Raw genomic sequence first — 51057 nt, 5'->3', positions numbered from 1 at the left:
AAGAACCTTCATGGATTCCTCGTTACTCTCCGGTGAAAAGGAAATCGCCAGGACTGACCTGGCGGTTGATGCTCAACGGCGCACGACTCCATAAGAAGCACAAGGGCACCTCCAAAAACGCCGGCATTTGAAGCGAAAGCACCGCCGCCGACCACCCTATACCGTCCGTCGGACGTGACTGGGCAGTCATGGACCGTCAAGGCGTGTAAACTCCGCGCCAGAACGGCATGCCGCTGTACTTTCCACTGCCTTCGCCCTGTCTTTAGAGGGGCTCCTGAATCCTTGATTCAGCTTACGGCGAGCGCGAAACCGCCCGTATCTTGACCGGAACGCCCATTCCGGTCAATACGGCAAAATGGCCAGTCATAAGCCGCGCTTCTTTGATTTATCTAGCCTGCAGCGAATTCAAACAAACGTTTGTATTGGACGCTGGTAGTGGTGTAGATATAATGCGCCGCCTAGAGAGAAAGATGTCTCATCCGTGATCCTCTTCCCGACGTGGTGCAGGAATACTGGCGAGGGGCACCAAACCTCCAATTAGAAAAAAACTGTTGAGCCTTGAGTAGGAGAGAGTCTGTGGAACGCGAATACATGGAATTCGACGTGGTCATCGTCGGTGCCGGCCCCGCAGGCCTGTCCGCCGCTTGCCGGCTGAAACAGAAAGCGGCCGAAGCGGGTCAGGAAATCAGCGTCTGCGTCGTGGAGAAAGGTTCCGAGGTCGGTGCCCATATCCTTTCCGGCGCAGTGTTCGAGCCACGGGCCCTGAACGAGCTGTTCCCGGACTGGAAGGAACTCGGCGCGCCGCTCAATACCCCGGTCAAGCGTGACGACATCTATGTCCTGCGCAGCAACGAGACCTCGACCAAGGTTCCGGACTTCTTTGTGCCCAAGACCATGCACAACGAAGGCAACTACATCATCTCCCTGGGCAACCTGTGCCGCTGGCTGGCCCAGCAGGCCGAGAACCTCGGCGTGGAAATCTACCCGGGCTTCGCTGCCCAGGAAGCGCTGTTCGACGAGAACGGCGTGGTTCGCGGGATCATCACCGGCGACCTCGGCGTCGACCGCGAAGGCCATCCGAAAGACGGCCTGTACACCCCCGGCATGGAACTGCGCGGCAAGTACACGCTGTTCGCCGAAGGCTGCCGTGGACATATCGGCAAGCAACTGATTTCGCGTTTCAAGCTCGACAGCGACGCCGATGCCCAGCACTACGGCATCGGCCTCAAGGAAATCTGGGAAATCGATCCGGCCAAGCACGAGCCAGGCCTGGTGGTGCACACCGCCGGCTGGCCGCTGGACATCATGAGCGCCGAGAACACCGGTGGCTCGTTCCTCTATCACCTGGAAAACCACCAGGTGGTGGTCGGCCTGATCGTCGACCTGTCCTACAGCAACACCTTCCTCTCGCCGTTCGACGAGTTCCAGCGCCTCAAGCACCACCCGGTACTCAAGCAGTACCTGGAAGGCGGCAAGCGCATCAGCTACGGTGCCCGCGCGATCTGCAAGGGCGGCCTGAACTCGCTGCCGAAGATGGTGTTCAAGGGCGGCGCGCTGATCGGTTGCGACCTCGGCACCCTGAACTTCGCCAAGATCAAGGGCAGCCATACCGCGATGAAGTCCGGCATGCTCGCCGCCGAAGCCGTGGCCGCGAAGCTGCTGGCCGGCGCCGAAGGTGGCGATGAGCTGAACAGCTATGTCGAGTCGTTCAAATCGAGCTGGTTGTACGAAGAACTGTTTGCCAGCCGTAACTTCGGCCCGGCGATGCACAAGTTCGGCCCGATCGTCGGTGCCGGCTTCAACTGGCTCGACCAGAACATCTTCGGCGGCAAGCTGCCGTTTACCCTGCATGACACCAAGCCGGACTATGCCTGCCTGAAGCTGGCGGCCGACTGCCAGAAGATCGACTACCCGAAACCGGACGGCAAGCTCAGCTTCGACAAGCTCAGCTCGGTGTTCATCTCCGGTACCAACCATGAAGAAGAGCAGCCCTGCCACCTGAAGCTGAAAGACCCGAGCATCCCGATCGGCAAGAACCTGCCGCTCTATGATGAGCCGGCACAGCGTTACTGCCCGGCCGGGGTGTATGAAGTCATCACCCAGGAAGACGGCGCCAAGCGTTTCCAGATCAACGCCCAGAACTGCGTGCACTGCAAGACCTGCGACATCAAGGACCCTTCGCAGAACATCACCTGGGTCACCCCGGAAGGCGCCGGCGGCCCGACTTACCCGAACATGTAAGTCCGCGGTACAACAGAAAGGCCCCTTCCGGGGCCTTTCTGCTTATCTCAAGCCTGGCCGAGGTCCGTGGCGAGCGGGCTTGCCCGCGCTCGGCTGCGCAGCAGTCGCAAAACCATAATCCCCGTTCTTGCTGACACACCGCAATTGCAGGTTTCGGGGGCGCTTCGCACCCCAGCGCGGGCAAGCCCGCTCGCCACAAGACCGTGTTCGACCTCACCTTTGGCTGACTGAGATTGGCCCTCGATGCCGCACCTCAATCCAGCCCCACCTCCACCCGATCACCATTCAAGCGCACCGGCCAGACCCGCAGGCGCTGCTCGGGGTACTCGATACAGGTGCCATCCACCAAACGGAAGTGCTGTTTATACAGAGGCGAGGCGATCACCAACTCGCCCTTCAGCGTACCGACGATGCCGCGACCGATCACGTTGGCCCCCGATTTCGGATCACGGTTATCAATGGCAAAGACCTGCTCGCCATCACCGCCCTGGGGCAGGTGGAACAGTGCCACCTGGGCACCGTCGAGCCAGGCCACCACGCCGGAATCGGCCACCAGGTCCGCACGGCTGCACAGGGTTTTCCATTCGACGCCGTTCTGGCTACGTAGCGCTGTGGTCATGTTCATCAGTTCAGCTCCTCGGTGACAGGGATCAGGTGCAGTTCGTGGGCCCGGACCGGGCGACGCTGGCCACGCTCATGAACAAAATGGATGGAAGGATCGCCGCCGGCTTCGTTGACAAAGGTGCGGAAGCGCTTGAGCTTCTCCGGGTCCTGCAGGGCGTTGGCCCATTCGCACTGGTAACGATCGATCAGCAGGTCCATCTGTGCCTCCAGCTCTGCGGCCAGGCCGAGGCTGTCGTCGATGATCACCGCCTTGAGATGGTCGAGGCCGCCTTCCAGGCTTTCCCGCCACACCGACGTGCGCTGCAGGCGGTCGGCGGTGCGGATATAGAACATCAAGAAACGGTCGATGTAGCGGATCAGGGTCGCGTCATCGAGATCGGTGGCGAACAGCTCGGCATGTCGCGGACGCATGCCGCCGTTACCGGCGACATAAAGGTTCCAGCCCTTGTCGGTGGCGATCACGCCGATGTCCTTGCTCTGCGCCTCGGCGCATTCGCGGGTACAGCCGGAGACCGCGAGCTTGAACTTGTGCGGCGCGCGCACGCCCTTGTAGCGGTTCTCCAGGAGCAGGGCCATGGCGACACTGTCCTGCACGCCATAACGGCACCAGGTACTGCCGACGCAGGACTTCACCGTGCGCAACGATTTGCCGTAGCCGTGGCCGGTCTCGAAGCCGGCGTCCACCAGTTCGCCCCAGATCTGCGGCAACTGGTGCAACTGCGCGCCGAACAGGTCGATACGCTGGCCGCCGGTGATCTTGGTGTAGAGATCGTATTTCTTCGCCACCGCGCCGAGGGCGATCAGCTTGTCCGGGGTGATCTCACCGCCGGCGATACGCGGGATGATCGAATAGGTGCCGTTTTTCTGCATGTTGGCCATGAAGGTGTCATTGGTGTCCTGCAATGGCACCAACGCCGGGTCCATGATCGGTCGGTTCCAGCACGAAGCCAGGATCGAAGCCACTGCCGGCTTGCAGATGTCGCACCCGACATGGCCCTTGCCGTGGCCGGACAGCAAGGCGTCGAAGGACTCGATGCGCTCGACCCGGACAATCGCGTAAAGCTCCTGGCGGGTATAGGCGAAATGCTCGCACAGGCTCTTGTCCACGATCACGCCACGGGCGCTCAACTCATGCTCGAAGACCTGCTTGAGCAGTGCGCTACAGCCACCGCAGCCGCTGGCCGCGCGCGTGCAGGACTTGAGCTCGGCGAGGTCGCTGCAACCGCCGTCGATGGCCGAGCAGATCGCGCCTTTGCTGACGTTATGGCAGGAACACACGGTGGCGGTCGCGGGCAAGGCGTCCACGCCCAGGGCCGGTGCCGCTTCGCCCAACGGCAGGATCAGCCCGGCCGGGTCGGCGGGCAGGTCGATGCCGTTGCTGACATATTGCAGCAGGGTGTCGTAATAGCTGTTGTCGCCGACCAGCACCGCACCGAGGGCGCGCTTGCCGTCTGCGGACACCACCAGGCGCCGGTAGCTGGCGCTGGCTTCGTCGATAAAGCGGTAGCTGCGTGAGCCTGGCGTGGCGCCATGGGCATCGCCAATGGAACCGACATCGACACCGAGCAACTTGAGCTTGGTCGACATGTCCGCGCCCATGAACGGCTCGCTGTCTTCGCCACAGAGTTGCGTGGCGACCGACCGGGCCATCTGGTAACCCGGGGCGACCAGGCCGAAGATCCCGCCGTTCCACGCCGCGCACTCGCCGATGGCATAGATGTCCGGGTCGCTGCTGACGCACTGGCTGTCGATGGCCACTCCGCCACGTGGGCCAAGCTCCAGGCCAGACTGCCGGGCCAGGGCATCCTGTGGACGGATACCGGCGGAAAACACAATCAGGTCGGCCTCGAGGAAGTCCTCGCCGGCGAAATTCATCCGGTAGCGGTATTCGCTGCCGGCGCTGATCGACTGGGTACCACGGGACAGGTGCACGCTGACGCCCAGCGCCTCGATCTGGTCCTTGAGTGCCTGGCCGCCTTGTTCATCCAGTTGGACCGGCATCAGCCGTGGCGCGAACTCCACCACATGCGCTTCCAGCCCCAGGGACTTGAGGGCATTGGCCGCTTCCAGGCCCAACAGGCCACCGCCGACCACCACGCCACGCCGGGCATTTTTCGACGCGTCGCGAATGCGGTCGAGATCGCCCAGGGTCCGATAGACCAGCCGCGAATCGCCTTCGGCGCCTTCGATCGGCGGGACGAAGGGGAAGGAACCGGTGGCCAGCACCAGCTTGTCATAAGCCACACAGCCGTCGGTGGTGATCACCTCGCGACGTTCGCGATCAATCTCCAATACCGGGCGGCCCAGATGCAAGGTCACACCGAGGGTCTGGTACAACGCGATATCGCCGAGGGCCAGGGCCTGCGCATCGCGGCCGCTGAAATATTCGGACAAGTGCACTCGATCATAGGCACGCTGCGGCTCTTCGCTGAACACATGGATCTGATACTGCGCCAGGGCGCCGCGCTCGACCAATTGCTCGACGCAGTGGTGACCCACCATGCCGTTGCCGATCACCACCAGCGTTGGCCGGGTATTCAAGGTCGCTGAATAGCTGTTCATAGGAAGCATCCGTCAAAGCCAATCCGGTTTTTCGAAGGCAAAAAAAAACGCCCGGAACCAAAAGGTTCCAGGCGCCTTTGCCTGTTCGTACTGCCGGCCCGTGGGCCTGACGCAGTCATGTTCACCCGGGCCGGTTGTGGCCAAACGATCGCCGTTGATCGACGGGGCATCCCACTCGCGCCATCGCGGTGAGGTGCAAGAGGCTATGCATCGCTTGTGCCATATCGGCCACGGCGGCTTTCCCTGGGGCTTGTCGTCAAGGCCGAACACGCGCCCCGTGGGAGCGAATTCACCGGGACGCCGGACTGCCGCGGGGGGCTCTGGAGACCGCCAAAAGCTTCGCGGGCAAGCACCGCTCCCACAGAGATGGTGGGAGCTTGTGGGAGCCGGATTTATCCGCGAAAGGGCCGCTGAGAACGCCAGAAGCTTCACCGCTGATCGAGCATCGACCAGCCAGACAAAAGCGCCAAAACAGTGCAATAACGCCCGACACGCCCCATTGCAACGCCGATTTTCATCTTCCAGCGCCACACCGCCGGCCCCGCATCCGCCCGCCCCCAGACGCCCGGGCATGGCATGCCGGCCCTGTCCGCCCCACTCTGCCAGCCACCCGTGCGGACCCGTACGTGATAGTTGGCGCGGGCATTGCTAATGCCTGCATAGGCCATCAACGTCGATGGCACCTTATTTCACTCTCCAGGCAACAGTCACGACAAAGGCGCCGTGCCGCTCCCGTTGAATAACGTGGAGCCGCAGGCGCCTTTTTTCGTTTCCGCCGGACCCGGCTGCCAACCCGTGGCGCATCATCGAGGACGCACAATGACCGATACCCAGGTGGCCAGCAAAACCGTGCGCAGCGTCTGTCCTTATTGTGGCGTAGGTTGCGGCATCGTCATGCAGGTCGAGAACAACCTGATCGTCAAGGTCTCGGGCGACAAGCAACACCCGAGCAACTTCGGCCGCCTGTGCACCAAGGGCAGTACCTGCGGCCAGGCCGTGGCCGATTCCGGGCGCATGGAAAACGCTTTCCTGCGCTCGCAACGCAACCGCGACCCGGCACGGGTCGGCATCGACCAGGCCATCAGCGCCACCGCCAGCCGCCTGCGCGGCATTATCGACAGTCATGGCCCTGACGCCGTGGCGCTCTATGTGTCCGGGCAAATGTCCCTGGAAGCCCAATACCTGGCCAACAAACTGACCAAGGGCTTTATCCGCAGCCGGCATATCGAATCCAACTCGCGCCTGTGCATGGCCAGCGCCGGCAGTGGCTACAAGTTGTCGCTGGGGGCCGACGGCCCGCCAGGTTCCTATGAGGACTTCGAGCACAGCGAGCTGTTCCTGGTGATCGGCGCGAATATGGCCGACTGTCACCCGATCCTGTTCCTGCGCCTGCTCGATCGGGTCAAGGCCGGGGCCAAGCTGATCGTCGTCGATCCGCGGCGCACCGGCACCGCCGACAAGGCCGACCTGTTCCTGCAGATCAAGCCGGGCACCGACCTCGCCCTGCTCAACGGCCTGTTGCACCTGCTGGTGAAAAACGGCCACGACGACCGCGACTTTATCGCCGCCTTCACCGAAGGCTGGGAAGTGATGCCCGAGTTCCTCGAGGACTACCCTCCGGCCCGGGTCGCCGAACTGACCGGCCTGGCCGAAGCCGACCTGCACCAGGCCGCGCGGTGGATCGGCCAGGCCGCCAACTGGATGAGCTGCTGGACCATGGGCCTGAACCAGAGCGTACAGGGCACCTGGCACACCAACGCGCTGTGCAACCTGCACCTGGCCACCGGCACCTTGTGCCGTCCCGGCAGCGGGCCGTTCTCCCTGACCGGGCAACCCAACGCCATGGGCGGGCGCGAGATGGGCTACATGGGCCCCGGCCTGCCTGGCCAGCGCTCGGCGCTGGTGGCCAGCGACCGCGGCTTTATCGAACAGCTGTGGCGACTGGCTCCCGGCAGCCTGCGGGCCGAAGCCGGCGAAGGTACCGTGGCGATGTTCGAGGCCATGCGCGCCGGCAGCATCAAGGCCTGCTGGATTATCTGTACCAACCCGGTGGCCAGCGTGCCCAACCGGCAGAACGTCATCGAGGCGCTGCAGGCCGCCGAACTGGTGATCAGCCAGGACGCCTACCTGGATAGCGAAACCAACCGCTACGCCGATATTCTCCTGCCCGGCGCCCTGTGGGCCGAGGCGCAAGGTGTGATGATCAACTCCGAACGCAACCTGACGCTGATGCAGCAGGCAGTGCAGCCACCCGGTGAAACCCTGCCGGACTGGCAGATCATCGCCCGCGTGGCCTGCGAAATGGGCTATGCCGAGGCCTTTACCTATGACAGTGCCGAGGCTGTGTTCGAGGAGATCAAACAGGCCTGGAATCCCAAGACCGGCTATGACCTGCGCGGCGCCAGCTATGCCCGCCTGCGCGAGCAGCCGCTGCAATGGCCGTGCGCCGACGCACAAGGGCCCACGCGCAACCCCATTCGCTACCTCAACAACGGCATCAGCCAGGTACTCAAGCGCGACAAGGACGGCCAACCACCGGCGATCACCTTCCCGACCGAAAGCGGCAAGGCGCAGTTCTTTGCCCGACCGCACCTGATGCCGGCGGAAATGCCCGACGAGGAATACCCCCTGGTGCTCAACACCGGGCGGGTGCAGCACCAATGGCACACCCTGACCAAGACCGGCAAGGTGCCAAGCCTGAACAAACTCAACCCCGGCCCTTTCGTCGAAATCCACCCCGGCGATGCCACGCGCCTGGGCATAAAGGAACGCGATCCGGTGCAGATCCGTTCGCGGCGCGGTCGCGCGGTACTGCCGGCGGTGATCACCGACCGGGTCCGGCCGGGCAACTGTTTTGCCCCCTTTCACTGGAACGATGTGTTCGGCGACGACCTGGCAATCAACGCCGTGACCAGCGATGCCATCGACCCACTGTCACTGCAGCCGGCCTTCAAGTTCTGCGCGGTGAACCTGTTGGCCCTGGCGCCGGCGCCCAGCCAGCCAGTCCCCGAACTCGCCCTGGCCGGCGCCTCGACTGTCGCCCAGGAGGGCTTTTCTCCCATGCAGATCAACGCCTTCGCCCGCCTGCTCAACCTCGATATCCCGGCGCAATTGAGCCTGGCCGCCGATGAGCAGTTGTATATGCAGGGCTACCTGCTGGGCCTGCGCAGCGCCGAGGCCAAGGTGCAGGGCGTGCCCACCCTGCCCGGCAGCGCACCCTTTGACGCGGACAAGCGCTTGCTGCTCAATGGCCTGCTCGCCGGCCTGTTTTCCCGCACCGCGAGCACCTCGCCAGAACCGCAGGCCACCTCCATGGTCCAGGCCCCATCCGCCGAATGGCTGGTGCTCTGGGCCTCGCAAACCGGTAACAGCGAGGAGCTGGCCCAGGCCTGTGCCAAGCGCCTGGACGCCGCCGGCCAGCGGACTCGCCTGCGGGCCATGGACGAGGCCGGTCTTGACGACCTGCGCGCCGCCGCCAGCGTGCTGCTGGTGACCAGCACCTTCGGTGACGGCGACCCACCGGACAATGCGACCAATTTCTGGCAGGCCCTGCAAGGTGCCCAGGACCAGGCCCTGGCGCAAAGCCGTTACAGCGTGCTGGCCCTGGGCGACAGCAACTACGATCAGTTCTGCGGCTTCGGTCGCAAGCTCGACGAACGCCTGAGCGAACTCGGGGCTGAACGCCTGCTGCCGCGCCTGGAATGCGAGCAAGATGCCCGGCACGCCGTCGAACCCTGGCTCACGACCCTGTGCACCGCGCTCGGCGGCCCGTCCGGGCCCGCCACTACGCACCCGACAGTCGCCGCCAGCGCTGCCGTGGTTGCGGCGCAGCCGGCCCCGAGCGACATCGGCAGCCCCTACAGCCGCCATCACCCATTGCATGCCCGCCTGTTGCGTAACCAGGTGCTGAATGGCCCCGGCGCGGAAAAGGAAACCCGTCACCTGGTGTTCGACCTCGCCGACCAGGACTTCCCCTACCAGGCCGGCGATGCCCTCGGTGTCTGGCCGAGCAATTGCCCGGAGTCGGTCGACCAGTTGCTGGACATCCTGCAACTGGACGGCGACAGCTTGGTCACGCTCAAGGACAAAGCGCCGATGACACTGCGCGAGACCCTGCTCGACCACCTGGACATCACCCGCATCACCCCGGAAATCCTGCGCCGGGTCTGCGGGCTCTGCGCCAGCCCCTGGCTGGATGAATTGCAGGAGGAAGCCAACCAGGCGCGGCTCAAGGACTGGCTTTGGGGCCGGCAATTGCTGGACCTGCTGCACGAGTTCCCGATCAGCCTCGGCGCCAACCAGTTGATCAGCCTGCTCAAGCCTTTGCAGCCGCGCCTGTATTCGATTTCTTCCAGCGCGAAAGTCACCCCGACCGAGGTGCACCTGACAGTGTCCACGGTGCGCTACCGGCATGCCGAACAGATCCGTGGCGGGGTCTGCTCGACCTTTCTCGCCGACCGCGCCGCCAGCACCGGAGTGCGCTTGTTTCTCCAGCGCACCACGCACTTCCGGGTCCCGCAGGATCCGCGGACAGCGATGATCATGATCGGTCCCGGCACCGGCATCGCGCCGTTTCGCGCCTTCCTGCAGGAACGCCAGGCCCAGGGCGCCGAAGGCAAGAACTGGTTGTTTTTCGGTGAGCAACGCGCCGCCCGCGACTACTACTACCGCGAGGAACTCGAAGCCTGGCTGCGCAGCGGTCACCTGAGCCGCCTGGACACCGCCTTCTCCCGCGACCAGACTGAAAAGATCTACGTGCAGCAGCGCATGCTCGAAGCCGGCGCGCAGCTCTGGAGTTGGCTGGAGCAAGGGGCCAGCGTCTATGTCTGTGGCGACGCCAGCCGCATGGCCAAGGACGTCGACGCCGCGCTGAAGAAAATCGTCCAGGTCCACGGGCGGATGAGCGGCGGTGCCGCCGGCCTGTATGTCAGTGCCCTGAGCAAGGATCGACGGTATCTGCGCGATGTCTATTGAGCCGCACCGCGTAACTGTAGCAACGCGGTCACGGCAGGAGCCGGCTTGCCGGCGATGGGGCCCTTGAGCCTGGCGGTGCTCACCCGGACGTCATGGCCGGCAAGCCGGCTCCCACAGGGGGCACGGCTATCGGCACAACTCTTGCTCCGCCTTGTGACAGGCGTCAGCCCTACAGCTTCAGGAATCACCGCATGCACAACGATTTGGCAAGATCCCCATTGGCCTGGGTAGCCGGCAGCGATGCCCCGGAAAAGAATGTGCTCAACCTCGGCTACATGCCCTTGAGCGACAGCGCTTCCCTGGTGGTCGCGGCCACCCAGGGCTTCGCCCAGCCCTACGGTCTGACACTCAATCTGCGGCGCCAGAACTCCTGGGCCGGCCTGAGCGACAAACTGGTCAGTGGCGAACTGGATGCCGTCCATGGCCTGTACGGGATGATCTACGCCATCCAACTGGGCATCAGCGGTACACCGGCCACCGACATGGCGGTACTGATGGGCCTGAACCAGAACGGCCAGAGCATCAACCTCTCACAACCCCTCAAGGACGCCGCTGTCACCAGCGCCCAGGCCCTGCAACAACGTGTCCGCAACGGCCAGGCCAAACTGACCTTCGCCCAGACCTACCCCACCGGTACCCACGCCATGTGGTTGTATTACTGGCTGGCCAGCCAGGGCATCCACCCGCTGGAGGACGTCAACAGCGTGGTGGTGCCACCGCCGCAGATGCTCGAGCACCTGCGGGCCGGGCGCATCGACGGTTTCTGCGTCGGTGAACCCTGGGGCGCCCATGCCGTCGAGCAGGGCCAGGGTTTTACCCTGGCCACCAGCCAGGCGATCTGGCCGGACCATCCGGAAAAGGTCCTGGCCTGCACCCGCGCCTTCGTCGAAGCGTACCCCAACACCGCGCAAGCCCTGGTGATGGCGATCCTGGAGGCCAGCCGTTTTATTGAAGAAAGCCAGGAAAACCGCCGCAGCACCGCGCAACTGCTGAGCGGACGCGACTATCTCGACGCCCCGCTGACGAGTATCGAGCCACGCCTGCTGGGCAGCTACAACGACGGTCTCGGCCACCACTGGCAAGACCCCCATGCCCTGAGCTTTCATGCCCGCGGCGCGGCCAATTACCCGTACCTCTCGGACGGCATGTGGTTCATGACCCAGTTCCGCCGCTGGGGCCTGCTGCGTGAAACACCGGACTACCTGGGTGTGGCGCGCCAGGTCCAGCAACTCGAGCTCTACAGTCGCGCCGCGACCGCCCTGGACATCCCCGTGCCCGGCACGCCGATGCGCAGCAGCCAACTGCTCGATGGCCACCTCTGGGACGGTTCCGCCCCCGAGGCCTATGCCCGTGGTTTTGCCCTGCATGCCCTTAATGATCACTGACAGGAGCTGGCCGTCATGCTGAAAATCCTGCTGATCAACGATACCTCGAAGAAGCTCGGGCGCCTGCGCACGGCCTTGAGCGAAGCCGGTTTCGAGGTGATCGACGAATCCGGCCTGACCATCGACCTGCCCGCGCGGGTCGAGGCGGTGCGCCCGGATGTGCTGCTGATCGATACCGACTCGCCCAGCCGTGACGTGCTCGAACAGGTGGTGCTGCTGAGCCGCGACCAACCACGCCCGATCGTCATGTTTACCGACGAGCACGACCCCGCGGTAATGCGCCAGGCGATCAAGGCCGGGGTCAGCGCTTATATCGTCGAAGGTATCCAGTCCGAACGCTTGCAGCCGATCATGGACGTGGCCATGGCCCGCTTCGAAAGCGACCAGCACCTGCGCGCGCAGTTGCAGGCCCGCGACCAGCAGATCGCCGAGCGCAAGCGCATCGAAATGGCCAAGGGATTGCTGATGAAGATGAAGGGCTGCGACGAGGAAGCCGCCCATACCCTGATGCGCCGCCAGGCCATGAGCAAACAGCAGAAACTGATCCAGGTCGCCGAACAGGTGATCGCCATGAGCGAACTGCTCGACTGACACGCACCGCAACGCAGCACACCGCCCACATCGGGCTGCGTTGTGGGGCACAGGCGTCGCCCTCTCCGCCGGCAACCTGCCGGCAATGCCCGCAAAAGGCCGTTTTTGAGCGGCGAACGGGGTCAGACTGAAAACTGGCACACATAGTGCTCAGACAATATCCGGTAGCCAACGGCGGCTGCCCCACCCCCGACAAAGACGTCGCAATCCCTACGTGAAAACGAGCAGGGATGCGGCGTTTTTGCGTTTTTGGCGTTGGCAAACTGGAGCAGGCGACCGGTGAACATCACCCGCCCGCAGGCCCAGAGCCTTCGTTGAACCCTTTGGCAGATGAGGTGTTAGATGCACAACAGTTTCTGGAAAGCCGGCCATACACCGACCCTGTTCGCGGCGTTCTTGTATTTCGACCTGAGCTTCATGGTCTGGTACCTGCTCGGGCCACTGGCGGTGCAGATCGCCACCGACCTGCAGCTGACCACGCAACAGCGTGGCTTCATGGTCGCCACGCCGATCCTGGCGGGCGCCATCCTGCGCTTCGTCATGGGCATGCTCGCCGACCAGCTGTCACCGAAAACCGCCGGCATCATCGGCCAGGTGATTGTCATCGTGGCCCTGCTGGTGGCCTGGCAACTGGGGATCCACAGCTATGAGCAGGCACTGCTGCTGGGCGTCTGCCTGGGCATGGCCGGGGCCTCCTTTGCCGTGGCCCTGCCGCTGGCCTCGCAATGGTATCCGCCGCAACACCAGGGCAAGGCCATGGGCATCGCCGGGGCCGGCAACTCGGGTACGGTAATAGCCGCCCTGGCAGCGCCGCTGCTGGCCGCCGCCTTCGGCTGGGTCAACGTGTTCGGCCTCGCCCTGATCCCGCTGGTGTTGACCCTGGCGCTGTTCAGCCTGATGGCACGCAACGCGCCCAACCGGGCCAAGGCCAAATCCATGGCCGACTACCTGGCCGCCCTCGGCGATCGTGACAGTTGGTGGTTCATGTTTTTCTACAGTGTCACCTTCGGCGGTTTTATCGGCCTGGCCAGCGCCCTGCCCGGTTACTTCCACGACCAGTACGGCCTCAATCCGCAGACGGCCGGCTACTACACCGCCGCCTGCGTGTTCGCCGGCAGTCTGATGCGCCCACTGGGCGGCGCCCTGGCGGATCGTTTCGGCGGAATTCGCGCGCTGCTCGGCACCTATGCCATCGCCACCCTGTGCATCGGCGCGGTGGGTTTCCACCTGTCCAGCTCGGTGGCAGCCCTGGCGCTGTTCGTCATTGCCATGCTCGGCCTCGGTGCCGGCAACGGTGCGGTGTTCCAACTGGTACCGCAGCGCTTTACCAAGGAAATCGGCGTGATGACCGGCCTGGTCGGCATGGCCGGTGGTATCGGCGGCTTCCTGCTCACGGCGGGCCTGGGGGCGATCAAGCAGAGTACCGGTGACTACCAGCTGGCTCTGTGGCTGTTCGCCAGCCTGGGGCTGATCGCCTGGTTCGGCCTGTACGGGGTCAAGCGCCGCTGGAGAACCACCTGGGGTTCGGCCGCCTTCTCCGCTGCCCGGGTCTGAGCCAGGACCATGGGCCTGCAACTGAGCTATGCCGAAGCCAGCGCCAGCGGGCCGCGGGAGCAGAACCAGGATGCGACACGCCTGGTCATCCCGGTGCCCGCCCTGGCCGCCAGCAAGGGTTATCTGTTCGCCCTGGCCGACGGGGTCAGCCAGTGCGCCGACGGCGGCCTGGCCGCGCGCTCGACCTTGCAGGCCCTGGCGCTGGACTATTACGCCACGCCGCCGACCTGGGGCGTGTCGCAGGCCCTGGACCGACTGCTGCTGGCGCAGAATCGCTGGCTGCATGCCAATGGCGGGCAGTCGCCGCTGCTGACCACCCTCAGTGCGCTGGTGCTGCGCGGGCGTTCCTTCACCCTCGCGCATATCGGCGATTGCCGGGTGTATCGCTGGTTTGCCGGGCAGTTGCAGCGCATCAGCGAGGATCACGTCTGGGGCCAGGCCGGTATGCAGCATGTGCTGAAACGGGCTCTCGGCCTGGAACAGCATCTGGTGGTCGACTACCTGGAAGGCGATCTGCGCCAGGATGAACAGTTCCTGATCCTCAGTGACGGCGTCTGGGCGACCCTCAGCGATGCGTCGATCGTCGACATCCTGCAGCGTGACCTGCCGCTGGAAGACACCACCCTGGCCCTGGTCGAGGCCGCGCATCGCTCCGGCAGCCAGGACAACGCCAGTGCCGTACTGGTCCGCGTCGATGAACTGGCCGACACCGACCTCGACGATCTGCTCGGGCGAGCCGAGCAATGGCCGTTGCCGCCGGCACTGAAACCAGGACAACTGTTCGAGGGCTGGCAAGTCGAGGGCCTGTTGAAACAGAGTCGCCAGTCACTGCTGTACCGGGTCCACGATGCGCAGCAGCAAGCCTGGCTATTGAAAACCCTGCCGCCACAGCGCCAGGACGACACCGCAGGCGGCCAGAGCCTGCTCCTGGAAGAATGGTTCCTGCGGCGCATGGCGGGTCGCCACTTCCCCGAAGTGCACCCCGCCGAGCAGCGTCAGCATCTGTATTACCTGATGCGCGAATACCCGGGGATGACCCTCGCCGAACACTTTAACGTCCAGGGCAACCTGGGACTCAGCCAGGGGCTGGAGTTGGCCTTGCGCCTGCTGCGCGCCGTCGGCCAGATGCACCGGCGCAATCTCCTGCACCGCGATATCAAGCCGGAAAACCTGCTGCTGGGGGGCGACGGCGAACTGCGGGTGCTGGACTTCGGACTGGCCTACTGCCCAGGGCTGAGCCGCCAGCGCGATGGCGAACTGCCCGGCACGCCCAGCTATATCGCCCCGGAAGCCTACGGCGGTGCGCCACCGAGTCCGGCGCAAGACCTCTACAGCGTTGGCGTCAGCCTGTATTACCTGCTGACCGGGCACTACCCCTACGGCGAAATCGAGGCTTTCCAACGTCCCCGGTTCGGCTCGCCGGTGCCGGCCAGTCGTTATCGTCCGGACCTGCCCGACTGGCTCGAACACAGCCTCGGCAAGGCCCTCGCCAGTGACCCGGCCCAGCGCTACGAAACCGCCGAGGAATGGCTACTGGCGCTGCAACAGGCCGAACACCTGCCGGCGCCGCGCCCCCGGCCCTTGCTGGAGCGCGAGCCGATCAAGGTCTGGCGCGCCCTGGCCCTTGGCTCCCTGCTGTTGAACCTGATCCTGCTGGCCTGGCGACTGCACGGCTGAAGCGAACACCTCCTGGAGAAATGAATATGCATGGCAAAGTCTGGTTGGTTGGCGCCGGTCCCGGTGACCCGGAACTCTTGACCCTCAAGGCGGCGCGGGTCCTGCGCGGCGCCGAGGTGGTGATGGTCGATGACCTGGTCAATCGCGCCGTGCTCGAACATTGCCCCGACGCCCGAGTGATTGCCGTGGGCAAGCGCGGCGGCTGCCGTTCGACGCCGCAGGCGTTTATCCATCGGCTGATGCTGCGTTATGCCCGCCAGGGCAAATCGGTGGTCCGCCTCAAGGGCGGCGACCCCTGCATCTTCGGCCGCGCCAGCGAAGAAGCCGACTGGCTGCAAGCCCACGGGATTGAGGTCGAAGTGGTCAATGGCATCACCGCCGGGCTGGCCGGGGCCACCCACTTCGGCATCCCCCTGACCTTGCGCGGCGTGGCCCGTGGCGTGAGCTTCGTCACCGCCCACACCCAGGACGACAGCCCATTGGACTGGAGCGCCCTGGCGCAAAGCGGCACCACCCTGGTGGTCTACATGGGCGTGGCCAAGCTCGCGGAAATCCGCGCCAACCTGATCGCCGCCGGGCTCGCTGCCGGCACCCCGGTGGCACTGATCGAGAACGCCTCGCTGCCCCAGCAACGCGAATGCCGCAGCGACCTGGCAAACATGCACGAGGATGCCTTGGCGTTCGCGCTCAAGAGCCCGGCGATCCTGGTGATCGGTGAAGTGGCGGCCAGCGCGTCAAGCCAGCTTCAAGCCGCCCGCTCGTCCCCGGGGTTGCGCTCGAAGTAGCGTTTGTACTCGCGACTGAACTGCGAGGAGCTCTGATACCCGACCCGATGGGCGACCTGCGCCACTCCCAGGCCATCGGCCAGCAACAGCTGCTGCGCCTTGAGCAGGCGCAGGCGCTTGAGGTATTGCACCGGCGACTGCAGGGTGACGCGCTTGAAATGCTCGTGGAAGGTCGACAGGCTCATGTTTGCGCAACTGGCCAGGGTCTCGACGTTCAAGGGCTCGGTGTAATGGGCATGCAAATGGCTCAAGGACGCCGCAATCCGGGAAAAATGTCCCTGCTGCTCCACCAGTGCCCGCAACACTTCCGCCTGCGGCCCGCGCAAGGCGGCGAACAACAACTCACGTACCCGCGCTTCGCCCATGACCCGACACTCCAGCGGATCCCGCAGGCAGCGCAGCAAGCGTTCGACGCAGCCGCGCATGCTGTCGTCGAGCACCACCGAGGCCATCGACTCCGGGGTCTGGGCCGCCGCCGGGCTGTCATGGTTGAGGCCCATGGCCAACACCAGCTCGCCCAGCACCGCCCGGTCGATCGCCACGGAAATCCCGAGCAGCGGCGCGCCATCACTGCCGGCAAAGGTCTCGCACTCGAAAGGCACCGAAAGGGCCTGGATCAGATAGTGTCCGGCGCCATATTCCAGGGTTCGCAGGCCCAGGTAGGCCAGCTTGCTGCCCTGGACGATGATCATCAGGCTCGGCTCATAGATCTGTGGGCCACGAGCCACGTCACAGCCGACACGCAACACCTGCACGCCCGGCAGCAAGGTCGGCACGAAGCCGTCGCGCGTGGCCAGGGGCTCGATCAGCGCAACCAGGGGGGCATTGGCGTCCAGATGACGGGTCAACAGCATGGCAAAAACTTCACGGAAAAAGGGATGGGAACATCTTCGCAGGTCCGGGGACCCTGGCGAATGGCAAAAACGCGATACCGGAGGAATAGGCAAGACACGCGGAGGATTCGCCATGGCCGTGGCCGCGGCTGACGCCGAGAATGGCTCGCCTCAACCGTCACAGCTTTGCGAGGTTCCTCATGTACACCGCCATCGGTTACGCCGCCCAATCCGCCACTACCCCCCTCGCCCCCATGTCCTTCCAGCGGCGCTCGCCACGACCTGACGATGTCGCCATCGAGATTCTCTACTGTGGCGTCTGCCACTCCGACATCCACCAGGCGCGCAATGAGTGGGGCATTGCCGTCTACCCGTTGATGCCCGGCCATGAAATCGTCGGCAAGGTCACCGCCATCGGCGCCAAGGTCACTCGGCACAAGGTCGGCGACCTGGTGGGCGTCGGCTGCATGGTCGACTCCTGCCGCCATTGCGAAGCCTGCCACGCTGACCTGGAGCAATATTGCCTCGAAGGCCCGACCCTGACCTACGCCACCCCCGACCGAATCGACGGCAGCAACACCATGGGCGGTTATTCAGACAGCATCGTGGTCAGTGAACACTTCGTCGTGCGTATCCCGGAAAAACTCGACCTGGCCAGCGCCGCGCCGATTCTCTGCGCCGGCATCACCACCTATTCGCCGCTCAAGCACTATGGTGTCAAGCCCGGCGACAAGGTCGGGATTCTCGGCATGGGCGGCCTCGGCCATATGGGCATCAAGTTCGCCAAGGCCATGGGCGCCGAAGTCACCTTGTTCACCCGTTCGGCGAGCAAGGCCGAGGAAGCGCGTCGCCAGGGCGCCGACCATGTGATCGTGTCCACCGACGCCGCGCAGATGGCCGCGGCGGCGGGTCGCTTCGATTTCCTGCTGGACACCATCCCGGTGCAGCATGACCTCAACCCCTACCTCGACACCCTGACCTACGACGGCGTGCACATCCTCGTCGGCCTGATCGAACCGGTGGACCCGGCGCTGCATGCCGCCAAGCTGGTGCTCAAGCGCCGGGTCCTGGCCGGCTCGCTGATCGGCGGGATCGCCGAAACCCAGGAAGTCCTGGATTTCTGCGCCGAGCACGGCATCAGCTGCGACATCGAGATGCTCGACATCCGCCAGATCAACGAGGCCTACAGCCGCATGATCGCCGGTGACGTGAAATACCGTTTCGTGATCGACATGGCGACCCTCAAGGCCTGATCAAGGCTGGAGGCCGTCAAAAGCTTCGCGGGCAAGCACCGTTCCCACAGTCCTCATTCGTATGCAAACTCTCGGTATGGACACGGACATTGTGGGAACCGGATTTATCCGCGAAGAGGCCCGCAAGACTGGCATCAGTCTTCACTGTATGTCACCGTCGGCGCAACGGCCCCATGCTATATTCGCGTCCCTTTCCGACCCAAAGAAGGAATGCCGACGTGAACAAGAAGACCGGCATCAGAGCCCAGCAAGCCGACCAGACCCGCGCGCGTATTCTGAAAGCGGCGGTGAAGGTGTTCACCCGCGACGGTTATTCCGGTGGCCGGGTCGAAAGCATTTCCCGCGAGGCCGAATCCAACGACCGCATGCTCTACTACTACTTCGGCAGCAAGGAGCGCCTGTTCATCTGCGTGCTGGAACACATCTACGAGCAGTTCAACAAGGCCGAAAGCAAGCTCAAGCTGAACCTGGAGGAACCACTGCAAGCCTTGCAGGACCTGGTGGCCTTCGTCTGGAACTACTACGTCAAGCACCCCGAATTCGTCGCTATCCTGAGTATCGAGAACCTGCACCAGGGCCGCCATGCGCAGCAGTCGGGCGAACTGCGGCGGCTGTCCGGCGAAGCGGTGGGCGTGCTGCGACCGATCCTTGAGGCCGGTCAGGCCAAGGGGATCTTTCGCGAGGACCTGGACATCAAGCACGTGTACCTGATGATCGCCTCGCTGTGTTATTTCTATAACTCCAACCAGCACACCCTGAGTTCGTTCCTCGGCGAGCCGCTGGCGGAGAAACGCCAGCAGCAGGACTGGCTGGCGTTTATCAGTGACCTGGTGGTGCGCGGGCTGCTGCGCCTGCCGTAGCCCTCTGTCACACAAAAATCATTGAGGCGAACACATTATTGTGGCGAGCGGGCTTGCCCGCGTTGGGGTGCGAAGCGCCCCTAAAACCTGCCATCGCGGTGTATCAGATATAACGGGGATCATGGTTTTGCGGCTGCTTCGCAGCCGAGCGCGGGCAAGCCCGCTCGCCACAATATTCCAGCATCCACCAGAAACATCCCCTCGCCCCCCAGATTTGATCAGTGCGTACCGGGATTGGCGCGTACATGCGCCACCGTTTTTTCCAGCCCTTGCCACACCGGCGCCTCACCGGCAAACCGACTGCGCAGATACGCCGCCAACTCCGCCACCTGGGTATCCGACAAGCTGTCCTTGAATCCCGGCATATAACCCAGGTCCCGGGTCGCCGGATTCTGGATACCCTGCAGGATCACCTTGAGCAGATTGTCCGGCACATCGCTGTGCACATTACTGTTGGTCGCCAGCGAAGGACTGACCCCAAACAACTTCGGCCCCAGCCCATCGGCGTGGCAACCCTGGCAGGAACCTTCGAACAGGCGCTGGCCGTTGCCCAGTGACAACTTCACCTCAGGCACCACCTTCTGCGCAGCGGCCACCGGCCGGGTCGCCTTCTCCACCACCTGCGCTTCGGCCTGCGCGCCGTTGAGCGAGGCCAGGTACACCGCCATCGCCCGCAGATCCTCTTTCGGCAATTTCGCCAGCTCACTGACCACCGGCCCCATCGGCCCCGTCGCCACGCCATGGGCTTCGGAGTAACCAGTGCTCAGGTAACTGAACAACTGATCCTCGGTCCAAGGCGTCGGTGCCTTCGACAAGCCGTTCAATGCCGGCGCCTCCCAGCCATCGACCATTGCCCCGGACAGAAACGCCGCCCCGCCCTTCTCCGCGCCGAGGAGATTGCGCGGCGAATGACAGGCCGCGCAGTGCCCCAACCCATTGACCAGGTAAGCCCCACGATTCCATTGCTCACTGCGCTGCGGCTGCACCTGGATTTCGCCCTTGCGCAGGAACAAGGCATTCCAGCCGGCCATCAACGGCCGCTGGTTGAACGGAAAACCCAGCGCATTGGCCTTGGCCGGCTGGCTGACCGGCGCCTGCGACATCAGGTAGGCGTACAGCGCCTGCATATCGGCATCGTTGATATTGCGGAACGCCGTATAGGGAAACGCCGGATACAGATTGCGCCCGTCGCGGCCGATCCCGTCGCGCATCGCCCGCTCGAACGCCGGATACGACCAACTGCCGATGCCGGTCTGCACATCCGGGGTGATATTGCTGCTGTAGAGCGTGCCGAACGGTGTCGCCATCGCCAGCCCGCCGGCATTGGTCGCGCCGCCCGGCGCCGTGTGGCACACCGCGCAATCGCCGACCGCCGCCAGCAAGCGCCCGCGCTCCAGCGTCGCCGTCGACCAGGTCCCGGCACCGGGCGGCGCGATAGGTGCGATCTCGCCATGCCAGGGCCAGGCCGTGGCGGCCATGCCGAGCAGCGCGCCGAAAGCCGCGAACAACGAACCGAACAACCATTTCGAACGCTTCTGCGGCGACTTCGGCGGATCTCCGGCGGTCCCGGCATTGAGCGCCTGCAACACCCGCTCCGGGGTAATCGGCAATTCGCGAAAACGAATCCCGGTGGCGTCGAAGATCGCATTGGCAATCGCCGCCGCGCTCGGCACCGAGGCCGACTCGCCGGCGCCCATGGGCGGCTCGCTCTGGCGCGGCATCATCAGTACATCGATCTGCGGCACCTCGGGAAAGGTCAGGATCGGGTAACCGCCCCACTCCTTGCTCGACACCGTCGACTCCTCGAAGGTCACCCGCTCCTTGAGCACTCGGCTGGTGGACTGGATCACGTTGCCGTGAATCTGGTGCCGCACGCCGTCGGGGTTGATCATCATCCCCGAGTCATGACCGATCACCACCCGCGTCACCGAGACGTCGCCGGTCTGCCGGTCCACCGCCACATCGGCGACCCAGGCCGCCCACGCCGCGCCGAAACCGGGGAACTTGCTGTGGATATAACGCGCATAGGCAAAGCCGCGACCGCGCAGCAGATGGTCTTCGTTCGGCGTCTGCATCGGCGCGGTGCGCGGGGTCCAGGCGGCGCGCTCGGCGGTGGATTTCACCAGGTCCACGGCGCGCTGGTCCGGCAGGTAACGCAGGCGATACTCGACCGGATCGACCCCGGCGGCAAAAGCCAGTTCGTCGATATAGGACTCATGGGCAAAGGTGTTGGGCAAGGCCGATACCCCGCGCATCCACGAGGCGCGGACAATCGGCGACATGTCGTTGATGCTGACCCGCATATGCTCATAGGCATAAGGCGGGATCGAAGTGCGGTCGCCCATTTCGAACATCGCCGCCACCGGCTCGACCCGGCCGGTCAGCAGCAAGGCCAGGGTCGGCGCGCCGTTGGACGGGTAGCTGGTCTGGAAATCGTAGGCGGCCACGCTGCCATCGGCGTTCAGGCCACCGTCGATGTCCATCAATTGCGCAGTGCCCTTGGGTTCCCAGGCGTGTTCCTGGTCGCGGGTCAACTGCACCCGCACCGGCTTGCCCACGGCGCGGGACAGCAACAGGGCGTCGGCGCAGACGTCATCGGCACAGTTGCGACCGTAACAGCCGGAGGCCTCCATGCGGATGATCTCGATACGCTCTTCCGGGTACTCCAGCAGCCAGGCCAGGTCGGCCCGCAGCAAGTGCGGATTCTGGCTGCCGGACCAGACCCGGATGCCCTCCTCTCGATAATCCGCCAGGCCACAGGACGGACCGATGGAGGCGTGCATCTGATAAGGCCAGAGGTAGCTGCGCGGCATGCGCTGGCTGGCAGCGGCGAGTGCCGCATCGACGTCGCCCTGATCCAGCAACGTGCGCTTGATCCGCGGATTGTCGCGAATCGCCTGCTCGACATCGCTCAGGTCCGGCAGCTTCCGCGTCCAGTCCTTCCAGCGCACCCGCAGTTCCCGCGCGGCCTTCGCCGCCTGCTCTTCACGCAGCGCGACCACCCCGATAAAGTCGCGAATCACCACCACCGCGACGATCCCGGGGATATGCGCAATGGACGATTCGTCGACCTCCAGCAGGCTGTTGCCGACAAAATCGCCGCTGTCGAAACCGGCATAGGGCGGGCGCACGACCCGGCCATGGAGCATGTCCGGTACGCGCATGTCATGCACGTAGATCAGTTCACCGGTGGCCTTGGCCGGAATATCCACCCGCGCCGTGCCCTTGCCCACCAGCCGATAGTCTGCGGCCGGTTTGAGCGGCGCATTGCCGCTGATGCGCAACTGATCATGCTCGCCCGCCACCAGTTCGCCATAGCTCAAGGCCCGGCCATCCGCCGCCTTGACGATGCCGCATTCGACCCGCAGCGCTTCCACGCTCAGCGACCAGCGCGCGGCGGCGCGCCGCAGCAGGAAACGCCGGGCCTCGGCGGCGGCATTGCGCAGGGGAATAGCGGAAATCTGCAGGGTCGCGCTGGCAATGGTCGCGCCCTGGTTCGGTGCGCGCTCGGTGTCGCCAAGCACCATGCACACCTGCTCAAGCTCCAGGTCCAGCTCTTCGGCGACGATCTGCGCCAGGGAGGTGCGGATGCCGGTGCCCAGGTCCACATGGCCGTTGAAGGCATAGACCCGACCATCGTCGTTGACCGCGATAAACAGCCCCAACTCCTTGGGTTTGACCACTGGCGTGCCGCCTTTGGCCACCGGCCCCGAGGGCGGCAGGATGTCGTCGACGACCAACAGCACGCCGGTCTTGGCCAGCCATTGGTCGCGGGTTGGGATGGCGTCGCTCATGGTCGTCGATCCTGGTTCAAGGCAATGGACGGGCGGCACGCAGCACCGCGCGAAGGATTTCGATATGGGTGCCGCAGCGACAGAGATTGGCCGACAGCTCCTGGCGGATCTGTGCTTCGCTGGGGTGCGGGATGCGGTCGAGCAGGGCCTTGGCGGTCATGATCATGCCGTTCAGGCAATAGCCGCACTGGGCCGCCTGCTCGTCGATAAAGGCCTGTTGCACCGGGTGCGGCGCCTCGCGGCTGCCGAGGCCTTCGAGGGTGACGATCTGTCGGTCCACGGCACCGGCCAGGGGAAACACGCAGGAGCGCGCGGCCACGCCGTCGACGATCACCGTGCACGCGCCGCACTCTCCCAGGCCGCAGCCGTACTTGGGGCCGTTGAGCCGCAGGTCGTTGCGCAGCACCAGCAACAGCGGGGTGTCGGCCATGGCCGTGACCGTATGTCGCTGGCCGTTGACCTCAAGGGCTAGCGTGATTTCCTGCGTCGTCATGAATTGCGCCCGCTTCATTTGATGAAGTGATCACTACATGAAAAGAGCGTGGGTCGAGAACGATGTCTCCTGACGACACACTTTTTTCTATGAAGTGGTTACTACATGAAATAAGAGCAAGAAAAGTGCCAGAGAGAAAAGATCCCCTCCGAGAGCCTGAAAAGCAGGGATGGGAAGGTGAATCGGTGGTGAGCGGGCTTGTCCGCGCTCGGCCGCGCAGCAGTCGCAAACCGGCCACCTCGGTCTACCTGATGCGCAGGATTCGCCGGTTTTGGGGCTGCTTCGCAGCCCAACGCGGGCAAGCCCGCTCGCCACAGTTATTCGTCGCGGTCGTCGATCATCTTGCGCAGCAGGAACAGCACGGCGACCTGTTCGGCGGGATTGAGGTTGCTCATGGTCAGTTCGCTGATCTTCGCCGCGCAGGGCACGGTCTGCTGCACCAGCTGGCTGCCGGCCTCGGACAAACCGACGATGACCTTGCGCCGGTCTTCCGGGTCCGGCTCCAGGGTGATCAACTCACGCGCCCTGAGTCGCTCGACGATGCCGCGAATGGTCGCCTGGTCCACCGCGGTGGCCTTGACCAGTTCGGTCAGGGAACTGGGGCCGTGATCGCGTACCGCGCAGAGGGTGACGAACTGCACGGCGGTCAGCTGCGAATCGCCGACATTCTGCTGGAAGATCGCCATATGCCGCTGGTAGGCCTTGCGCAGCAGATGGCCGACTTGTTCGGAGAAAACATAAGGCTTGGAATCAGGAATATCCGACACGGCGGGCTCGAAAAGGCGAGGGAGAGTGGACAGGCATGATGGACAGGTTGGAGGGCGGACTCAAGTGTACGGGGGCACTCATTGGAGTGAGCCGCCAGGCAGTTGAGGGCACTCTGGAGTCCGATCGAGACTTGTGGCGAGCGGGCTCGCCACAAGACACCTGAATTGTGGGAGCAGAGCTTGCTCGCGAAGAGACCAGCCAGACCACCCGAAACCTCGCTGCCCCCCCCACAGACTCAGCGCGCCCGCGACGCCTCCGGCGCCACCACATCACCGCCGATCACCACCGCCTGGTCATCCAGGTACACATCGCAATGGCGCAGCGGAATGTCCATATGGCACGGTGTCTTGCGTGTCCCGCCGACCTCGGTATTCGGCCCGGTGGAAAACAGGAAGTTGCCATAGAACGCCCGGGCATCCATGCACATACCGTCATTCTTGTCGTGCAGCCCCATCGCCGTCCACTGCGCCCGCGGTTGCAGGCCCCAACCGATATGGGAAATACCGTACACCTCGGGATCGTTGAAATACTTCATGTAGTCGCGCAGGTACTCGGCCTCGAAACCGCCGTGGATCGAGGTGATAAAACCCTTCTCGATCTCCAGGGTGATCTTCTCCCGGGTGTAGGTCTTGAACGGCAGCAGGATATCGCCGACATCCAGCACCAGCACGCCCTCGGCGGTTTCTTCGTTCGGCCAGGAGAACAGAAAGCCGCTCGGCCAGTGATCCCAACGCCCCGGTTCATCGGCGAAACCGTACTCGGTCACCGACGGGTACTGCCCCAATGCCGCGCGGAAATCGCTGCCGGCACGGGATGTCACATGGATCGAACAGGCCTGCTTCAACAACTGTTCCGCCGCCAGCACGCGCACCTTGTCCGCCTCGGTGGGGAGCATGCGCGCCAGCACTTCCGGCGGTTCCACCGCCAGCAGGATGCGCGTGCCGGTCTTGAGGATCTGCTCCTGTTCCGGCGAGTGCAGCAGCATCATGGTATCGACGATCAGATCCGCCGCTTCCAACGCCCGCTGCGCGGCGATATTACCGGTCAGCGCGGTGTCGCCGCAGTAAGCGGTCATATCGTTGCCCATGGCCGTCGGATGGTTGAACGACGGCAACTCCACCGCGTACACCTTGGCCCCCAGGCGCTGCGCCGCGTCCATCGCCGAACGCACGGTACGCGGATCGGAGTAATGACTCTTGAGCACCGCGACACTCTGGGTCGAGTCGACTTTCGACAGTTTCAATACGTGTTCAAACATCTGCGTCAGTTCGCAATCACTTACCGGCATTCTCTTCTCTCCTCTTCGCTCGCGCTGCACCAAGTCGAGGCGCGATGCTTCAGCCTAGTGCGTTTTTATAGCGTATACGCCATTTAATATCGATAAGACCTGAATTAACGGCGCTCTGCAAGCAGCAGACCAAAACGTTACCAACCCACACACACCCAACAAAATAAGGTTACTTAGCGTTACTAGCCGCTAAAACGAGCAGAAATTTAATTTTCAGCGAGGATCTTCTCTTTTAAAAAAAAGAGCGTATACACTTTAAAAACCTGGTGGCCGAACCTGCCACCCCACACTCGGAACGAGGAGCAAGCCCCATGGCAAGCACAAAAAAAATCGCCATCGTCGGCGCGGGCCTGGGTGGCGCCGCCGCCGCCACGCTGTTGCAACAAGCCGGATTTGACGTGTCGATCTACGAGCAGGCCCCGGAATTTTCCCGCCTGGGTGCCGGGATCCACATGGGTCCGAATATCATGAAGATCTTCCGGCGCATGGGCATCGAGCAGCAGCTCGACCAGATGGGCTCGCATCCCGATCACTGGTTCAGTCGCGACGGCATGAGCGGCGACTACCTGTCGCGCATTCCCCTGGGCGAGTTTGCTCGCAAGGAATACGGCGCGTCCTATGTCACCGTGCACCGTGGCGACCTGCATGCCTTGCAGATGTCGACGATCAAGCCCGGCACCCTGCACTTCAACAAACGCCTGGAGAAGATCGAAGACACCGGCGACCAGGTGCGCCTGAACTTCACCGACGGCACCACGGCAAGCGCCGATATCGTCATCGGTGCCGACGGCATCAACTCGAAAATCCGCGAGGAACTGCTCGGCCATGAGGCGCCGCTGTACAGTGGCTGGGTCGCCCACCGCGCGCTGATCACCCGCGACAAGCTGGCGCGCTACGACCTCGACTTCGAGGACTGCATCAAGTGGTGGAGCGAGGACCGACACATGATGGTCTACTACACCACCGGCAAGCGCGACGAGTACTACTACGTCACCGGCGTGCCGCACCCGGAGCTGGACTTCGAAGGCCCGTTCGTCGACAGCAGCCGCGAAGAGATGTTCGAAGCCTTCCAGGGTTACCACCCCACCGTGCAGGCACTGATCGAAGCCACCGACAGCGTGACCAAATGGCCGCTGCGCAACCGCAATCCGCTGCCACTGTGGAGCCGTGGGCGCCTGGTGCTGCTGGGGGATGCCTGCCATCCGATGAAACCGCACATGGCGCAGGGTGCCGGGATGGCCATCGAAGACGCCGCCATGCTCACCCGCTGCCTGCAGGAAACCGGCCTCGGCGACTACCGCACCGCCTTCGAACTCTATGAAGCCAACCGCAAGGAGCGCGCCTCGCGGGTCCAGGCGGTGTCCAACGCCAACACCTGGCTGCGCACCCAGGAAGATCCGGCCTGGGTCTACGGCTACGACCTCTACGCCCAGGCGCTGAAATCGGGGGTGGCGGCGTGAGCACTTTCGTCCACGGCGGCAACGTCCAGGCCAACGGCATTCGCCAGCACTACCTGCGCTATGGCGGCACGGGCCAGGCGCTGATCCTGATCCCCGGCATCACCAGCCCGGCGATCACCTGGGGCTTCGTTGCCGAACGCTTCGGCCGGCACTTCGACACCTATGTGCTGGATGTCCGCGGCCGCGGCCTGTCCGCCAGCGGTCCGGAACTGGACTACAGCGCCGAGGCCTGCGCCAGCGATATCGCCGCCTTTGCCGCCGCCCTGGGCCTGGATCACTACCACCTGGTCGGCCACTCCATGGGCGCGCGCTTCGCCGTGCGCAGTGCCGTACTCAGTCCCGCCGGGGTCAAGAGCCTGGTGCTGATCGATCCGCCGGTGTCCGGTCCGGGACGACGCGAATACCCGAGCAAACTGCCCTGGTACGTCGACTCGATCCGCCAGGCGCTGATCGGCATGGACGCCGAGGCGATGCGCGCCTTCTGCGCCAGCTGGACACCGGAGCAACTGCAACTGCGCGCCGAATGGCTGCACACCTGCTATGAACCGGCCATCGTCAGGGCGTTCAACGACTTCCATACCGTGGACTTCCACCAGGACCTGCCCAAGCTCAGCGCCCCCGCGTTGCTGTTGGTGGCCGGTCGCGGCGGCGTGATCCTGCCCGAGGACGAAGCCGAAATCCGCGAGCTGCAACCGAGCATCCGGATCGCCCACGTGGCCAATGCGGGGCACATGATTCCCTGGGACGACCTGGACGGCTTCTTCGCCGCCTTCGGCGACTTCCTCGGCGTGAGCCTGACCTGAAATGCACTATCGAACACACACCTGTGAAGCTGTGGGGCTTGCTGGACCTGATGGGGTTACTGGACCTGGAGAGGTTGCTGGACTTGGAGGTTCATCGAAGCTGTGGGAGCGGAGCTTGCCCGCGAAGCTTTTGGGGATCTTGAGGGCCCCTTCGCGGGCAAGCTCCGCGCTCACACAAGCTCCACTCCCATACAGGCTCTGCTCCCACACAAGCCCTGCACCTACAGAGTGATGTGTGACCTGAATCATCGATTTGAGGAGACCACCATGATCAAGCCCTACCGCATCGGCCAGATCGTACCCAGCTCGAACACCACCATGGAGACCGAAATCCCGGCGATGCTCAACGCACGCCAGGCGATCCGTCCGGAACGCTTCACCTTTCACTCCAGCCGCATGCGCATGAAGCAGGTACGCAAGGAGGAACTGGCGGCCATGGACGGTGAGTCCGACCGCTGCGCCGTCGAGCTGTCCGACGCCAAGGTCGATATACTCGGCTACGCCTGCCTGGTAGCGATCATGGCCATGGGCCTGGGCTATCACCGCCAGTCCGAAGCCCGCTTGCGCAAGGCCACCGCCGACAACGACGCTAACGCCCCGGTGATCACCAGCGCCGGCGCGCTGATCGAAGGCCTGAAAGTCATGGGCGCCAAGCGCATCGCAATTGTCGCGCCCTATATGAAACCGCTGACCGAACTGGTGGTGAACTACATCCGCGAGGAAGGTTTCGAGGTGGTGGACTGGCGCGCCCTGGAGATCCCCGACAATCTGGAAGTGGCCCGTCACGACCCGGCCAAGCTGCCGGGCATCGTCGCCGGTATGAACCTGGAAGGCGTCGATGTGATCGTGCTCTCGGCCTGTGTGCAGATGCAGTCACTGCCGGCGGTGGCCAAGGTCGAGGCACAGACCGGCAAGCCGGTGCTGACCGCCGCCATCGCCACCACCTACGCCATGCTCAAGGCCCTGGACCTGGAGCCGATCGTGCCCGGTGCCGGCGCCCTGCTCTCCGGCGCGTACTGAGCGAGGAGCCGGGAGATGAGCGAACAAAGCGCCAATGACAATTACCAGGGCGTCTGGGGCCAGCGGATCGGCTTCGGCCAGAAACCGGCCTTGCTGATGATCGATTTCATGCAGGGCTACACCACCGAGGGCGCGCCACTGTTCGCCCCCGGTGTAGTCAGTGCCGTGGCCGAAAGCGTCGAGCTGCTGGACTGCGCCCGTCGTCATGGAATTACGGTGGTGCACACCAATATTCGCTACCATCCGGGGCATTTCGCCGATGGTGGCATATGGGTGCGCAAGGCGCCGGTGATGAAGGACATGGTCGAGGGCAATCCGCTCGCGGCCTTCTGCACTGCGGTGCTGCCGCTGCCGGCGGAAGTGGTGATCAGCAAGCAATACGCCAGCGCGTTTTTCGGCACCAGCCTGGCCTCGCAGTTGCACGCACAGGGCATCGATACCGTGGTGCTGGCCGGCTGCTCCACCAGCGGCTGCATCCGCGCGACAGCGGTGGATGCCGTGCAGCACGGTTTCCGGACCATCGTGGTCCGTGAATGCGTCGGCGACCGCCATCCGGCGCCCCATGAAGCGAATCTGTTCGACATCGACAGCAAGTACGGCGATGTCGTCAGCAAACAGGAAGCGATCTCGAAGTTCCAGGGAGCTTGACCGCAGAACCGTGCCATAGAGCATGGTCGCGTAAAAAACTGAGCGTCGCCTCCGTGCGGAGTGTGGCGCCCAGTCTTCTGACACTGCCTTTGGAAGCCGCCTTTACCGCGCTCCAGAGTGCTGGAAAAAAGCGGCTGTATAAAAACCATAAGTCACCGCCAGGAGACAACCAATGCCCATTGCGAATGCGACAACCGCGACTTCGGTCGCCGATCCGACCCAAGCGCTTTACCACAAGATCACCTGGAAACTGATCCCGTTCCTGTGCTTCTGCTATCTGGCCGCGTACCTCGACCGGATCAATATCGGTTTCGCCAAACTGCAGATGCTCGACCAGTTGCACTTCAGCGAAACCGCCTTCGGCCTCGGCGCCGGGCTGTTCTTCGTCGGTTATATCCTCTTCGAAGTACCGAGCAACCTGGTACTGGAAAAGGTCGGGGCGAAAATCTGGATCGCGCGGATCATGATCACCTGGGGCCTGCTCTCGGCCTGCACCATGCTGGTCACCTCCACTACCCAGTTCTACATCCTGCGTTTCCTCCTCGGCGCCGCCGAGGCCGGCTTCCTGCCGGGTGTGCTGTTCTACCTGACCACCTGGTTCCCGACCCATCGGCGCGGGCGGATCATCGCCCTGTTCATGATCGGCCTGCCGCTCTCCAGCGTCATCGGCGGCCCCTTGTCGGGCTGGGTCATGGGTCACTTCGACCAGGTCAGCGGGCTGCGCGGCTGGCAATGGCTGTTCCTGATCGAAGCGGTGCCCAGCGTGTTGCTCGGCATCCTGACCTTCTGGGCACTGCCGAACCACTTCCGCCAGGCCAAATGGCTCAATGAAGAGGAAAAGGCGGTACTCGAAAGCGAACTGAAAAACGACGAGGCCAGCAGCCCCGACAGCAAGCAGCACTTTCGCGACGGCTTCTTCAACCTCAAGGTCTGGATGCTCGGCGGTATCGACTTCTCGATCCTGCTCAGCGCCTACGCCATGGGCTTCTGGATGCCGACCTTCATCCGCAACGCGGGGATCACCGATACCTTCCATATCGGCGTGCTCACCGCCCTGCCGAGTGTCGCCGCCCTGCTCGGCATGCTGCTGATCGGCGCCAGCTCGGACAAGCATCGCGAACGCCGCTGGCACATCATCGTGCCGTTCTTCGTCGGCGCCGCGGCCATGGCCACCAGCACCTTCTTCACCCATAACGTGGTGGCGACGGTGGCCCTGTTCGCCATCGCCTCCGCGGCGATCATCGGCGCGGTGCCGGTGTTCTTCAGCCTGCCGGCGACCTTCCTCAAGGGCACCGCGGCGGCCACCGGCTTTGCCCTGGCCTGCTCGCTGGCGAATATCGCCGGGCTGGTCAGCAACTCGCTGATGGGCGTGGCCATCGACCTTACCGGCAGCAGTGCCGGGGCTCTCTGGTTCTTCGCCGGCTGCCTGATCCTGAGCAGTTTCCTGGTGATCGCCTTGCCGGCAAAACTGGTCAATCGTTAAGTTACCACTGACCTGCCGACGGCCTTTCCAGGCCTCGGCAGGCAGGCCGGATCAGCACAACACAACAACCATTCATTGGGGCACATCACCATGCAACGCTTTCTCAAGGGCTGCGCGCTGGCGCTGGCTGTCGGCCTGTCCGCCGGCTCGCTGCAAGCGGCGGAAAAAGTCATTCTCGATACCGATTTCAACGTCCTCAACGACGACGGCCAGGCCTTTATCATGCTGGCGCAGTTGCACGCGCAGAAGAAGATCGACCTGCTGGGCATGACCCTGGTCAGCGGCAATGCCTGGGTCGACCAGGAACAGGTCGATGCACTCAAGGCCGTGGAGCGCATGGGGGTGGAAAAGGAGATCGGCGTCTACTCCGGCGCGGCCTATCCGCTGCTGCATGACTTCGCCACTTATCCACAGGAGCAGGCGCTGTTCGGCGCCGGCTGGCCGGGGGCGTTCAAGAACCCGCGGCCGACCTCGGCGGCGCAACTGGTCGCGCCGCCCGACGGCTTGGCGACGCACACCAAACTGCGCAGCGAAACCGCGCCGCAGTTCATTATCGACAGCGTGCGCAAGAACCCCCATGAAGTGACCCTGCTGGCCATCGGGCCGTTGACCAACCTGGCCCTGGCGATCCGCCAGGCGCCGGATATCGTGCCGCTGATCAAGCGCATCGTGTACATGGGCGGCGCCATCGAGATTCCCGGCAACACCACGCCGGCGGCGGAATTCAACTGGTGGTTCGACCCGGAGGCGGCGAGGATCGTCCTGCGCTCGCCGATCGAACACGTGATCTTCCCCAACGATGTCTGCGAGAAAGTCACCTTCGATGCCTCGGTCTACCAACGGGTGATCGCCGCCAAGGGCGCGGTGCCGGAGCTGTACAAGAGCGTGTTCGGGCCGCAGTTCGCCAAGGACCCCGGGTACCACAGCTTTACCTGGGACAGCCTGCCGGCGTTGTTCCTCGCGGAGCCGGAGATCGTCACCGAATCCCGTGAGATGTGGATCGATGTCGACACCCATTTCGGCCCGGACTACGGTCGCGCGCTGGGCTACAAGAAGAACCCGCCGGTGGGGACGCAGAAAGCCAGGATCGTGTTCGCCGTGGACCAGAAGAAATTCTGGAACGACTACGTATCGCTGGTGACCTTGCCGACGCCGGTGAAAAAACCCTGAGGACTACGGTGACCGTCCTGCGGTCACCACTTCCCCCCGCCCCCATAAAAACGACCAACGGCAAGAAAAAAGACGACCGTCCTTTCCTACTTTCCCTACCGGCTTCAGCGCCATTCGACCAGCACACACCTGCGTGGCCCCACGAACCAACTGACTGTAAATAAAGAATTTCTACGTTTATCAACGCGATTGGCAGCACTCTGCCTTCAGCCCACAACGCAAAAAGAATCGGCTTACAGAAATAGCTCACACGGCCTAGTACAGTCGCCACCTGTCAATTTTGACAGGTCCCAAAACGCATTTTTCTGTTTATAACTTCATGGGCAACCTGCGGAAGTCAACAGTGACGTTGGGGCACTTTCCGCCAGGGACGCCTGAGCAACTCAGCCAAAAAAACCGATGAATCTGTTCAATCGCATTTTTGCGGGAGTTTCCACCATGCACGCGTCACTTTCCAAACCGACCGCCACCACCCCGCCCGTGGTCCCCTCTGAACCGCAAAGCCACGAGCCCCGCCCGCGCATCAGCCTGACCCGCAAGGAGCTGGAAGTCATGGAGTGGGCGGTGATGGGCAAATCTTCCTGGGAGATTGCCCAGATCCTCGAATGCACGGAATCGGCGGTGAACTATCACTTCGCCAATATTCGCGTCAAATTCAAGGTGTCCTCGCGCTGGGCCGCCTTGCGCAAGGCTGCGGAAATGGGCCTGGTGCAGCTATGACAACGACCTCTGCCGGCTGGCCGGCGTGACATCCGCAGTCCTGACCTGATCGTCACACGAGACATGCCCTCGGTGGTTGTGACCCTCAGGCGCCCTTCCGAATCGCTATCCCCCATCGACAGACCGACGCCCCAAGGCCCCCGCTCCATGACCCGACACATTCTCCTGGCCGACGATCATCCCGTCGTGCTGCAAGGTGCGCGAATGGCCATCACTTTTGCCGAGCGCAACACGGACCTGAGCCTGCATGAAGCCCACACCAGCGATGCGCTGATCGAGCACTTGCAGCGCCAGCCCTGCGACCTGCTGATTACCGATTTTTCCATGCCCAACGGGCGCTTTCCCGATGGCATCACCCTGATCCGCTATATCCGCCGGCACTTTCCACGGCTCAAGGTGCTGGTGATGACCATGATCAACAGCCCGGCGCTGCTGCGCGCGATACTCGACCAGGGGGTGGCCGGGCTGTTCGACAAGCATCGTCCGCTGCACGAATTGCGCGTGGCGGTCGAGCGCGTGAGTGCCGATCGCGAGTACCTGAGCCCCAGCTTTGCCCTGCTGTTGAAAATCCATGCTACCAGCGACCTGCTCGATAGCCCGCTGTCGCAGCGCGAGCTGGAAGTGCTGCGTCTGTTCGGCCAGGCCTGCTCGGGGCGGGAAATCGCCGAACGTCTCAACCGTAGCGAGAAGACCATCAGCCGGCAGAAGCGCACGGCGATGGAGAAGCTCGGGCTGCGGCACAACGGCGAGTTGGTGGAGTATGTGCGGCGGGCGGGGTTGGGGTGAAAGGCTCTTGAAAACACTCGGATGCCGCCCCCCCCCTGTGCCTCGCCACCATGGTCAACCCGATCCCTGTGGGAGCTGGCGGTTTTATAGCACTTTATCATAAATATTATTTCAAATCCGCTTGAACACCTATCACTTCTAACAGTAGACCATCACCTGACTTCAGCACAGCATAATAAAAGTAATGACATACAACAACATTACCGCAGGACATCAGTCATGAGCACCAGGCCAAACAGGTTTATCTTCCATTCGACATTCTGGCTTTCTACTGTTGCCAGCATGTTCATTCAGAATACCGTTGCCGATTCCAAACTACTCGCACCGACCTCGGACCATCAACCCATGACAAACGAGGCCAATGCGATAGTGCAATACAATAAATCAACTCCCAGCATCGTCTCAACACTCATCACCCAGGCGGATATTTCTTCGCTTACCCCATCGACCCAACTGATCGAGCTCAACCTGACTCCTGACTTGACCGTCAGCATTGGCAATTTGCATCTAGAGAAAAATAAAAATGACAACATCGCGGTTTGGCATGGCCAGGTAAAAGAATTACGTAATGCCTCCGACAAAAGTACTACACCGGTCAAGAGCGAAGACAGTGATGTCACTCTGGCAGTCAATGGCACAATGATTACCGGTACCGTGCGTTATGCTACCGAGCTCTACCGGATAGTCCCCTTGGGCGGACAGTTGCATGCCATTTTCAAACTGGATGAAAGCCGCTTCCCGTCAGATGACAATGACACCGTCGAGATCGATCAATCATCGTCGGCACCTGTCCCTGCACGCAATACGGCGCACTCGGAGCGGGCTTATACCAAGATTCGCGTCCTGCTGGTCATGTCCAATAATGCACGACCATGGATCACCGACCCACAAGGACTCGCCGCCGCAATGCTCGCCGAAGCCAACAACGGATTGGTCAATAGCAATATAGACGTACGCTTTGAGTCCGCCGGTATCTTTCCGATCAACTACAATGAACGAGGCAGTGGCGAGGAGGGTTTCGGCTACTCGCTTGCGGACTTGAAAAACAACGCTGAAGTCCGCGCCCTACGCGATGCAAGAGCGGCCGACAGCGTCGTCATGTTGGTCGTTAATAATGCTCTTAGGGGAAAAGCCTACCTGCGAGCCACCCGGGACAATGCATTCGCTGTCGTGAGCGAATCAGCAGCCACCGGGCAATATACCTTCGGGCACGAGCTCGGCCATAATATCGGGGCTGGCCATGAGAACTCAGAGGGACCGATCGCTTACGCACACGCTTATCATAAATCGACAGGCGGATTCCCCTTCTCGACGATGATGTCATCCACCTGCGCCGCCAATGTCTGCCCACGCATCAACGCCTACTCCAGCCCCAGTGGTACATGGTTTGCCCAACCAACGGGGGTAGCGGGTATAAGTGATAATGCCCGCGTCATCCGGGAACGGGCCGGGGCCGTGGCAGACTTCATGCCTGAGTTATCTCCCGTTGCCGCAACGCCGACAGATTTTTGGGACGCCCTGCCTCGCCCCGGCAACAACAGTATTCGACTGGCCTGGAATGCCTCGTCGGGCGCCGCCGGCTATGAGGTCAAGGAGCTCAATACGGAAAATGCCAATCCAAGGACCACCACCGGCACTCAAATAGTGCTATCCGATCTGCCGAACGGATATCACACGTTCCAGTTGCGAGCCTATGATTCCGCCAATCGTTTTTCACTTCCCATCACTACTTTCCTGGGCATACACCAACTACCAAAACCAACGGGATACCGAATCTCGAGGAACAGTGAAGGCACCGTTTTGGCAACATGGGATCCGGATCCCCAAGGTCGCCTGTTCCCCAGCATGACCACGGTCAGCGGCTTTCCGACGTTTCCGTCAATACTGAACTTTGCGGTTCTCGGCAAACTACCGTCGGGCGTGACGTATCACTTCCAGACTTACAGGTACTCAGGAAACCTCATTTCGGAACCGGTTGAAATCACAACGGCGGTGCCTTGAGCAGGGTGAGCCAACGGGTCGCGGCGGTACTGGACCGGCAAAGTATCGCTTAGAGAGAATATTCGCAGGCAAGCCACTCATCTACAGGTTGCGTTACGTTGCCCTGTTTCAATGCTCAGACACGTAATCGCCAACCCAGTACATCCATCAGGTCGCAGCCGTCGCGCAGGACCATCGCCGGCACCTGGAGGATATGTTGGAAGTCGATGTCATTGGCGTTGTGCAATTCGATCCGGGCCAGGGCTTCGAGCATTTGCGTCGCGGCCAGGAAGCGGGCGGCGGCGTTGGCGTGGAGCACATCAGTGGGGCTGTCGGCATCGATCAGCAAGCTGGGGATCAGGCAGTCGATGGCGGTGAGGGGGACGTATCTAGTCATGGGTAAAGCCTCGTTTTTTAAATGAGCCTTTGCGCATTTATCAACGAGTCGCCAAACCCGTGTCGCCAATATGAGCGGCTGGTGGACTATAAACAGCAGGCTTCGGGCTATGCAAGATACAGGCAGTTGAGTAATTGTAAGAAAGGATGAGTGATTCGTATGCCTTGTCCAGTACGGGATGCTGTATCCTGCACACCCTGGATAAGACACAGCACCACCAGGCCATCGCGTATAGCCCGTACGGTCATCATGCAACGGCAAGCGGCTTGTTGAGCCTACTGGGGTTCAACGGCGAACGAACGGACCCGGTGACCGGGCATTATTTATTGGGAAATGGCTACCGGGCAATTAACCCGGTGCTGATGCGCTTCAACAGTCCGGACAGTTGGAGTCCGTTTGGCGAGGCGGGACTCAATGTCTACGCCTACTCGGCGATACGGTATTTCAAGCGACGATGATGTCGACTATCAGATCGCATCGCTGGCACCGCTATCGTCAGAAAATCGGCTTGTGTCTTGCGTCTTGATTAGACTGAGCTGTAATGAGTTCCCAGCCTCATCTCGCCAATCCGGGTAACAGGAGGCCCATAACACCCTCCGATTTCGTTAGTGCCAACTGTCAACAACACGACCACTTCGATTAATTTTTAGTATGCCATTCTGACGTTGCCAGCCATATTCAGTTTGAACAAATCTAACTGTTTTAGCTCGTTCCACCACCTTCAAAAAGTTCTGAATTTGATTTGGTGTTACAGGGCCCAACCTTTCCACCCTAGAAACCCCAAGCAACTGCTGATTCTGCTGCCTAGCCATCTCTATATATCTACGCTGCTCCCTCCCTAGTAACTTTTCATAAACACCACCACTTTTTAATGACGACTCAGGTGTCAACCATTGGGTATGAAGTCGCGCATTGGAAGGGGGCTCCGGCAGTGGACCTTGGCGCCCAAGAGGCAGTGAGTCTTGTGAGTGAACGGAAGTTACTGTAGAGGTCGACGCTCGAGATTTTATAGAGGCATTGGATCCAGTGTATAATGGATTCGCTTTTATTACTTGCGGAGGCATCACGGGACCAGAAACCTTCACGGGCACTACTTTAGTTGGCACTACCTTTGTCCGCGCACCGAACCCAAACGCTTTTCCAATAGATCTAAATATACCCATGAGCGACCAGTGCCCCGTTGGATCCATATTATTAATCGAGTCGCCCTCACAATACATATACATATTTATCCCGCCCTCATCAAACGGGCTAAGACTGTCCGGGCTATGAAATCGCATCAATCCCGGGCTATAAGACCGATAGCCGTTTCCCAACAAATAGCTGCCGCTCTGCTCTTCACGCAACTGACCATTGAAGCCCAGCGCGGTACTCACTGGTTGCCCACTACTGCGCTCTCCATAAGCGCTATACGCCATATCCTGTCGCGTACCGCTTGGGTCGACTTCACTCAGCACGCTGTTCGCCGCATCAGTCGCCAGCAAGCACGCTCCGTCATCCTGACATTCGACCAACAAGCTATCGCCACCACGCATAAAGGTCCGGTTCTGCCGAGGACCGAGAGTATTGGCCAACTCCTCATCACGATAGAAGCGTTGCTGGCTCTCACTCCCTTCCACCTGCCGCGACAGCTTATCCAGCGGATCATAACCATAACTGCGCGGCGTTCCGCCGCCTGGCGCGCTGACACTGAGCAGGCGATTGAGCGCATCGTATTCCAGGGTACGCCCCGCTTCGTCGGTGGTCAGGTTGCCATTGAGGTCGTAGGTCAAGTCGATCTGCGCTGGATAGCCCGCGTTGCCCTGGTTGAGCACCCGGGTCAACTGGGTCGGGTCCTGGGTATTCTCGAAGAGATAATCGGCCATGTTGCTCTTGCCATCAGCCGTATCGGTAATCACCAGAATCAGGTTATCCAGCTCGTCGAGAATAAACATCTGCTGGGCAATCGCATTGCCATAGGGATCGGCCGGTGGCTGGCTGCCGCTGCAGGTATAGTTCTCCAGACGCCCGCGCAGATCATAGACATAACCTTCATTGCGCAACACCTGGCTGCCTTCGCTCAGGGTCCGTTGCAGCAAAGCGTCGACATCGCTGTAGGTCTGGGTCAGCGTCTGCGCCACGCCATCGAGATCGAAGTGGCGCAGGGTCTCGCGGTTGAACTCGTCGTATTCCAGGCTGATACCGACCCGGTGCTTCTCGCCGGGGCTGACCTCGTCCTCGGTCTGGATACTGACGATATTGCTCAGCCCATCGTAGTCGAAGCGCGAGGTGGTGGTGCCCAGCGAGGTCAGCTCCAGGCGCCCTTGCAAATCGTAACGATATTCCTGCTTGTGTCCCAATACATCGGTGTATTCCAGCAAGCGCCCGCGCAGGCTATAGAGATAGTGCATCTCATACGTCTGGCCCCCCTCCTGCTGGCTGGTTTCGCTTTTCAGTTCGCCATGACTGAAGTAAGTCCTCGCCAAGCGCTGGCCGGCTTCGCGGCAATTGAGCAAGCGGGCATTCTGCGAATCGTATTCGTAGTCGCTGGTGCTCCCCGGCAGCCGACGCTGCAGCGGTTCCTCACAGAGACTCGGGCGGTAATCATAGGCGATGGACTGGCCACTGGGGGTGGTCACCTGTTTGGGCTGGGTCTGCTGCGGGTCATACTCGAAGACTTGCACCCGGCCACCGGTGACCGAGCGGGTCATGCGCCCCAGGCCATCGAAGGCCTGGGTGCCCAGGGGCTTGTTATTGACACTGATCGACGTCGGCCAGTCCTCGGCACTGTGCGCGGCATACTCGCGCCGGACCACCGCGTTCAGCGGCAGTTTGCTCTGGACCATGCGGTCGAAGGCGTCGTAGCTGTATTCGGTGACCCGCAACGGCGTGCGTAACCCGACCTCCTCCTTCACCAAACGCCCCAAGCCGTCATAGCTGTTCTTCTGCCGGCTGATCACCGTCTGCCTCAGGTCGAGACGCTCAACCTGAACCGGTTTCTCGAACAGATTGAGTTGGCTGACGGTTGCACCGCTCAGCTTGGTCGGTGTCGCACTGTCCTGCTGCCAGCTACGCTGCACCGCCCCGGTCAGGCCGTCGCCGATCGGGTCGGTCTCGGCGTGCTCTTCGACACCGTCCGGGCCAATCACACAACTCTGCTGGTTCCAGTCGTCATATTCAAAACGGCTGATCAGCGGCACGGTCTTGAAGACGGCCCAGTCCACATCCCACCAGTCGAACTCGACTTCCTGGGCCAGGTTGCCAAACACGTCGTAGGTCGCCGCGTAGGTCTGGCGCTGGGTGCTCGGGTTACTGCTGTCGGCATCCGCGCGCGTCTCCTGGATCGCCCGGTTCAGCCCGTCCAGCGTCGTGACCGTCTTCACCCCCTTGACGTCGAACAGCCATTGCTCGGCACGCTGGTTGATACTGCCGGACAGGAAGTATTGATAATGCCTCGTGGCCTCGTAGAGCGGATCGTCCGGCGCCACGGTCTCGCTGGTGACCCGGTTCAGGACATCGTAGGTACGGCGGATTTCCACATCATTGTCATCCCGCTCCAGCAGGGGCTCACCATTGAGCAGCGAACTTTCCAGGGTGATGACCTTGTTCACCGTATCGAAATCCGTGCGCAGGGTTTGTAGCGTTTGCAGCACGGTCTCGCCCACGCGGGCATTGGCCAACACGCTGTAGGCATAATCGGTATAGGTGGTCTTGCCGTTCAGGGAGACACCCTGGCACTCGATCCGGCCATGCCGCACCGGATCGTTCGGCGTGCTGTAGTAGCTGTACTCGGTGCGTTGCAACTCGCTGTCGGTCGTGCCTTGTTGCACCCGGGTTTCGCATTCGAGCGCCAACCAGTCCGAGCGGGCACTCAAGGTCAGCGACGGCTGCGCGCTATAACGATAATCCGTGCGCAGGACCGGAGCCCCGGCGACATGACCCGGCGCCGGCGTCACGGTCTTGCTCTTGAGGTTGCGCACAAAACCGTCGGGGTCTTCGGGGCAACCGTCTTCGCCATTGGCCAGATAATAGGCATTGGTTTCGACAATGCCATTGGCCTGGGTCTGTATCAGCGGATTGCCAAAACGGTCATAGGTCGTGCTCGACTTCTCGGTACGCAGGCGATTGGTCTGCAGTACCCGCCAGCGCTTGATCACCTCGTAGGGCAACTGGAAATAGTCCGGCTGGTTGTCGAAAGAGGCATCCGGGGTCAGGTGATAGGTGGTCTCGACCTCCTGTTCCTTGTCGTTGCGCCGGGTGGTTTCCTTGGTCAACAGATGGAAGCGGTTGAAGGTGCGCTTGATCCGCTGCACCTCGACGGTACCTTGCATCAAGCATTCGCTGGAGCCGTATTCGTAGGTAAGGTCCGCTGCCTTGTAGAGGTTGTCCAGGCCATCGTTGTCCCAGATCAAGGTCAGGTTGCGACCGAGAAAGTTGTTCGAGGCCGGATAGCTGTCGCTGTCGTCATAGCGGTACTGCGTTTCGACCGTGGGCTGTTCACCGCCGGGAAACACCCGGTGCACGGCCACCCGCGGCACTGGCTGCTGGCCGCTGCCGTTGGGGAACTCGTGGCCCACCGAGTCATAATCGATGACCTCACGTGCGCCCAGCGGGGTTTGCACCTCGCTGATGCAGTTATAGTCACCGAACTTTCTGTAATTCAGGCGCCAGGCAATATTCTGCCCCGCCTGGGATGGCAAGGTGATCACCCGAACCAGCTTTTCGAGGCTGGTGTCCAGGCTCATGACATAGCTCGCCAGCACCGTGCCACCCGGACCTTTACCCGGATGCAGGTCGAGGGTCACGCTGCCGGTATCGCGCCGGACCTGGAGCAGGTCTCCCTGGACATCCCTGATCCATGCCAGCCGCCAGTATCTGGCGTTGAACAGCTCATATCCCAGCGTCACCGCATGCCCTTCGGCCGACAGCATTTGCACCGGCAAGGCAATGCGATCATTGCCGTCGCCGTGGACCTTCAGCCGTTCAATCAAGCCGGACTTATGCACCAGCTCATAGTCATGGTCGGCAGCGCTGCGGGAAAAAAGCCGGAAAGTGACAAGCTTTCGCTCCTTCATCAGTTGCTCAGAACCATCCTGCGCGGTGACCTTGAAGCGCTCCCCGCTGCTCAAGGCCAGCATCTGGTTATGCGGGGTGAACTGCGACAACTGCAGGTTCCAGCCCAGGCCATAGCCGCTGTCGAACAGGTTCATCGGATTGAAGTTCAAGACCAGCGGCACCAACGGACCATTCAGATAGTTGGGCTTGAACTCGGGAAACTCGATCGACAGGGTGTATTGATTGGTCCGCGGGTCCACACCGTTATTGAAATAACTCATAAAATTGAAGGCATTAGAATGCACTGCCGTGGAGTCGCTCATGATGGCGCCCTCTAATATGCCAGAATTAACCCACTGTCTGTCCACCAGCCATGCTTTAGGGGGTCACGATGTCGCTTTTCCAAATCCGGACACAGGACAATTTCCCCTTAATTTGCCCACCCGAATGATACTTATATTCCATACGGACCCCTTTAACAACAATATCGCCTGGGTTAGCCGTATTCAACTCACGCTCAATGGAAATAAACCGAGTATCCGTCAACTCTATATAGGTTCGAATCTTATACCTCCACATAGGTGCCGGAGAATCAAACTCGGGACAGTCGTAATCCGAGTAAAACCCGATAATCGTCGCCGAAGGAACGCTTTCCAACCTAAAAAAACTCATCTGGTCATTCTTACAGCCGTGATATTTCATATTGAAGTAATCAGTAACAATGGGAAGCCTACAAGTATCTCCAGTACCATTTTCGTTTTCAGCCAACACAATATATCCTTCTGGCTCTTGCGCCTTCGCTTTCGCCAAAACCTCAGTTGCCGAGGGCAGCATCAGTGCGAGCACAACGACCAGCGGAAAAAATTTAAACATATTCATGACAAACTCCTACTCCACCAAGATGGATCGACAGAAAATTTCGAGTGATCGAGCATATTCCGGTCGGAGATACCCACCTCACGAGACGCAAACCGTATTCTACGTAAGTGTAAGTTACCATTTTCATCCCGAAGAGCCACCGCCAAATCCCGACCGAGTGACAAACGAGGTGCATGACCCGGAAGGATAAAACTGACATCATCCACGCGACACAACACCATCCCAAACGTGCCCCGTTCATAAGAGCCAGGCCTATCGACGTCCTGCTTCAAACGAGTGCCAGAAAGTGTTCGAATCGAGTTTATATCGTCGTCAAATTTGAATTTCCCGCCATATTCATCTTCATAAAAATCAAATTTGCTTTCAAAATAACTACCGGTATAACTGAACATGATTTCCGCTGGCCGCTCGCTCTCCCAACGAATGGATGACAGATTGATCAACGGACTGGACGCATCGATCGGCAAAAAATCCAAGGTGACAAATTCCTGCCCTCGACACTTCAATAACCAGAAATCACCACTGTTGAGTTCCATATTCATCTGCTCATCCAGATCGCCCGTTTTCTTGCCCCACAATCGTTCCACCCGATCAAAGCTGTACTCAAACTCTCCGGGAGGATCTATGGCCGTCGCCGTGATTGCCGTTCCTATTGCGGTGCTACCTCGTTCGCCGGACCAATGCCAATCATTGACCTTATCCTGCTGAAACCCGGCAACGAGTGTGGTCGAGCTGTTTTTCGCATCCAGTGTGAGCAGATAAAAATCTTGCACGGACAACGAATCATCCTCGGCCTGCGTACTGGCCAGTGAAGCACTAGGCTGCTGAGGATAGGCAAGGGAGAATGAACTCCGCGTCTTGCGCATCTGCCAGGCGCCATAGAGGGTGTTATCGATACCTTCGACATCCGGCTCAATAATCGTCAGTATCTGGCGATCGTCATGGGTGGCCAGGCACATGCTCCTGCGCTCGTCCAGACTCAGTCTGAAATATTTGATCTCACCATCTATCAGCACCCCCCGGGTTCGGGTCGTGATGCGAACCTGCAACTGCTGGTAACCGTTTCTCAGCACTAGCCCCTGGGTTCTATTCTCAAGGCCATTGGGTATTTCGATGGTGAACTGAGCGAGTTCCTCCCAAGTCGGCTCCTCAGCTTCTTCCCTCCTGTTGAGCAGGGCGATGTCCCTGAACAGCACCACGCCATTGCGCACCACTTCACAGGCCAGCACCGTGGTTTGCGTGACACCGTCCGCCGGCGCGGTATAGCGGCCCTCCTGGTTGATGGTGCCGACGCCGTCGAGAATCCGCCAACGCCTGGGCACATCGGGCAGCACGCTATTGTCATCGCGCAACTGCACGCTGGTCCCTCCGGGCACTCGCTGGACAAAGGCCGGTTCGACCTGCAGGAACGACTGTGCGTTATTAAGCACCAGCAGCGATTCCACCGATTGGCTGGGGGCGCTGGTCTGACAACGTACCCGTTGCAGGGAAAGCGATCTGGACATGGCCTCGGCGTTCGCGGTGAACATCCATTGCGAACGCTGGGTCATTTTTTGCAGGCTGCCGTACAGGGGAGCCTGCAAACTGCAACTGAGGGTGTTGTTGCCATCATTCGCCGCGGCGCTCAGGGTTATGCCGGGCTGCTGCGCGACGTCCTGAACCAGTACTGCCGGAGATACCTCCAACGCCTCGAAGTCCACCCGCAGCAGCGCCGAGGCGCGATACTCACCCCGGGTCGCCGTGACCACTATATCCAGGTTGTGATATCCGATCTTCAGCGACGACACGGCCTTATAAAGACCATTGCTATCAATCTCACCATTCCCCTCATCGGAATGACTGCGCAGGCTGACCGCCTCCCAGGTCACGCCACTGGTAATAGGCTTGTTCTGCCAATCGAGCAACTGAAAGCGCTGCTGCCCACCGGCCTTGATCGCGGAAAATCTCGGCTCGACCACGATGCTGGTAGTCGCCGGACTGATCTGGCCGACTGCCAGCCAGTCAAACGGCGTGTGAGTCGAGAGCACCTTGAAGAGGTTTTGCCCGGGAAACGACAGGCTCTCCGGCAACTCCAGGTCATTGCCCACGGCAAGCGGCAGCACCTCTCGGGACACCACCACGGAGGCCGTGTATTTAGGCTGGCCGCCCTCCAGATCACTCGGAATCAGGATGGGGAAGTCCGCGCCCAGTTCAGCACCAGGGCCCGTGCCGCCACGCACCTCGATCAACGCCAACACCACACCGTCGCCTTCATTTAGCGCGCCCTTGACCTGGGCACCCGGCTCGGCCTGGGTACGCAGGCGGAAGTTCTTGGGTGTCAGTCCGCGATAACCCTTGAGACTGATCCGACCCAGCTGGAAGACGGTTTGATTCGGCTCCATGTCATCGAATTGCGCTTGGAAAAACGCCCCCAGAAGGTCAGCCTCCCCCGCTCCCAACAGATCACAGGAAAAGTGCGTAGCCCCTCGCAGATCCAGGGTGATCCGGCCCCGTCGATCGACCTCGGCCACTACCACCTTGAGGTTCACGGTCATTGTCACGCTGAAACCCTGCTGCTCCATGACGGGGAACCTGGAGAGCAGTTGGGCCGGCGCTCCCGCTTGCGAGTGCCAGGTGAAGATTTCACCCGACACAATATTCATAGTGACCGTGGCCGTGGAGTCCCTTGAGGTAGCGCGTTCGAACGAGATCCGGGGGGTGCCCAGCCGCAGGGCCTTCACTTCGGCAAAATCATCGCGGCCCTCGCCGAGGGCGGTTCGACCACTGAGATACGGTAGAAAACTGAACACTTCATAACGCGTGATATATTGCTGTTCAAGCAAGTAATTAAGACGGACACGATTGCACGAAAAAATGGCATCCCAGCCGCGGGTCATCAACTTCCCTTGCATCATTGACAGCAGTTCACTTAACTGGGCCATGATCGCTTCCTCTATCAAATTTGATACCGCACACCGAGGGTGAAACAACCGAATAACGGGTTACCGACGCACGCCCAGAAATACTCTTTCAGCATTCGCCAATGGCAACGGCAGAATGAAATAACCCAGTAATGTGCCCACAATGGGATTACCGCTGTCGAAAACGGCGGTTATCAATACAAAGGGGGCATTGCTGAAGCCGTCCTCCCGATAAAGCCCATGCTCATCGATTGTCCCCGGCCCGTCGAACTCAATGGCCCACTCAACCCCCTCCGAGATGGGAAAATTATTGGCGGAAGCCAACAGCTGAAGTTGTCCCGGGACAGCCGCCTGCGGGTCGGGTTTGATGGTCAGGCCCGGATTTCTATGCAACGCAAGAATACGGCTGGATACCGTGTGACCACTGTCGGGATCGGTGACGATAATTTTATCGAACACATAGGTTTTCTCGGCCACCTGGCTCGCCGCGGTGTAAGTACAGTGCTGCGATGTTTCATCCGGACTCAGGGTGCCGCTTTCACCGGCAACAGGATTGTCGATAGCCCATTGCAGACGTCCGCCACTGATCGAGCGTGCCGACAATTCAACGCTTGCACCCTGGTTGCACACTTGAATGTCGGGGAACACCACCAATGTTTGTCCCAGTACCGTAATGGTTGTCACGCAGGTTTCATGGGTCTGCGTATCTTCGGCAATCAACAGTATCTGGGCGGACGGCCCGGACAATGTATGACCCGGCGGGGCCCTGTAGTTGCCTTCCTCGTCAATGGTCCCCGGGTTCGCGCTGTCGAGGTTATCCAGGGTGAACCTCACCGAACGCTCGGGCTCGACCGAGAACTTCAAACGCTCGCCGGCGAGCAACATGGGATGCGCTGGGGTGATCTGGAACGACGCGGCGGCGGCGGCCAGTGTTCCAAACGCCGCATAATCGAGGGGCAAGGCAATCACGGACGGTTGCAGCAGCGTGTCGTCAGCCACCTCGGTGTCGTCGAGAAACACCTGCGCGGCCTTGGCCGTCAAGCTTCGCGAGTACTGCTCGAGCACGGCGGTTTTTACCGTGTGGCCGACGAAGGCCACTATCCGTTGACGCATCTTCTCCGGCAGGTCCACGGGCAATCCGCTGATGGGGACGACCTCTGGATTGCGGGTTTGCGGCACGAAGACTTCACCCCCTACCTCGCCGCCGGCAAACTCATCGGCAATCATCTGGAACACCTGCTCCAGGCTGAAGGAAAACTCGGCGGTATAGGTGGTCCAAGTGGTGCCGTTGACCCGTGGGCGGTAGTCGACTTTTACCGTGCCGCGGGTTTGCCAATGCTGCAGCGCCCGGGTGCGCTCGAAATCAGCCGTCAACGGCCGACCGCCCAACGTAGCCGAGAGGTCGAAGGGTTCGGAACGGTATTCGTATACATCGTCTTTATAATCAGCGGTCGCGGCGATCGTCAGCGTTCCCGCCCTGGCCCTGAGCCCCGTGGCGCGTCCCGTCCCCGGCTCCTCGACAAACTCGACGTTTTCGGCACCGAAGGTCTCCAGAAGTGCCACGCCGAATCCCGCGCGATTGACCAGGCTGGAGGAAAACTGTGCGGCAAAGCCATAGTCGCCGCCGGGATCGTTGGGAATCAGGTATTTGTAACCCGAGTCGTTGCTCGGTTTGCTGCCGGATTGCCCATGCGCCATGGTTGCATACAGCAGCAAGGCACCTTCCTCGGAACCCGCAGCCACCGATTGGCTGCCGGCCTCGACATTCGCGACCTGCATGAACGGATTGGTCTGATCAGGAAAGCTCACCAAGGGGTAGACACTCTGCTCTCCCAGCGCTTGTAACTGCTGCTTGAAAAGCCGCCCGCCGGCCTCTTGCTCATTCACCGTGGGGGCATCCATGAAGCGGAACGTCACGTCCTCCCGCGCCAGGTCGCAAACCACCTGTGCCGCGTGTTGGCTGCCGCCGGCGCGAAAGACGATCGGTACCACGCACTCCAGGCGCGGACCGTTGAGCAGGCTGTAACTGCTGAGCGAACGGACCGCATCATCGTAGGTGACTATTTTCTGGCCGCTGCTCAGTTGCAGGCTCACGACCAGGTTGTTCGACACCAGGGAGGCCCTGGCAAATGACAATACCGGATAATTCAAGGCACACCCGCTCAGGTGATGCTTGACCACGACTCCCGGGGTATCCGGAATTTCAAAATATCCGCTGATACCCTTGATAGCGGTGCCCAGACTTAATCGGATCGCATGCTGATCCTGTAATGCACTATTGAGTGGACCGCCCGATACCGCGAGCAGGTGATCCCAATCATAAATTCGACTGGTATCTTTCATCCAGCCCAACAGTTCTTCCAACGAATAACTGGCCATAGCTAATGTCCTCGTTTGACATCCTGCCCGCACAAAAACTGATGGAGTAATTTTTTAAAAAACGCCCTCGCTACAGCACCTGGCTCAATAACTCTACCTCTTTAGAAAACGCCATCAGCGGTAACGGTAAAATGATATGGCCCTTATAGATACCGATGACGATGCTATCCCACCGTGCAACGATGCAGACAAATCGCGCCTCGGTATTCGGGTCCGCGTGATACCGGCCTGGAATATCCGCGTCCATATGACCCGGCCCATCGAATAGAATCGCCCACTCATCAACGAGGTGCGTCAGATCGCTGTTATTGGACTCTGCTTTCAACTGTACTTGCCCTGGCGGCAGTTCCGTCGCACCGGCAACAGTTGATAATGTGATCGCCGGCTCAAATTGTTTGACCAGCATGTACACGGATCGTGACTGGCCCTTATAAGTTGCCACGATCTCATCCAGCACATAAGTGTCGCCTTCCACCTTCGGCCCGGCGATATAGGTGTAAGTACCGTCGACCGCCTCGATATCGCCACTGCCAGGCCCCGGATTATTGACGCTCACATCGACAGGTCCCTCTCCGAGAGTCCCTATCGTCAATTTGACCTCCTCGCCAGTACCGCAATAGGTGATCAATGGATTGATCGTCAGCGGATTGGCCACCACGGTCACCAGTGCCGAACTGCTGAAATTCGTCACCGGATTGCTTGCAGTCACTCGCACCCGGGTGAAGCGATCGTCAATCTGCCCGGCCTGCGGCGCCTCATACACCCCGCTGGAAGGATCGATACGGCCTGGACTGCGCGTGCCGCGGCGCAAATCTTCCACGGCCCATCGCAAGCCGTTGATCACCGGCTGCGTCTTGAATGGATGGGAAGCGCCGGCGGCGAGCAGCGGCTCGGGCGTGGTGATTGCAAAACTGCTCAGGTCCGGATTGATACGACCAAAAAAGCTGACATCACTTGGGGAGTTAACCTCGTTGCCGATAATCGCGTTGCCAAAATTGAGTTTGATATTACCTTCGATAAACTCCTTGACCGGCGTTTCGGAGGGAAACTCTTTGGCCAACGCCTCCTCAATCATGCCTTTGACCTGGTTACTATTGAGTGCCGCACGCGCCATCAATACCAATATCGGGCTGATCAGCGCCAGAATAAACAGTTTGAAAACAGCTTCGGCAAATTCATCACCCGGGGCTTTTCCGGGAAAGGCCAGCGCCGGGGTTTGCTCCGGCACATCAGCCTCCGTATCAGCGTCGTAAATAAACTCCTTCAAACTGATTTTTCCACCCGCGGCATCATCCACCAACTCATAAACAGCTTTCAAGGAGACGGAGTACCTTATCTCGTTGTCCAAGCGAGCGCCGGCACCCAAAATATTACTTTGAATAACGACAATATCTGTCGGGATAATCCCTTGAGACGCCCACTCCAGGACAACAGCATCGCCCTTCATCTCGACTGTCAGTGCATGGGCCGCCGGCAGGTCAAAACCGACAAAGCTGTATTCAATATCCGCCCATAGATCCAGGCCAAGAACGTTGTGCACCACCCTCTGCCGTTCTGGCTCCCCCCCCGAAATATGAAGGACGCCGCCCTTCGCCGTCGCGGAGACCCAATCATTTTCATTGTCAAAAACAAAATCAAAGTCATGGTTGCCAATCAAATCGCCCAAGGACTTAAGCAACCCGCCCATCAATACTCGCCCTCGGCTGACCAACACCGTGGCGGAGTAATCCTTCCCGGCATCACGCGGAATCAGATAGCGAAAGCCGCTGTTCTCACCGGGAAAGCCACCCTCATGCCGGCCCTGCATGCGGACAAAAACCAATATCGCGCCCTCTCCTTCCGCCCCTCCCCGCTGTGTACGCAAGCCGAAAGATTGCGGACGCATCATCGGGTTGATGCCCTCGCTGATCTCACCCATGACCCATACACGTTGCTCGTCGTCCAGTGCTTCAAACAACTCCCGGAAATACTCCCCGCCCTTCTCCTGCTCCAGCGGAGTCTTGGCAAAGGTCAGGCGAAAGTTGCTGCTGTGCCTCAAATCGAGGCGGATCCGCCGATCACCGTCAATCGTTCCCGCGACGTCTGCCAATAATAAATCCAGAAATAATTTTGGGCCTTCGGTAGGGCTATACTCATAGACCCGGTTCACCGCCCAATGATCGATCTTGCGAAGTAACGATAACTGAGTCCCGTCGATAATCGTCATTTCCAGATTGGCTTTTGAGCCGTCGAGCCCGGTATCCTCATAGAATAAACGCGGCACATCCAGGGTGAAGTTATTGATGGCCTCCGTGAAGTCCTTCCCCCCCGTAGGCACCACTCCGCCAATGCCCGTCCAGTAGGAGCCCTGGTTAAAATTTTCTATATATTGCTGAAGCAGTAAGTTGTTGGTGGGCTCGCGTTTCAACGCAACGATCGCGTCCCAGCGGTCCATACGTGGGGCAGCTTTCAACCAGGCCAGCAACTCAGCTTTTGTATAAGTAGGCGTCGCCATCATCATGACTCCCGAAAGAGACTGAAAAATGAGAACACCCTGTGCACTCACTCATCGCCTCATCAAAAAAGCACACCAAGCCCACTTCTCTGTCGGAAAGCCGTCTCGACGACATCCTGTTCGATTCGCCCATTCAAAGCAGTAACTTGAATGCGCTTATACCAAACGATTTATACGAATACCCGTTATCGAAGCTCACCTCGGAGGCGACATCAAACTCTTCACCCACCCTCAACTGCACCATAAATGAGCGAGGGAGCTCTGTTAATACATAGCCTTGATCATAAGATTCTTCTTCTGTCAGCGGCTCACTCTCGTCTCGTAGAGTATGGACAATCGTTTGGCCGTCGCTGTCACGCATACCTGAGGCAATCACCCTAAGTAACTGCCCTTCGTTCATGAATCGCCAGGAGCCTGTCTTGAAGACCATGACGGAAACCACATCGCTCAATTTGATGCCGTTTTTTCCATCACTGACTTTGGGGTTCTCAGCCTGAAGCACCGGCCAGCCGCCTTCGAAATTCCTGATTTCCAGATCGAATACCGGCGACCAATAGGGGTCGCTCTCGCCACTGGGCACCACGGCGTACTTGATGATCACATGCTTGCCCAGGTTGGCTGGAATCTCCGTGACAGGCACTCGATAACGCCAGTCGGAACCGGTGATCGGCCGCTCCACCACGGTATCTTCCCCATACCCGCTCCAGACCAGCCAGCGCTGGTCACCGCGAGCGATTTCGCCTTGCTCCGGAATATCGACCAAAACTCCTGATTGCGTGTTGCTGGCACTGATCCAGCCTTTGAGTATGCCGCTGCCATCGTCATCATAGTTGTGGCCTTCCGGGACAATCGGCGCCAACAGACGCAATGCTCGACGAACCGTCAATGCCAGGGGGGTGGAATTGAGCGAGGCACCGGCCCGCGCATACTGATAACTCAAGCTCACCTCTTCACCGTAATGCGCCTGCAACCAGCGCACATCCAGCAACAACTGGATAATGCCGCTCTCGACATTGCTGATATCCAGTCGCAGGGCGACCTGGGTCGATGAGCTCTCGCTATCGGCATAGACCACCACACTGTCACCGACTTGCAGGCCGGGATAGGCGGGAATCTGTAACGGCACGCCATGGGGGTAGAGCGAAGGATCAATCTGGCCGCCGGCATGGCCGACCACCGCCGGCGCCTCAAGCAAGGGCACACTGGGCGCCACGCCGACAAT

At 61.1% G+C, this 51057-nt stretch carries 32 protein-coding genes and 1 pseudogene (1 of these 33 cut by a window edge); 19 read left to right on the top strand and 14 right to left on the bottom strand.

The genetic code is table 11. The features are described from left to right. The first annotated feature begins 576 nt into the window (after positions 1 to 576). Complete coding sequence (locus M5B96_RS12955; RefSeq protein WP_248797068.1) at positions 577 to 2241, top strand: electron transfer flavoprotein-ubiquinone oxidoreductase; 1665 nt, start codon at positions 577 to 579, stop codon at positions 2239 to 2241. A gap of 253 nt (positions 2242 to 2494) precedes the next feature. On the opposite strand, the gene nirD is transcribed toward M5B96_RS12955, so the two are convergent. Together nirD and nirB are read right to left on the bottom strand one after the other, a co-directional pair. Next, positions 2495 to 2866 (bottom strand): nitrite reductase small subunit NirD, encoded by a 372-nt coding sequence (nirD, locus tag M5B96_RS12950; RefSeq protein WP_248797067.1) that lies wholly within the window; start codon positions 2864 to 2866, stop codon positions 2495 to 2497. Beyond that, positions 2866 to 5427: a nitrite reductase large subunit NirB gene (gene nirB / locus M5B96_RS12945; RefSeq protein WP_248797066.1), complete on the bottom strand. Its 2562-nt coding sequence runs from the start codon at positions 5425 to 5427 to the stop codon at positions 2866 to 2868. The genes nirD and nirB overlap by 1 nt, the downstream gene beginning before the upstream one ends. Positions 5428 to 6261: 834 nt before the next feature. Here nirB and M5B96_RS12940 point away from each other — a divergent pair. From M5B96_RS12940 to cobA, 6 genes are all read left to right on the top strand, one after another. After that, a complete protein-coding gene (locus M5B96_RS12940) occupies positions 6262 to 10401 on the top strand; it encodes a sulfite reductase subunit alpha (protein WP_248797082.1) in 4140 nt (1379 codons plus the stop codon). 191 nt (positions 10402 to 10592) lie between these two features. Further along, positions 10593 to 11786, top strand: coding sequence for a CmpA/NrtA family ABC transporter substrate-binding protein (locus M5B96_RS12935; protein WP_248797065.1), 1194 nt, complete (start codon positions 10593 to 10595; stop codon positions 11784 to 11786). A 15-nt stretch (positions 11787 to 11801) separates the two neighbouring features. Next, entirely contained in the window at positions 11802 to 12377 is a 576-nt protein-coding gene (locus tag M5B96_RS12930) for an ANTAR domain-containing response regulator (RefSeq protein WP_248797064.1), read from the top strand. A 342-nt stretch (positions 12378 to 12719) separates the two neighbouring features. Beyond that, a complete protein-coding gene (locus M5B96_RS12925; protein ID WP_248797063.1) occupies positions 12720 to 13931 on the top strand; it encodes a nitrate/nitrite transporter in 1212 nt (403 codons plus the stop codon). 9 nt (positions 13932 to 13940) lie between these two features. Beyond that, the gene (locus M5B96_RS12920; RefSeq protein WP_248797062.1) at positions 13941 to 15608 is read left to right on the top strand and encodes a bifunctional protein-serine/threonine kinase/phosphatase; all 1668 of its coding nucleotides are present in this window, start codon (positions 13941 to 13943) and stop codon (positions 15606 to 15608) included. A 26-nt stretch (positions 15609 to 15634) separates the two neighbouring features. Next, positions 15635 to 16393 (top strand): uroporphyrinogen-III C-methyltransferase, encoded by a 759-nt coding sequence (gene cobA, locus M5B96_RS12915; protein ID WP_248797061.1) that lies wholly within the window; start codon positions 15635 to 15637, stop codon positions 16391 to 16393. Here cobA and M5B96_RS12910 read toward each other — a convergent pair. Next, positions 16354 to 17247 (bottom strand): AraC family transcriptional regulator, encoded by an 894-nt coding sequence (locus M5B96_RS12910; RefSeq protein ID WP_248797060.1) that lies wholly within the window; start codon positions 17245 to 17247, stop codon positions 16354 to 16356. The genes cobA and M5B96_RS12910 overlap by 40 nt on opposite strands. Positions 17248 to 17426: 179 nt before the next feature. Here M5B96_RS12910 and M5B96_RS12905 point away from each other — a divergent pair, with 179 nt between their 5' ends. Next, on the top strand, positions 17427 to 18479 hold the full coding sequence (locus M5B96_RS12905) for an NAD(P)-dependent alcohol dehydrogenase (protein WP_248797059.1): 1053 nt from the start codon (positions 17427 to 17429) through the stop codon (positions 18477 to 18479). A 173-nt stretch (positions 18480 to 18652) separates the two neighbouring features. Beyond that, positions 18653 to 19339: a TetR/AcrR family transcriptional regulator gene (locus M5B96_RS12900; RefSeq protein WP_248797058.1), complete on the top strand. Its 687-nt coding sequence runs from the start codon at positions 18653 to 18655 to the stop codon at positions 19337 to 19339. Between the two features lie 218 nt (positions 19340 to 19557). On the opposite strand, the gene M5B96_RS12895 is transcribed toward M5B96_RS12900, so the two are convergent. From M5B96_RS12895 to M5B96_RS12880, 4 genes are all read right to left on the bottom strand, one after another. Continuing rightward, on the bottom strand, positions 19558 to 23133 hold the full coding sequence (locus tag M5B96_RS12895; RefSeq protein ID WP_248797057.1) for a molybdopterin cofactor-binding domain-containing protein: 3576 nt from the start codon (positions 23131 to 23133) through the stop codon (positions 19558 to 19560). 16 nt (positions 23134 to 23149) lie between these two features. After that, positions 23150 to 23626: a (2Fe-2S)-binding protein gene (locus M5B96_RS12890; protein WP_248797056.1), complete on the bottom strand. Its 477-nt coding sequence runs from the start codon at positions 23624 to 23626 to the stop codon at positions 23150 to 23152. Between the two features lie 317 nt (positions 23627 to 23943). Further along, positions 23944 to 24384 (bottom strand): MarR family winged helix-turn-helix transcriptional regulator, encoded by a 441-nt coding sequence (locus M5B96_RS12885; RefSeq protein WP_248797081.1) that lies wholly within the window; start codon positions 24382 to 24384, stop codon positions 23944 to 23946. Between the two features lie 245 nt (positions 24385 to 24629). Continuing rightward, positions 24630 to 25682: a 2,5-dihydroxypyridine 5,6-dioxygenase gene (locus M5B96_RS12880; RefSeq protein WP_248797055.1), complete on the bottom strand. Its 1053-nt coding sequence runs from the start codon at positions 25680 to 25682 to the stop codon at positions 24630 to 24632. Between the two features lie 311 nt (positions 25683 to 25993). On the opposite strand from M5B96_RS12880, the gene M5B96_RS12875 reads away from it, so the two are divergent. The 9 genes from M5B96_RS12875 to M5B96_RS12835 all read left to right on the top strand — a co-directional run bounded on the left by M5B96_RS12875 (position 25994) and on the right by M5B96_RS12835 (position 35773). Beyond that, complete coding sequence (locus M5B96_RS12875) at positions 25994 to 27142, top strand: FAD-dependent monooxygenase (RefSeq protein ID WP_248797054.1); 1149 nt, start codon at positions 25994 to 25996, stop codon at positions 27140 to 27142. Then, positions 27139 to 27945 carry an alpha/beta fold hydrolase gene (locus tag M5B96_RS12870; RefSeq protein ID WP_248797053.1) on the top strand — a complete coding sequence of 269 codons (807 nt, stop codon included), beginning with the start codon at positions 27139 to 27141 and terminating at the stop codon, positions 27943 to 27945. Before M5B96_RS12875 ends, M5B96_RS12870 begins: the two co-directional genes overlap by 4 nt. A gap of 267 nt (positions 27946 to 28212) precedes the next feature. Beyond that, positions 28213 to 28965 (top strand): Asp/Glu racemase, encoded by a 753-nt coding sequence (locus tag M5B96_RS12865; protein ID WP_248797052.1) that lies wholly within the window; start codon positions 28213 to 28215, stop codon positions 28963 to 28965. A 15-nt stretch (positions 28966 to 28980) separates the two neighbouring features. Further along, a complete protein-coding gene (locus M5B96_RS12860; protein WP_248797051.1) occupies positions 28981 to 29613 on the top strand; it encodes an N-carbamoylsarcosine amidohydrolase in 633 nt (210 codons plus the stop codon). A gap of 172 nt (positions 29614 to 29785) precedes the next feature. Further along, positions 29786 to 31096, top strand: coding sequence for an MFS transporter (locus M5B96_RS12855; RefSeq protein ID WP_248797050.1), 1311 nt, complete (start codon positions 29786 to 29788; stop codon positions 31094 to 31096). A gap of 90 nt (positions 31097 to 31186) precedes the next feature. Continuing rightward, a complete protein-coding gene (locus M5B96_RS12850; RefSeq protein ID WP_248797049.1) occupies positions 31187 to 32266 on the top strand; it encodes a nucleoside hydrolase in 1080 nt (359 codons plus the stop codon). A gap of 438 nt (positions 32267 to 32704) precedes the next feature. Beyond that, a complete protein-coding gene (locus M5B96_RS12845; protein WP_248797048.1) occupies positions 32705 to 32986 on the top strand; it encodes a helix-turn-helix transcriptional regulator in 282 nt (93 codons plus the stop codon). A gap of 147 nt (positions 32987 to 33133) precedes the next feature. Then, positions 33134 to 33772: a response regulator gene (locus M5B96_RS12840; RefSeq protein WP_248797047.1), complete on the top strand. Its 639-nt coding sequence runs from the start codon at positions 33134 to 33136 to the stop codon at positions 33770 to 33772. A gap of 219 nt (positions 33773 to 33991) precedes the next feature. Next, a complete protein-coding gene (locus M5B96_RS12835; RefSeq protein WP_248797046.1) occupies positions 33992 to 35773 on the top strand; it encodes a M12 family metallo-peptidase in 1782 nt (593 codons plus the stop codon). 115 nt (positions 35774 to 35888) lie between these two features. Here M5B96_RS12835 and M5B96_RS12830 read toward each other — a convergent pair whose 3' ends face one another. Continuing rightward, positions 35889 to 36149, bottom strand: a complete 261-nt coding sequence (locus M5B96_RS12830; protein WP_248797045.1) for a short-chain dehydrogenase — start codon at positions 36147 to 36149, stop codon at positions 35889 to 35891. 146 nt (positions 36150 to 36295) lie between these two features. Between M5B96_RS12830 and M5B96_RS12825 the strand changes: the two are divergent. Then, positions 36296 to 36577 (top strand): annotated as a pseudogene (locus M5B96_RS12825) (RHS repeat-associated core domain-containing protein); the annotation flags it as partial. 177 nt (positions 36578 to 36754) lie between these two features. Here the strand turns inward: M5B96_RS12825 and M5B96_RS12820 are convergent. The 6 genes from M5B96_RS12820 to M5B96_RS12795 all read right to left on the bottom strand — a co-directional run. Then, positions 36755 to 41464, bottom strand: coding sequence for an RHS repeat domain-containing protein (locus M5B96_RS12820; protein WP_248797044.1), 4710 nt, complete (start codon positions 41462 to 41464; stop codon positions 36755 to 36757). A 97-nt stretch (positions 41465 to 41561) separates the two neighbouring features. After that, complete coding sequence (locus M5B96_RS12815) at positions 41562 to 42062, bottom strand: hypothetical protein (RefSeq protein WP_248797043.1); 501 nt, start codon at positions 42060 to 42062, stop codon at positions 41562 to 41564. Continuing rightward, positions 42059 to 44983, bottom strand: coding sequence for a hypothetical protein (locus M5B96_RS12810; protein WP_248797042.1), 2925 nt, complete (start codon positions 44981 to 44983; stop codon positions 42059 to 42061). Before M5B96_RS12810 ends, M5B96_RS12815 begins: the two co-directional genes overlap by 4 nt. Positions 44984 to 45043: 60 nt before the next feature. Then, a complete protein-coding gene (locus M5B96_RS12805; RefSeq protein WP_248797041.1) occupies positions 45044 to 47341 on the bottom strand; it encodes a hypothetical protein in 2298 nt (765 codons plus the stop codon). 70 nt (positions 47342 to 47411) lie between these two features. Beyond that, positions 47412 to 49886, bottom strand: a complete 2475-nt coding sequence (locus M5B96_RS12800) for a hypothetical protein (protein WP_248797040.1) — start codon at positions 49884 to 49886, stop codon at positions 47412 to 47414. Between the two features lie 82 nt (positions 49887 to 49968). Continuing rightward, positions 49969 to 51057, bottom strand: the 3' portion of a protein-coding gene (locus M5B96_RS12795; RefSeq protein ID WP_248797039.1) for a hypothetical protein. The gene runs 747 nt beyond the window's last position; 1089 of the gene's 1836 nt are visible here — the last part of the coding sequence; its start codon lies off the right edge, out of view; its stop codon occupies positions 49969 to 49971.

It is taken from the genome of Pseudomonas sp. MWU13-2105, from assembly GCF_023242315.1.
GTDB lineage: Bacteria > Pseudomonadota > Gammaproteobacteria > Pseudomonadales > Pseudomonadaceae > Aquipseudomonas.
This window is presented reverse-complemented; position numbering and strand designations above follow the sequence as displayed.

Coding starts and splice junctions, on each gene's coding strand:
- nirD (WP_248797067.1), bottom strand. CDS start 2,866: ATGAACATGACCACAGCGCTACGTAGCCAGAACGGCGTCGAATGGAAA.
- nirB (WP_248797066.1), bottom strand. CDS start 5,427: ATGAACAGCTATTCAGCGACCTTGAATACCCGGCCAACGCTGGTGGTG.
- M5B96_RS12935 (WP_248797065.1), top strand. CDS start 10,593: ATGCACAACGATTTGGCAAGATCCCCATTGGCCTGGGTAGCCGGCAGC.
- M5B96_RS12930 (WP_248797064.1), top strand. CDS start 11,802: ATGCTGAAAATCCTGCTGATCAACGATACCTCGAAGAAGCTCGGGCGC.
- M5B96_RS12925 (WP_248797063.1), top strand. CDS start 12,720: ATGCACAACAGTTTCTGGAAAGCCGGCCATACACCGACCCTGTTCGCG.
- M5B96_RS12920 (WP_248797062.1), top strand. CDS start 13,941: ATGGGCCTGCAACTGAGCTATGCCGAAGCCAGCGCCAGCGGGCCGCGG.
- cobA (WP_248797061.1), top strand. CDS start 15,635: ATGCATGGCAAAGTCTGGTTGGTTGGCGCCGGTCCCGGTGACCCGGAA.
- M5B96_RS12910 (WP_248797060.1), bottom strand. CDS start 17,247: ATGCTGTTGACCCGTCATCTGGACGCCAATGCCCCCCTGGTTGCGCTG.
- M5B96_RS12905 (WP_248797059.1), top strand. CDS start 17,427: ATGTACACCGCCATCGGTTACGCCGCCCAATCCGCCACTACCCCCCTC.
- M5B96_RS12900 (WP_248797058.1), top strand. CDS start 18,653: ATGCTATATTCGCGTCCCTTTCCGACCCAAAGAAGGAATGCCGACGTG.
- M5B96_RS12895 (WP_248797057.1), bottom strand. CDS start 23,133: ATGAGCGACGCCATCCCAACCCGCGACCAATGGCTGGCCAAGACCGGC.
- M5B96_RS12890 (WP_248797056.1), bottom strand. CDS start 23,626: ATGACGACGCAGGAAATCACGCTAGCCCTTGAGGTCAACGGCCAGCGA.
- M5B96_RS12880 (WP_248797055.1), bottom strand. CDS start 25,682: ATGCCGGTAAGTGATTGCGAACTGACGCAGATGTTTGAACACGTATTG.
- M5B96_RS12875 (WP_248797054.1), top strand. CDS start 25,994: ATGGCAAGCACAAAAAAAATCGCCATCGTCGGCGCGGGCCTGGGTGGC.
- M5B96_RS12865 (WP_248797052.1), top strand. CDS start 28,213: ATGATCAAGCCCTACCGCATCGGCCAGATCGTACCCAGCTCGAACACC.
- M5B96_RS12860 (WP_248797051.1), top strand. CDS start 28,981: ATGAGCGAACAAAGCGCCAATGACAATTACCAGGGCGTCTGGGGCCAG.
- M5B96_RS12855 (WP_248797050.1), top strand. CDS start 29,786: ATGCCCATTGCGAATGCGACAACCGCGACTTCGGTCGCCGATCCGACC.
- M5B96_RS12850 (WP_248797049.1), top strand. CDS start 31,187: ATGCAACGCTTTCTCAAGGGCTGCGCGCTGGCGCTGGCTGTCGGCCTG.
- M5B96_RS12845 (WP_248797048.1), top strand. CDS start 32,705: ATGCACGCGTCACTTTCCAAACCGACCGCCACCACCCCGCCCGTGGTC.
- M5B96_RS12840 (WP_248797047.1), top strand. CDS start 33,134: ATGACCCGACACATTCTCCTGGCCGACGATCATCCCGTCGTGCTGCAA.
- M5B96_RS12835 (WP_248797046.1), top strand. CDS start 33,992: ATGAGCACCAGGCCAAACAGGTTTATCTTCCATTCGACATTCTGGCTT.
- M5B96_RS12830 (WP_248797045.1), bottom strand. CDS start 36,149: ATGACTAGATACGTCCCCCTCACCGCCATCGACTGCCTGATCCCCAGC.
- M5B96_RS12820 (WP_248797044.1), bottom strand. CDS start 41,464: ATGAGTTATTTCAATAACGGTGTGGACCCGCGGACCAATCAATACACC.
- M5B96_RS12815 (WP_248797043.1), bottom strand. CDS start 42,062: ATGAATATGTTTAAATTTTTTCCGCTGGTCGTTGTGCTCGCACTGATG.
- M5B96_RS12810 (WP_248797042.1), bottom strand. CDS start 44,983: ATGGCCCAGTTAAGTGAACTGCTGTCAATGATGCAAGGGAAGTTGATG.
- M5B96_RS12805 (WP_248797041.1), bottom strand. CDS start 47,341: ATGGCCAGTTATTCGTTGGAAGAACTGTTGGGCTGGATGAAAGATACC.